At 72.1% G+C, this 57,671-nt stretch carries 47 protein-coding genes and 1 pseudogene (2 of these 48 running past the window's edge); 16 read left to right on the top strand and 32 right to left on the bottom strand.

Annotated features, from left to right (window positions below; translation table 11 throughout):
• Window positions 1-624: the 3' portion of a polysaccharide deacetylase family protein gene (locus ACZOOI_RS40935; protein WP_465281890.1), read on the top strand. Its footprint begins 246 nt before the window's first position; the window shows 624 of its 870 coding nt (coding positions 247-870); the start codon falls outside the window, past its left edge; the stop codon is at window positions 622-624.
• Window positions 625-786: 162 nt separating this feature from the next.
• On the opposite strand, the gene ACZOOI_RS40930 is transcribed toward ACZOOI_RS40935, so the two are convergent.
• The 6 genes and pseudogenes from ACZOOI_RS40930 to ACZOOI_RS40905 all read right to left on the bottom strand — a co-directional run bounded on the left by ACZOOI_RS40930 (window position 787) and on the right by ACZOOI_RS40905 (window position 10,256).
• A complete protein-coding gene (locus ACZOOI_RS40930; protein ID WP_465281889.1) occupies window positions 787-2,130 on the bottom strand; it encodes a nitrate/nitrite transporter in 1,344 nt (447 codons plus the stop codon).
• 184 nt (window positions 2,131-2,314) lie between these two features.
• Window positions 2,315-2,683, bottom strand: a complete 369-nt coding sequence (nirD, locus tag ACZOOI_RS40925; protein WP_465281888.1) for a nitrite reductase small subunit NirD — start codon at window positions 2,681-2,683, stop codon at window positions 2,315-2,317.
• Entirely contained in the window at window positions 2,680-5,223 is a 2,544-nt protein-coding gene (gene nirB / locus ACZOOI_RS40920) for a nitrite reductase large subunit NirB (RefSeq protein WP_465281887.1), read from the bottom strand. The genes nirD and nirB overlap by 4 nt, the downstream gene beginning before the upstream one ends.
• Window positions 5,224-5,630: 407 nt before the next feature.
• Window positions 5,631-6,461, bottom strand: coding sequence for an NAD(P)/FAD-dependent oxidoreductase (locus ACZOOI_RS40915; RefSeq protein WP_465284150.1), 831 nt, complete (start codon window positions 6,459-6,461; stop codon window positions 5,631-5,633).
• Between the two features lie 783 nt (window positions 6,462-7,244).
• Window positions 7,245-7,565 (bottom strand): annotated as a pseudogene (locus ACZOOI_RS40910) (FAD-dependent oxidoreductase); the annotation flags it as partial.
• A gap of 384 nt (window positions 7,566-7,949) precedes the next feature.
• On the bottom strand, window positions 7,950-10,256 hold the full coding sequence (locus ACZOOI_RS40905) for a molybdopterin oxidoreductase family protein (RefSeq protein WP_465281886.1): 2,307 nt from the start codon (window positions 10,254-10,256) through the stop codon (window positions 7,950-7,952).
• A 190-nt stretch (window positions 10,257-10,446) separates the two neighbouring features.
• On the opposite strand from ACZOOI_RS40905, the gene ACZOOI_RS40900 reads away from it, so the two are divergent.
• Window positions 10,447-11,574: a uroporphyrinogen-III synthase gene (locus ACZOOI_RS40900; protein ID WP_465281885.1), complete on the top strand. Its 1,128-nt coding sequence runs from the start codon at window positions 10,447-10,449 to the stop codon at window positions 11,572-11,574.
• A gap of 309 nt (window positions 11,575-11,883) precedes the next feature.
• On the top strand, window positions 11,884-12,159 hold the full coding sequence (locus ACZOOI_RS40895) for a hypothetical protein (RefSeq protein ID WP_465281884.1): 276 nt from the start codon (window positions 11,884-11,886) through the stop codon (window positions 12,157-12,159).
• A 389-nt stretch (window positions 12,160-12,548) separates the two neighbouring features.
• On the opposite strand, the gene ACZOOI_RS40890 is transcribed toward ACZOOI_RS40895, so the two are convergent.
• The gene (locus tag ACZOOI_RS40890; protein ID WP_391584510.1) at window positions 12,549-13,043 is read right to left on the bottom strand and encodes a peptidylprolyl isomerase; all 495 of its coding nucleotides are present in this window, start codon (window positions 13,041-13,043) and stop codon (window positions 12,549-12,551) included.
• 445 nt (window positions 13,044-13,488) lie between these two features.
• Here ACZOOI_RS40890 and ACZOOI_RS40885 point away from each other — a divergent pair, with 445 nt between their 5' ends.
• The gene (locus ACZOOI_RS40885; protein ID WP_465281883.1) at window positions 13,489-14,280 is read left to right on the top strand and encodes a hypothetical protein; all 792 of its coding nucleotides are present in this window, start codon (window positions 13,489-13,491) and stop codon (window positions 14,278-14,280) included.
• Window positions 14,281-14,298: 18 nt separating this feature from the next.
• On the opposite strand, the gene ACZOOI_RS40880 is transcribed toward ACZOOI_RS40885, so the two are convergent.
• The 3 genes from ACZOOI_RS40880 to ACZOOI_RS40870 form a co-directional block, all read right to left on the bottom strand.
• Window positions 14,299-14,811 carry a hypothetical protein gene (locus ACZOOI_RS40880; protein WP_465281882.1) on the bottom strand — a complete coding sequence of 171 codons (513 nt, stop codon included), beginning with the start codon at window positions 14,809-14,811 and terminating at the stop codon, window positions 14,299-14,301.
• Between the two features lie 225 nt (window positions 14,812-15,036).
• Window positions 15,037-15,678, bottom strand: coding sequence for an NAD(P)-dependent oxidoreductase (locus ACZOOI_RS40875; protein ID WP_465281881.1), 642 nt, complete (start codon window positions 15,676-15,678; stop codon window positions 15,037-15,039).
• On the bottom strand, window positions 15,675-16,490 hold the full coding sequence (locus tag ACZOOI_RS40870; protein ID WP_465281880.1) for an SDR family NAD(P)-dependent oxidoreductase: 816 nt from the start codon (window positions 16,488-16,490) through the stop codon (window positions 15,675-15,677). The genes ACZOOI_RS40875 and ACZOOI_RS40870 overlap by 4 nt, the downstream gene beginning before the upstream one ends.
• Window positions 16,491-16,698: 208 nt before the next feature.
• Here ACZOOI_RS40870 and ACZOOI_RS40865 point away from each other — a divergent pair, with 208 nt between their 5' ends.
• Complete coding sequence (locus tag ACZOOI_RS40865; RefSeq protein WP_465281879.1) at window positions 16,699-17,298, top strand: TetR/AcrR family transcriptional regulator; 600 nt, start codon at window positions 16,699-16,701, stop codon at window positions 17,296-17,298.
• A 142-nt stretch (window positions 17,299-17,440) separates the two neighbouring features.
• Here the strand turns inward: ACZOOI_RS40865 and ACZOOI_RS40860 are convergent, their stop codons facing one another.
• The 4 genes from ACZOOI_RS40860 to ACZOOI_RS40845 form a co-directional block, all read right to left on the bottom strand.
• Window positions 17,441-18,529, bottom strand: coding sequence for an L-tyrosine/L-tryptophan isonitrile synthase family protein (locus tag ACZOOI_RS40860; protein ID WP_465281878.1), 1,089 nt, complete (start codon window positions 18,527-18,529; stop codon window positions 17,441-17,443).
• Between the two features lie 104 nt (window positions 18,530-18,633).
• Window positions 18,634-19,890 carry a cytochrome P450 family protein gene (locus ACZOOI_RS40855; RefSeq protein ID WP_465284149.1) on the bottom strand — a complete coding sequence of 419 codons (1,257 nt, stop codon included), beginning with the start codon at window positions 19,888-19,890 and terminating at the stop codon, window positions 18,634-18,636.
• Between the two features lie 385 nt (window positions 19,891-20,275).
• Window positions 20,276-21,031 (bottom strand): SDR family NAD(P)-dependent oxidoreductase, encoded by a 756-nt coding sequence (locus ACZOOI_RS40850; protein WP_465281877.1) that lies wholly within the window; start codon window positions 21,029-21,031, stop codon window positions 20,276-20,278.
• A complete protein-coding gene (locus ACZOOI_RS40845; RefSeq protein ID WP_465281876.1) occupies window positions 21,028-22,356 on the bottom strand; it encodes an alkyl sulfatase dimerization domain-containing protein in 1,329 nt (442 codons plus the stop codon). The genes ACZOOI_RS40850 and ACZOOI_RS40845 overlap by 4 nt, the downstream gene beginning before the upstream one ends.
• Before the next feature lie 62 nt (window positions 22,357-22,418).
• On the opposite strand from ACZOOI_RS40845, the gene ACZOOI_RS40840 reads away from it, so the two are divergent.
• Window positions 22,419-23,108, top strand: coding sequence for a TetR/AcrR family transcriptional regulator (locus ACZOOI_RS40840; RefSeq protein WP_465281875.1), 690 nt, complete (start codon window positions 22,419-22,421; stop codon window positions 23,106-23,108).
• A 201-nt stretch (window positions 23,109-23,309) separates the two neighbouring features.
• On the opposite strand, the gene ACZOOI_RS40835 is transcribed toward ACZOOI_RS40840, so the two are convergent.
• The 4 genes from ACZOOI_RS40835 to ACZOOI_RS40820 form a co-directional block, all read right to left on the bottom strand.
• Entirely contained in the window at window positions 23,310-23,933 is a 624-nt protein-coding gene (locus tag ACZOOI_RS40835; protein WP_465281874.1) for a phosphatase domain-containing putative toxin, read from the bottom strand.
• A gap of 287 nt (window positions 23,934-24,220) precedes the next feature.
• Window positions 24,221-25,132, bottom strand: a complete 912-nt coding sequence (locus ACZOOI_RS40830; RefSeq protein ID WP_465281873.1) for a hypothetical protein — start codon at window positions 25,130-25,132, stop codon at window positions 24,221-24,223.
• On the bottom strand, window positions 25,129-27,324 hold the full coding sequence (locus ACZOOI_RS40825; RefSeq protein ID WP_465281872.1) for a PEP/pyruvate-binding domain-containing protein: 2,196 nt from the start codon (window positions 27,322-27,324) through the stop codon (window positions 25,129-25,131). Before ACZOOI_RS40825 ends, ACZOOI_RS40830 begins: the two co-directional genes overlap by 4 nt.
• A gap of 275 nt (window positions 27,325-27,599) precedes the next feature.
• Window positions 27,600-28,586 (bottom strand): class I SAM-dependent methyltransferase, encoded by a 987-nt coding sequence (locus tag ACZOOI_RS40820; RefSeq protein ID WP_465281871.1) that lies wholly within the window; start codon window positions 28,584-28,586, stop codon window positions 27,600-27,602.
• A gap of 48 nt (window positions 28,587-28,634) precedes the next feature.
• On the opposite strand from ACZOOI_RS40820, the gene ACZOOI_RS40815 reads away from it, so the two are divergent.
• The 3 genes from ACZOOI_RS40815 (at window position 28,635) to ACZOOI_RS40805 (ending at window position 31,640) form a co-directional block, all read left to right on the top strand.
• Window positions 28,635-29,222, top strand: coding sequence for a helix-turn-helix domain-containing protein (locus ACZOOI_RS40815; protein ID WP_465281870.1), 588 nt, complete (start codon window positions 28,635-28,637; stop codon window positions 29,220-29,222).
• A 94-nt stretch (window positions 29,223-29,316) separates the two neighbouring features.
• The gene (locus ACZOOI_RS40810; RefSeq protein WP_465281869.1) at window positions 29,317-29,820 is read left to right on the top strand and encodes a hypothetical protein; all 504 of its coding nucleotides are present in this window, start codon (window positions 29,317-29,319) and stop codon (window positions 29,818-29,820) included.
• Window positions 29,817-31,640 carry an arabinofuranosyltransferase AftB family protein gene (locus ACZOOI_RS40805; protein WP_465281868.1) on the top strand — a complete coding sequence of 608 codons (1,824 nt, stop codon included), beginning with the start codon at window positions 29,817-29,819 and terminating at the stop codon, window positions 31,638-31,640. The genes ACZOOI_RS40810 and ACZOOI_RS40805 overlap by 4 nt, the downstream gene beginning before the upstream one ends.
• A 115-nt stretch (window positions 31,641-31,755) precedes the next feature.
• On the opposite strand, the gene ACZOOI_RS40800 is transcribed toward ACZOOI_RS40805, so the two are convergent.
• The 5 genes from ACZOOI_RS40800 to ACZOOI_RS40780 are packed head-to-tail and all read right to left on the bottom strand — an operon-like array spanning window position 31,756 to window position 39,126.
• Entirely contained in the window at window positions 31,756-34,575 is a 2,820-nt protein-coding gene (locus tag ACZOOI_RS40800; protein ID WP_465281867.1) for a DUF5682 family protein, read from the bottom strand.
• Window positions 34,572-35,684 (bottom strand): ATP-binding protein, encoded by a 1,113-nt coding sequence (locus tag ACZOOI_RS40795; protein WP_391584492.1) that lies wholly within the window; start codon window positions 35,682-35,684, stop codon window positions 34,572-34,574. The genes ACZOOI_RS40800 and ACZOOI_RS40795 overlap by 4 nt, the downstream gene beginning before the upstream one ends.
• Before the next feature lie 12 nt (window positions 35,685-35,696).
• Complete coding sequence (locus tag ACZOOI_RS40790) at window positions 35,697-37,244, bottom strand: VWA domain-containing protein (protein ID WP_465281866.1); 1,548 nt, start codon at window positions 37,242-37,244, stop codon at window positions 35,697-35,699.
• Window positions 37,241-38,659 (bottom strand): hypothetical protein, encoded by a 1,419-nt coding sequence (locus ACZOOI_RS40785; RefSeq protein ID WP_465281865.1) that lies wholly within the window; start codon window positions 38,657-38,659, stop codon window positions 37,241-37,243. The genes ACZOOI_RS40790 and ACZOOI_RS40785 overlap by 4 nt, the downstream gene beginning before the upstream one ends.
• Window positions 38,629-39,126, bottom strand: a complete 498-nt coding sequence (locus ACZOOI_RS40780; RefSeq protein ID WP_465284148.1) for a hypothetical protein — start codon at window positions 39,124-39,126, stop codon at window positions 38,629-38,631. Before ACZOOI_RS40780 ends, ACZOOI_RS40785 begins: the two co-directional genes overlap by 31 nt.
• Window positions 39,127-39,458: 332 nt before the next feature.
• Between ACZOOI_RS40780 and ACZOOI_RS40775 the strand changes: the two genes are divergently transcribed.
• Window positions 39,459-40,355 carry a D-hexose-6-phosphate mutarotase gene (locus tag ACZOOI_RS40775; RefSeq protein ID WP_465281864.1) on the top strand — a complete coding sequence of 299 codons (897 nt, stop codon included), beginning with the start codon at window positions 39,459-39,461 and terminating at the stop codon, window positions 40,353-40,355.
• Between the two features lie 958 nt (window positions 40,356-41,313).
• Here the strand turns inward: ACZOOI_RS40775 and ACZOOI_RS40770 are convergent.
• Window positions 41,314-41,649, bottom strand: coding sequence for a histone-like nucleoid-structuring protein Lsr2 (locus ACZOOI_RS40770; protein ID WP_020548332.1), 336 nt, complete (start codon window positions 41,647-41,649; stop codon window positions 41,314-41,316).
• A gap of 454 nt (window positions 41,650-42,103) precedes the next feature.
• On the opposite strand from ACZOOI_RS40770, the gene ACZOOI_RS40765 reads away from it, so the two are divergent.
• Complete coding sequence (locus tag ACZOOI_RS40765) at window positions 42,104-42,631, top strand: hypothetical protein (RefSeq protein ID WP_465281863.1); 528 nt, start codon at window positions 42,104-42,106, stop codon at window positions 42,629-42,631.
• 316 nt (window positions 42,632-42,947) lie between these two features.
• Here ACZOOI_RS40765 and ACZOOI_RS40760 read toward each other — a convergent pair whose 3' ends face one another.
• The 5 genes from ACZOOI_RS40760 to ACZOOI_RS40740 form a co-directional block, all read right to left on the bottom strand.
• Window positions 42,948-45,131: an MMPL family transporter gene (locus tag ACZOOI_RS40760; RefSeq protein WP_465281862.1), complete on the bottom strand. Its 2,184-nt coding sequence runs from the start codon at window positions 45,129-45,131 to the stop codon at window positions 42,948-42,950.
• Window positions 45,132-45,427: 296 nt separating this feature from the next.
• A complete protein-coding gene (locus ACZOOI_RS40755) occupies window positions 45,428-46,093 on the bottom strand; it encodes a response regulator (RefSeq protein WP_465281861.1) in 666 nt (221 codons plus the stop codon).
• On the bottom strand, window positions 46,090-47,295 hold the full coding sequence (locus tag ACZOOI_RS40750; RefSeq protein WP_465281860.1) for a sensor histidine kinase: 1,206 nt from the start codon (window positions 47,293-47,295) through the stop codon (window positions 46,090-46,092). Before ACZOOI_RS40750 ends, ACZOOI_RS40755 begins: the two co-directional genes overlap by 4 nt.
• Before the next feature lie 122 nt (window positions 47,296-47,417).
• Window positions 47,418-48,107 (bottom strand): response regulator, encoded by a 690-nt coding sequence (locus tag ACZOOI_RS40745; RefSeq protein WP_391584483.1) that lies wholly within the window; start codon window positions 48,105-48,107, stop codon window positions 47,418-47,420.
• Window positions 48,092-49,441 (bottom strand): sensor histidine kinase, encoded by a 1,350-nt coding sequence (locus tag ACZOOI_RS40740; protein WP_465281859.1) that lies wholly within the window; start codon window positions 49,439-49,441, stop codon window positions 48,092-48,094. The genes ACZOOI_RS40745 and ACZOOI_RS40740 overlap by 16 nt, the downstream gene beginning before the upstream one ends.
• A gap of 184 nt (window positions 49,442-49,625) precedes the next feature.
• Here ACZOOI_RS40740 and ACZOOI_RS40735 point away from each other — a divergent pair, with 184 nt between their 5' ends.
• Both ACZOOI_RS40735 and ACZOOI_RS40730 read left to right on the top strand, forming a co-directional pair.
• Window positions 49,626-50,318 carry an ABC transporter ATP-binding protein gene (locus ACZOOI_RS40735; protein WP_465281858.1) on the top strand — a complete coding sequence of 231 codons (693 nt, stop codon included), beginning with the start codon at window positions 49,626-49,628 and terminating at the stop codon, window positions 50,316-50,318.
• Window positions 50,315-52,699 (top strand): FtsX-like permease family protein, encoded by a 2,385-nt coding sequence (locus ACZOOI_RS40730; RefSeq protein WP_465281857.1) that lies wholly within the window; start codon window positions 50,315-50,317, stop codon window positions 52,697-52,699. Before ACZOOI_RS40735 ends, ACZOOI_RS40730 begins: the two co-directional genes overlap by 4 nt.
• A gap of 49 nt (window positions 52,700-52,748) precedes the next feature.
• Here the strand turns inward: ACZOOI_RS40730 and ACZOOI_RS40725 are convergent, their stop codons facing one another.
• Window positions 52,749-53,522 (bottom strand): tryptophan 2,3-dioxygenase, encoded by a 774-nt coding sequence (locus tag ACZOOI_RS40725; RefSeq protein WP_465281856.1) that lies wholly within the window; start codon window positions 53,520-53,522, stop codon window positions 52,749-52,751.
• A 321-nt stretch (window positions 53,523-53,843) separates the two neighbouring features.
• Window positions 53,844-54,473: a potassium channel family protein gene (locus tag ACZOOI_RS40720; RefSeq protein ID WP_465281855.1), complete on the bottom strand. Its 630-nt coding sequence runs from the start codon at window positions 54,471-54,473 to the stop codon at window positions 53,844-53,846.
• Window positions 54,474-54,824: 351 nt separating this feature from the next.
• Between ACZOOI_RS40720 and ACZOOI_RS40715 the strand changes: the two genes are divergently transcribed.
• Complete coding sequence (locus ACZOOI_RS40715) at window positions 54,825-55,247, top strand: VOC family protein (protein ID WP_465281854.1); 423 nt, start codon at window positions 54,825-54,827, stop codon at window positions 55,245-55,247.
• Between the two features lie 184 nt (window positions 55,248-55,431).
• Here ACZOOI_RS40715 and ACZOOI_RS40710 read toward each other — a convergent pair whose 3' ends face one another.
• A complete protein-coding gene (locus tag ACZOOI_RS40710) occupies window positions 55,432-56,487 on the bottom strand; it encodes an SRPBCC family protein (protein ID WP_465281853.1) in 1,056 nt (351 codons plus the stop codon).
• 200 nt (window positions 56,488-56,687) lie between these two features.
• Between ACZOOI_RS40710 and ACZOOI_RS40705 the strand changes: the two genes are divergently transcribed.
• The gene (locus ACZOOI_RS40705; RefSeq protein ID WP_465281852.1) at window positions 56,688-57,371 is read left to right on the top strand and encodes a TetR/AcrR family transcriptional regulator; all 684 of its coding nucleotides are present in this window, start codon (window positions 56,688-56,690) and stop codon (window positions 57,369-57,371) included.
• A 166-nt stretch (window positions 57,372-57,537) separates the two neighbouring features.
• On the top strand, window positions 57,538-57,671 hold the start of the coding sequence (locus ACZOOI_RS40700; RefSeq protein WP_465281851.1) for a hypothetical protein. Its footprint extends 682 nt past the window's final position; 134 of the gene's 816 nt are visible here — the first part of the coding sequence; its start codon is at window positions 57,538-57,540; its stop codon lies off the right edge, out of view.

Genomic DNA, 57,671 nt, shown 5'->3' with positions numbered 1-57,671 from the left:
CGGCCGAGCGTTTTGCTCAACTCCGACGTGGTCGAGCACTACCCGCAGATCATCGAAGCGGGACTGGCCCGCGACTGGGCCTGGTTGGCGCACGGTCGCAACAACTCGACGCTCCAGGCGGACGTGGCCGACGACGAGCGCGCCTATCTGAAGCACGTCGTCGAGACGATCGAGAAGGCCACCGGCCGACGTCCGCGCGGATGGCTCGGCCCGGCGCTCACCGAGACGTTCCGGACCCCGTCGCTGCTGGCCGAACTGGGCCTGGACTACACGCTGGACTGGACCAACGACGACCAGCCGTACCGGCTGAACGTGCCCGGGATGTCGAGCGTGCCGTACTCGCTCGAACTCAACGACCTGGGCCTGTTCACCGCGCATGCGCTCAGCGGACCGGACTTCGTGCAGGTGGTCAAGGACCAATTGGACCGGCTGTACGAGGAGTCCGCCGACAGCGGTCGGGTCATGTCCCTGGCGCTGCACCCGTTCGTCACCGGTCAGGCATTCCGGCACAAGTACCTGGACCAGGCACTGGAGTACGTCGCCAACCACCCCGGCGTCTGGCTCACGACGAGCGACGAGATCGCCGAGCACTACACCCGGACGACCGCACCGACGGCGGGATGAGCCCGGCCGGTACGACGCAACCCCCGGTCGTCCGGGCGTACCCCCCGGCCCACCCCCGGCCGGCGCCGCCGAGCCCGGTACCTCGGCGCAACCGCGTGCGCGTAACGCCGACCGGCGGTCGATCCCTGTCGGGACCGGCCGCCGTGTCGAACGCGGTTCGGCTCACACGCCCGCCAACCGCCGCGCCGACGGTCGCAGGTACACCGCCCACGTGACCGCCAGGCACAGTCCGTAGAACGCGAGGAAGGCCAGGTAGGCGGCGTCGCCCCGACCGGAGTTCAGGAACGACTCGCGGAAGGCGATGTTGACCAGGACCCCGCCCAGCGCGCCGATCGCCCCCGCAATGCCCATCAGCGCCCCGGACTTGCGCCGCGCGGCCGGACCCGGGCCGAGCTTGGCCGCGAAGATCGCCGGGATCATCTTGTACGCCGAGCCGTTGCCCAATCCGCTGAAGACGAACAACAGCACGAAACCGGTCAGGAACAACCCGAGGGACTCCTGCCGCGAGGCCAGATAGACCACGAGCGCGGCGCCGGCCATCGCGACGAAGTTCCAGAACGTGACCCGCGCGCCGCCCCACCGATCCGCGAACCACCCGCCCACCGGGCGCACCAGCGAGCCCAACAGCGGTCCCAGGAAGGTCAGGTAGGCCGCCTTGACCGGAGTGGCGAACTCCGCGTGGAACTGCACCTGGAGCACCTGCCCGAAGGCGAACCCGAAGCCGATGAACGAGCCGAACGTGCCGATGTACAGCAGCGACATCACCCACGCATGCGGCTCCCGGGCGACCTCGCGCATCGCGCCCTTGTCGTTGCGCAGCGCGGGCAGGTTGTCCATGTAGCGCGCGGACAACAACGCGGCGAGCACGATCAGCGGGATGTACACCACGAGCAGCAGCCGAGGATGCTCCGCGCCCGCCGTGGCCAGCACCGCGAGCCCGACCAACTGCACCGCCGGCACGCCCAGGTTGCCGCCGCCGGCGTTGATCCCGAGCGCCCATCCCTTCAGCCGCTGCGGATAGAACGCGTTGATGTTCGCCATCGAGGAGGCGAAGTTGCCGCCGCCGACCCCGGCCACCGCGGCGACCGCGAGCAACGTGCCGTAGGAGACGCCCGGTTCCAACACGATCGCGATCGCCGTCGTGGGCAGCAGCAGCAACAGTGCGCTCACCACGGTCCAGTTCCGGCCGCCGAAGCGGGCGACCGCGAACGTGTACGGAATCCGCATCGCACCGCCGACCAGGGTCGGCACGGCGGTCAGGGTGAACTTCTGCGCGGGGTCGAACCCGTAGGCCGGGCCGAGGAAGAGCACGATGACCGACCACAGGCTCCAGACCGAGAAGCCGATGTGCTCGGACAGGACCGAGAAGATCAGATTGCGCCGAGCGATCCCGGCCCCCGCCTGCGCCCAGAACGCCTCGTCCTCGGGCCGCCAGTCGTCGAGCGGTCCGGACCCGGGGGCGGCGATGGGTCCGGCCGTGCTGGTGGTTGTCGTTGTCGTCGTCACTGGGACCTGCCTGTCCGAGGGGGAATACCGGCTGATGCTCCGTCACGCTAGGAACGGCAGATTTCGGCGCACTACGTCGTGTCGGTCGCCGGCGCTACAAGTCGCTCAGCATCGGTGTCGAAGCGGTGTGAGAATTCCGGGAACGACCCGGCAGGCAACGGTTTCGCGCACGCCCTCCGCTCCGTCAGCGCGTTCGAACCGCCCATGTCCGCAACGCCGCCGGCTGCCCGTCGGGGGCCTCGTCCTCGTCCAGACAGGCACCCGTACGAAGGTCGAACACCTGCTTGTACATCGGCGACGCAACCGTGGGCACCTCGCCCCGCTGCCCGACGATGCCGCGCGACATGACGTACGCGCCGCTGAACGGGTCGCGGTTGGCCAACGCGTACAGCCGCCCCGCCCGGTCGCGAAACACCGCGACCTGGTGGCCCTCGATCAGGACCGCGACACCGCGACCCGGCACGAGGTCGGCGTACGAACACACCGGCATCCACCCGGTTTCGCCGGCGATCTCGACGGTGAGCATGGTCGTCGACTCGATACTTGTCGTCATCGGCCGCGTACCTCCAACTTCTCGAACAGAACGGGCTTGATCTGGTCCCGCTCGGCGGTGAACCGAACGGTGGGGTCGGGAGTCCCGGGCGCGTTGACGAATGACACGAACCGGCGGACCCGGTCCGGGTCGGCCAGCGTCGCCGCCCATTCGTCCCGGTAGGTGCCGATGTGACGGTCCATCAATTCGTCCAGGTCGGCGCAGATCCCGAGCGAGTCGTCGATGATCACGGCGCGCAGGTGATCGAGGCCGCCCTCCATCCGTTCCACCCACGACGCGGTGCGTTCGAGTCGGTCGGCGGTACGGATGTAGAACATCAGGAAGCGGTCGATGGTGCGGATCAGCGTGTCGCGGTCGAGGTCGCTCGCCAGCAGGTCGGCATGCCGCGGGGTCATCCCGCCGTTGCCGCCGACGTACAGGTTCCAGCCCTCGGCAGTGGCGATCACCCCGAAGTCCTTGCTCTGCGCCTCGGCGCACTCGCGGGCGCACCCGCTCACCGCGGACTTGAGCTTGTGCGGCGAACGCAGCCCCCGGTACCGCAGTTCGAGCTCGATCGCGAGGCCGACCGAGTCCTGGACGCCGTAGCGGCACCAGGTCTCGCCGACGCACGACTTCACGGTCCGCAGCGCCTTGCCGTATGCGTGGCCCGACTCGAAGCCGGCCGCGACCAACCGTCCCCAGATCTGCGGGAGTTGGTCGACCGTCGCACCGAACAGGTCGATTCGCTGGCCGCCGGTGATCTTCGTGTACAGGCCGAAGTCGCGGGCGATCTCACCGATGGTGATCAGGCCCTCGGGAGTGATCTCGCCGCCGGGGATGCGCGGGACGACCGAATACGAGCCGTTGCGCTGGATGTTGGCGAGAAAGTGGTCGTTGGTGTCCTGAAGCGCGGCCTGTTCGCCGTCGAGGATGTGACCCTGGGCCAGACTCGCCAGGATCGAGCCGACGGTGGGTTTGCAGACGTCGCACCCGTCGCCGCCCGACGCGCCGGCACTGCCGTGCTCGTCGATCAGCCGGGTGAAGGACGTGATGCCCTTGACCCGAACGATCTCGTACAACTCGGCACGGGTGTGCTCGGCGAAGTGCTCACACAACCCGCGCATGCTTTCGATGCCGGCCGCGGCCAGTTCGTCGGTCACGATCGTGCCGATGAGCTTGACGCAACTTCCGCACCCGGTACCGGCCTTGGTGCACCTCTTGACGGCGGGAAGATCGAGGCAGTCGTGGGCGGTGACCGCGTTTCGGATCTCCGCCTTCGTCACCGCGTGGCACGAGCACACCACCGCCTCGTCCGGAAGCTCGAACCGCACCGGCGCACCCATCGACGCGGGCAACACGAGTTGCTCGGCCGGCACCGGCAGGGCGCCGCCGGTCAGCGGCCGCAACGTGCCGTACGCCTCCGCGTCACCGACCAGAACGCCGCCCAGCAGCCGTCCGTCCGATCCGATGACCAGCTTCTTGTACACGCCGGCCCGGGTGTTGGAGTACAGCACCTCCACGCACCCCTCGGCCGTTCCGTGCGCATCGCCGAAACTGGCCACCTCGACGCCGAGCAGCTTGAGTTTGGTCGACAGATCCGCACCGCTGAATCCGTCCGTCCCGGCGCCGGCGATCTCGGCCGCGGCCACCTCGGCCATCGCGTATCCCGGTGCGACCAGCCCGTACACGCGCCCGTCCGCGGCCAGCGCACACTCGCCGACGGCCAGGATGTGCGGATCCTCGGTCCGGCAGCGTTCGTCCACGACGATGCCACCGCGCTCACCCACCGCGAGGCCCGCGGCCCGGGCGAGTTGGTCCCTGGGGCGTACTCCGGCCGAGAACACCACCAGGTCGGCGGCCAGTTCGCTGCCGTCGGACAACGTCATGCCGGAGACCCGCCCGTCGTCACCGGTGGTGACGGCCTGCGTCCCCGCACCGGTGTGGACGGTCACCCCCAGCTCCTCGACCTTGCGCCGCAACACCTCGCCGCCGCCGTCGTCGACCTGAATGGCCATCAGGCGCGATGCGAACTCGACGACATGGGTGTCCAGCCCCATCGCGGTCAGCGCTCCGGCGGCTTCGAGTCCGAGCAACCCGCCGCCGACGACGGCTCCCACCCGCGCACCGCGCGCGGCGGCCTCGATCGCCTCGACGTCCTCGATGGTGCGATACACGAAACACCCGTCCGCGTCGTGGCCGGGCACCGGCGGCACGAACGGATACGACCCGGTCGCCAGCACGAGCACGTCGTACGGCACGCTGCGGCCGGTCCGGGTGGTCACGGTGCGGCCGACCCGATCGATCGCCTCGACGGGATCCCCGAGCCGAATGTCGATCTGGTGCCGCCGCGCGAACTCGGCGCTGCACAAGGACAGTTCCTCTGCCGTCGTGCCCGAGAACCAGGACGTCAGGTGCACCCGGTCATAGGCCCGCCGCGGCTCCTCGGCCAGCACGGTGACTGCGAACCGCCCACCGGCCTGCTCGACCAGCGCCTCGACGAACCGCTGCCCCACCATGCCGTGACCGACCAGTACCACATTCGTCTTCCCGACATCACTCACGACCGACTCCTCCAACAACGCCAAGACACCCCGGACCCACGACCACCACGAACCCACTCACCAACCCACGCCCCCACCTCCCGACCCCTCTCCGCCCCCGACCGCGCCGGCCGGACCCCCACCGCCGGCCCCGGCATCACCATCACGGGCCAACACCCGCCCACACCGTCGACGCGGCGGCACGAACCGGCCTGCACGAGGCGGCGGCCCATTCGGACAGCGAAGGTGAAGGTGGTCGGGCTGGGGCTCTCGATCCGCAACAACGGGTGCGCCGGCCCGAGTCGGGTTCACCCCGTCGGTGCGGCCCCGCGACGTGGCGGCTCGGTGTGCCGGCGGCGTCGGTCGCTGGGGGCGGCCCGGGTCGTTGCGGTGACGCCGTCGGGCGGCGGCGGTCGTGGGAGACGTGGTCATCGGTACGCTCCCGGCACTGCCAACAGGTGGAGCGGGTCGGCCGGCAGCGGATCATCGCGTTCGAAGGCGCGGGTCAGGGCGCCGGCGGTGGCGAGGTCACCGATCAGGATCCCGGCGACGAGCCGGTCGCCGCGCATGACGAGCTTCTTGTAGGCATTGCGCGTCGGATCGGCCAGGCGTACGACGTCGTCGCCCGCCCGGGCACCCGTCGCACCGAACGCCGCGACCGCCAACGGCCCGGCCGTCAGCCGCATCATCGTGCGCGACCCGGCGTAGCGCTCGCCGCCGCCGGTGAGGTGCGCGGCCAGGACGTCGGCCTGATCCCACGCCGCCGCCGCAAGGCCGTGTACGTCCCCGGCGAACTCGGCGCAGTCCCCGATGGCATAGATGCCAGCGGCCGAGGTGGCGAGCCGGTCGTCCACCACGATCCCGGTATCGACCCGCAGGCCCGCGTCGCGGGCGAGCGCCACCCTGGGACGGACTCCGCAGGCAAGCACGACCAGGTCCGCGTCGAGCACGTGTCCGTTGGCGAGTTCGACGCCGGCGACATGCTCCGTGCCGGTCAGTGCCCGAGCCCGATTGTCGAGGTAGACCGTGACACCGAGTTCGGCGAGGCCACAGAGCAACGCACTCGCGGCTTGGGCGTCGAGATGACGCTCCATCAAGTGCGGCCCCTGATGCACGATTTCGACCGCGACCCCCAACGCCGCCAAAGCCCGCGCGGCGCTCACACCGAGAACGCCTCCCCCGATCACCACGGCCCGCTCGGCCCTGGGCGCGGCATCGGCCAGCGCGGCGCAGTCGTCCAGAGAACGGAACGCGTGCACACCGCCAAGCAACTCCAGATTCGGCTCGCCACGACTCGGCGGGGCGGGTGCGGGGGTCGGCGCGGCGGGCTCGGGCGCGGACGCGGCGGGCGTGGGCGCGGACGCGGCGGGCGGCGATGCGGGCGCGGGCGCGGCGGCCGCAGCGGGCTCGGGCTCGGGCGCGGACGCGACGGGCGGCGCAACAGTCGGCGCGGCGGGCCCGATGGCCGCGGCCGATCCATCGAGCCCTGCCGGCCAACCCGGCCCGGTCGGCGCGCCTGGGGCGATGGACCGGTCCGGCGCGCCCGGGACGATCGAACCTGTCGGGGCGGTGGGGGAGGTCGGGGCGGCCGAGGAGGTCGGAGCAGTCGGCCGGGTCGGGGAGGTCGCGTCGACCGGCGAGGTCGGCCCGAGCGGGGCGTTCGAAGCGCCCGGGTCCGCCGGCGAGGTCGGCCCAGTCAGGGAGGTCCGCCCAGCCGATCCAGCCGACCCGTCGTATCCGGCTGGCCCGTCGTGACCGGCCGGCCCGTCGTATCCGGCTGGCCCGTCGTGACCGGCCGGCCCGTCGTATCCGGCTGGCTCGTTGTGACCGGCCGGCTCGTTGTGACCGGCCGGCTCGTTGTGACCGGCCGGCCCGTTGTGACCGGCCGGCCCGGCGAATCGGGTCGATCCCGTCCGCCCAGTCGACCCAGTCGACCCGATCAGCCCGGCCGGCCCGGCCACGGTTTGCCCGGTCGGCCCGGTCGGCCCCGCCGAGGTGAAGGGGCTGTACGGCCTGCCGGCAACGCGCAGGTTTCGCATCGGTGGCAGCACGGGCCCGGCGCCGGTCGCAAGCACGATCGCATCGAACGAATGCACCTCGCCGTCGGCCAACCGAAGAGAGCACCGCTCCGCATCAAGAGCACTGACCCGCACCCCGACCCGAACCACTGCCGACGGCCCGACCGGCAGCCCGATCGCCTCGGCCCCGAAGCGAGCACTGAGCACATCCGCGAGCAGTGCTCTGTTGTACGGCGGATACATCTCGTCCCCGAACACCGTCACGGAAATCTCGGGATCCCGTGCAGCGATCTGCTGCGCAAACCGCGCCGCCGCCATCCCCGCTCCCACCACCCCAACCCGCATCGCGATCACCTTTCACAACCAAGAGCACCGCTCACACTCATGAGCACCGCTCCACCAGAACGCCACCACTTCCGACCGCGCGACCTCGCAAGAGCACTGCTCGCATCAATGAGCGGTGCTCTGCCCCGGGCACCACGCCTTCCACGGCCATTCGAGAGCACTGCTCATATTCGAGAGCACCGCTCACCGAGGACCGACCCACACCAGAACACCCCACCCACCCGAGAGCACCGCTCACCGAGGACCGACCCACACCAGAACACCGCACACAACCGAGAGCACCGCTCACCGAGAGCCGACCCACACCAGAACACCGCACACAACCGAGAGCACCGCTCACATCGGCGAGCGCCGTTTCGGCGAGCTCCCGCAACCGGCATGCCATCACGCGCCTTCCCCGTCAGCGCTGCTGCCGCCAACCCCGATCCCGCTCAACGCAACGCCCTCGCCCCCGACCCCGCCCCCGCCCCCGCCCTCACTCCGACCCCCGCCCGACTCGGCACCACCCCCGCGCTCCCCCGCCCCCGGCTCGACGTTGGCGACCCGGTCGAGCCGGACCGCGCAGACCTTGAACTCCGGCATCCGCGAAACCGGGTCCAGCGCCGCGTTCGTCAGCGAGTTCGCCCGCCCCGCGCCCGACCAGTGGAACGGCATGAACACCGTTTCCGGCCGGATCTCCCGCGAAAGCCTCGCCGGCGCGACCGCGCGTCCTCGCCGACTCGTGACCGCAATCGGATCGCCCTCGCCCACCCCCATCCGCCCCGCCAGGTCCGGGTGCAGTTCCACGAACGGGCCGGACGCCGCCCGATTCAGGGTCGGCACGCGGCGGGTCTGGGCGCCGCTCTGGTACTGGCTCAGCACCCGGCCCGTGGTCAGATACAGCGGATATTCCGCGTCCGGCTCCTCCGCCGCGGCCCGGTGCGTCGGCGCCGCGAAGCGGGCCCGTCCGTCCGGTGTGGCGAAGCGGTCCAGGAACAGCCGCGGCGTACCCGGGTGGGTCACCTCCGGGCAGGGCCAGAACACGCCCTCCTCGGCCCGGATGCGGTCGTACGTGATCCCCGCGTAATCCGCCGCGCCGCCCGCCGACGCCCGGCGCAGTTCGTCGAACACCTCCTCCGCGTCCGTCGCGAAGCCGCGCTCGACACCCAGCCGCCGCGCGAGCGCGTTCAGCGTGTACAGGTCCGTCCGCACGCCCTCCGGTACCGGCAGGGCCGCCTGACGCAGGATCACCCTGCCCTCCAGGTTCGTCGTGGTTCCGTTCTCCTCGGCCCACTGGGCACTGGGCAGCACGACGTCGGCCAGCGCCGCCGTCTCGGACAGCACCACGTCCGCCACGACCAGGAAGTCCAACGCCGCGAGTCGGGTCTCCACGTGCGCCGCGTTCGGCGCGGACACCACCGGGTTCGAGCCCATCACGAACAGGGCGCGGATCTCGTCGCCGCAGGAGTCCAACAGCTCGTACGCGGAACGCCCGGGTCCCGGCAGCGAGTCCGCGTCCACGCCCCAGACGCCCGCCACGTGCGCCCGCGCGGCCGGGTCCGTGATCATTCGGTAGCCGGGCAGTTGGTCGGCCTTCTGGCCGTGTTCGCGTCCGCCCTGCCCGTTGCCCTGGCCGGTCAGGCAGCCGTACCCGGACAGCGGCCGGCCGGCCTTGCCGGCTGCCAGGCACAGATCGATCCAGGCCCCGACGGTGTCCACGCCCTTGCTCTGCTGCTCCGGGCCGCGGGCCGTCAGCACCATGGCCGCCGGCGCCGAAGTGAACATTCGGATCGCTTCCCGCATCGCCTCCACCGGTACGCCGGTGATCCGCTCGACCCGCTCCGGCCAGTGCGCCATCGCCGCCGCCTGCGCCGCGTCGAAGCCGACCGTGCGGGCCGCCACGAACTCCTCGTCCACGTGCCCGTCGGCGATCAGCAGGTGCAGCAGGCCCAGCGCGAGCGCCAGGTCCGTACCCGGTACCGGCTGAAGGTGCAGATCGGCCTCGGCCGCCGTCCGGGTCCGGCGCGGGTCAACGACCACCAATCGCCCGCCGGCCGCGCGCATGTCGGTGAAGTAGCGCAGGGCCGGCGGCATCGTGTCCGCCGGATTGGCCCCGACCAGGATCACGCAGCCGGTCCGGGCGATGTCCTCCATCGGAAACGGCAGCCCACGATCGATCCCGAACGCCGCCTTGCCCGCAGCCGCCGCCGAGGACATACAGAACCGGCCGTTGTAGTCGATGTTCGCCGTGCGCAGCACCACCCGCGCGAACTTCCCCAACAGATAGGCCTTCTCGTTGGTCAGTCCGCCGCCGCCGAACACCCCGACGGCATCTCGCCCGTACGCCCGGCCGGCGTCCGCCAACCCGGCCGCGACCCGGTCCAGCGCGTCGTCCCACTCGGCCTCGCGCAGCACCCCGTCGGCACCGCGTACCAGCGGCGCGGTCAGCCGTACCCCACGCCGCAGCACCTCGGCCGCGCTCTGCCCCTTGCCGCACAACGCACCACGATTGACCGGAAACCCGGGCCGCTCGACAACCTTGACCGCAACGTCCCCGGCCCCGGAGGCACCCGCGGCCCCCAAGGCACCCGCCGCACTCACCGCACCCGGCCCGGCCCCCGAGCCCGGCTCGGCCCGCAGGCCCATCCCGCACTGCAGTGAGCAATACGGGCAATGGGTGTCCGTCGTCGTGATCCCGGCGTGCGTCGTCATGTCGGTAGCGTCGCGAGCTACGGTTACGCCGCCTGGTCTGCGATGTTGCGCCGACGGTACGGCTGTCTCACCGGGCCCGGTGCCCGTCGTGAGAACCGTGACACCGAAGAGCCCCACGAAAACCCCAGACCTAACCCCGGGGTGATCACGCCGCAACACCCCCGTAACGCCGACCCTCCACTCTCGTCACATGGTTACTCGGACAAACGCCGCCGAACCCCTCGTCGGGCTCACGGTCGGCGTCACGGCCGCCCGGCGCCGCGACGAACTGGTCACCCTGCTCGAACGTCGCGGCGCAAAGGTCGTGGGCACCGCGACGCTCAGCATCATCCCGTTGCGCGAGGACCACGTACTGCGTCTCGCCACCGAGCGCTGCCTGGTCGAACCGCTCGACTACGTGGTCGCGACGACCGGCGTGGGCTGGCGCGGCTGGATGAACGCGGCCGAGGGTTGGGGACGATCCGCCGAGTTGCGCCGAGCCTGCGAGGCCGCGACGGTGATCAGCCGCGGCCCCAAGGCCACCGGAGCGGTTCGGGCCTCGGGGCTGCGCGAGACGTACTCGCCCGGCTCGGAGGCCAACGACGAGCTCCTGCACTGGTTGCTCGCCCGGGATCTGAGGGGCCGTCGGATAGCGCTCCAGGAACATGGCGCGCCGCTGGAGGGGTTCGCCTCGATCCTGCGCGAGCGCGGCGCCGAGGTGATCGAACTGCCCGTGTACCGATGGGGACCGCCGGAGGATCCGGTCGCGGTGCGCCGCCTGGTCGAACAGGTGACCCGACGCGAGCTGCACGCGCTCACCTTCACCAGCGCACCAGCGATCGGCGCATTCCTCCAGACGGCCGACGAACTCGGGCGACGCGAGGAGGTGTTGGCCGCGCTGCGGACGAGCGTGCTGCCCGTGTGCATAGGCGGGATCTGTGCCAAGCCGCTGACCGACGAAGGCGTGGATGCGGTGTGGCCGGAGCGGGGACGGCTGGGCTCGCTCGTGCGTACGGTCACCGAGACGCTGCCCGGGCGGGTTCGGCGCGAGTTGGACACCGGTACGGATCGCCTGATCCTGCAGGGCAGCGCGGTGCTGGTCCAGGGTGGCGTGATCTCGTTGTCGCCGGTGTCGGCGGCGGTCCTGCGTGCGCTGGCCGAACGACCGGGCTGGGTGCTCAGTCGAGCCGAACTCCTGCGCCGGGTCTGGCGTGACGCCTCCGCCGACGAGCATGCGGTCGAGGCCGCCGTGGCCCGACTACGCACCTCGCTCGGCCCGCACAAGGGGCTGATCAAAACCGTCACGAAACGCGGCTACCGCCTGGCCGTGGCAACCTGACGCAGCCGAAGCCGTGCCCGGAGCCGCCCGACGCCACGAACTCCCCTCGCCCGCACCGCCGACAGGGCCCGCACCGCCGACAGGGCCCACCCGGCGGCCGGTCACCCGCCTCGCCCTGACGCCCATCGCGCCACGTCGCGCATCGCGCCACGTCGCGCACCGCGCCGCCCCCGGCGTTGCGCGCCGTATCGGGAGCAGGCATCGTCCCGAGAGCGGTAAAACGACCGAGGCCCGTCTGCCGTCCGTCCGTCGAGGGGAGTTCCGCGTGTGAATCCCGAATGCCCCCGGTGCAAGCGGGAGTTGACGTCCATGGAGGTACTTCTCGATCAGTACCGGGATCCGCGGGTGCCGCGCCCCGAACCCTGGTGGCAGTGCCCCGGCTGCGAGTGGTTCGGCTGGGAGAGCCATGCGGGTGAGTTGGTACCGATGCGACGCCCGACCGGCATCGAGTCGAACTGCTGGTTCTGCGGCAAGACACGGGCCAACGCGGTCGGCGCGGCCGTACCGGTGGAGAACGGCGAGGTGCAGGATTGGATGGTGTGCCTGATGTGCGGCACAAGCAATCCCCGTCGCTACAAACCCTGAACGCCACGGCCGGTACGACACGCGGACCAGGACGTCACGACACGTCACGGCCGGCTCACCCGGCCTGGCAACTCGCGGCACGGCCACGGCCCGCACCAGGCACGCCACGAGCGGCACCTCAGGCGCCCGCACATCGCAGGCGCGAGGCAAGGCCCGGCCGGGCGCGCCACGATCGTGCACCGGTATCGGACCTCGAAACACCCCAGGTCCAGTAGAGGAAGGCACCCTCCCGGAGAAGGGCACGCGCCGCCCGGGGGGCGCCGGCGAACCGACCGGCGCCCCCCGGGCGCAGCGCAACGGCAGGTCGCGCGTCACACCGCGCCCGGGGAAGGTACGGACGAGCCCGACGCGTGGCCGGGGCTGCGTGCCGCTGGTGTGGCGTGGGTCGGTCAGTCCTTGACGATGCCCGAGGCGGCGACCACGATCTTGCCGTTGGTGGCGCCGGAGCGCGAACCCAGTGCCTCGATCCGGTCGACCAGTTCCTTGCCCTCGACGACCTCGCCGAAGACGACGTGCTTGCCGTCGAGCCACGAGGTGACGGCGGTGGTGATGAAGAACTGCGAGCCGTTGGTGTTCGCACCGGCGTTCGCCATCGACAGCAGGTACGGGCGGTCGTGCTTGAGCTTGAAGTTCTCGTCGGCGAACTTCTCGCCGAAGATGCTCTTGCCACCGGTGCCGTCGCCGCGGGTGAAGTCGCCACCCTGGAGCATGAACTCCGGGATCACCCGGTGGAACGGCGAACCGGCGTAGCCGAAGCCGTGCTCGCCCGTCGCGAGTTCGCGGAAGTTCCGGGCGGTCTGCGGGACGACCTCGTCGAAGAGGGAGAAGACGATGCGGCCCTGGGGGACGTCGTTGATGCTGATGTCGAAGTAGACGTTGCTCATGGCGCCCATCCTGCCCTATTCGCGCGGGCCCACCCGTCCCGGGCTTCCCCACCCCACCCCACCGGCGCTCTCGACGCCCCGAACGGCGCCCCGCTCACCACCACGATTCGCCGGGCCCCCACCCGCACGCACCCCGGCGTGTCGCGCGCACCGAACGGATCGGCACCCGTCTCGAACACCGCCGCACCCGCTCCCACCGACACGCGCCGCCCGACAACCAAGCGTGCCCAACGACACACCCCGCGCCCCCGCCTCGCGCTCCGCCTCTCCACCCCTTCATCCCTCCGCTCCGCGCCCCCGCCCCCCTTCTACATCCCACACCCGCCTCGCCACCCTCTGCCCGTCCGCCCCCTACGCCCCACGCATCACACGCATCGCATCACACGCAGCACGTCTTCCCCCACAGTCCTGACGGGATGTCACCCCGGTCCGTACGATGCGAGTCATGACGGGGGTCACGGAAGACCGGAATCGGCACGGAAACCTGGTACTGCTGCTGGCCGCGCTGCTCTTCGCGGTCCTGGTGTTGCCGCACGTATTGGAGGACGACGACGGGCGCTCCCCGGCCGGGCTGACGGCTGCCACTCGAGGTCTGCCGTCGGGAGGGTTGCCCACGGGGGAGGCGGCGGTGCGCGGATTGCCGTCGGATCCGCGCCGGACGCCGGGACGGGCCACCATCGCGCCGGACTCCCGCCCGGGGATCGACACGCCGCCGGCACCGGTACGCGACCCGCAGGCGGACGCGTTCGCCGCCGTGGCCCGGAAGGGGGTCTGCCTCAACGCGTGGCAGACCGGCACCGAGCGCGGCAGCGGATGGAACAGCGACACCCCGCGCGCGGTGGACTGCGACGCCGATTCCGCGTTCGTGCGGGTGGTCGGGGTCAATGCCACGAACTGCCCGACCGCCGATCCGGGAATCGCCGGCTGGCGGTACGGGACCGTCGAACTGTGCCTGGAACGGCAGTTCCGTCAGGGCCAGTGCTTCCTCGTCTCGCGCGAAGGCGGCACCCAGGACATGCCGCACTATTCCGCCAACCTGTTCACCTGGGTCGATTGCGGCGCGCAGCGGATCCCGTCGGGCTTCGACTCGCTCCTGGCCGTCACCGGCGTGTATCGCGCGCCGAGCAACGTGCAGGCCGGAGCATGTGCGCGGACGGCCAACGACCGTACGTACTACTGGTATTGGGTCGCGCGCTCGAACAGCACCCTGGTCTGCGCCACCTACCCGCGCCGCTGAAATGCCCCGCCCTCGGGCTCAGTTGCGTGTTGCCGTGTGCATGACACCGAATCCGATCCCGAGGGCGGCGACCACGATCGGGCCCGACGCGAAGTAGTAGGCCGCGGTGACGGAAGCCAGTGCGCAGTAGGCGGCGGAAACGTAGGACAGGGCCACCTGTAGTTCCGCCGAGCCGTGCCTGTTGAGGCGCACGACCAGGGCGCAGCAGACCGCCGCCCACAGCGCCGCACGCTCCTGCCCGAACGACACCGACTCGTACAGTTCGGCCGCGTCGCGGTGCCAACCGTCGTCGGCCAGCGACGCGGCGAAGTCGAGCACCGAGCGGAGATCGTCCGGTGGCCGGCGGGTCCCGGATCTCAGGCCCTCCATCGTCGATCTCCAGTATTCGGACAGGAGCAGAATCGCCAGCCCGACGCCGTGGCACACCTTGGCGAACCCGTCACCGGACCCCAGTCGCGACGTGGCCCCGCCGTCCTCCCCCGCCTCGGATCCCGCCGTACCGCCGTCCCCCGTACCCCCGTCAACCGCCATACGGGCAGCGTAGCGAGGAGCGCGCCACCGCGCGGGCCCATGGCCGACCGAACGTCCATCCCTCGGCCAACCGAACAGCCGTGGCACTCGGCCGAGTTCGGCGAGCGCCCCGATCCACGCACCGGCCGTCGGGGCGGAGCGCGTGGCGGGATGTCTGCCCGGATCGTCGGCATGGTCCTTCCTCGTGGATCGAGCGGGTGTGGCGGGGCCGGGCGGGCGGCGCCGTCAGTACGAGAGCGAAACGCGGCGCCGGAAGAGGGCGCGGTCGTCGAGGTGGCCCAGGACGAAGTCGGCAAGGTCGGCGCGGGAGATCTGCGTCGGCCGATCGAGCGGGCGGTCCCCGTCGTGGGTGAATCGATACGTGCCGGTGCGTGGTCCGTTGGTGAGCATGGGGGCCCGCACGACGGTCCAGTCGACCCGGTCGTCGGCGGCGAGATCTTCCTCCATGCGCCGCATGTCGGCGTAGGCGTGGCGGTGCAACGGCCGGATGATCAGGCGGGTGACCAGGCGTTGGGCCGCCGGCGTACCGGCCCCCGAGTCCAGGGCGCCGGAGGAGAGGCAGAACAGGCGCCGGACGCCCGCGGCGGTCATCGATCGGCGCAGGTTGGCCGTGCCCTGCGAGTAGATCGTGGTTCGCGCCCGGGTGGTGGCGCCCAGCGCGCTGAGCACGACGGTGTGGCCGGGCAGTATGACGTCGAGGTCGGCTCGGTCCAGTGCGTCGCCGGCCACGACGCGCAGTCGCTCGTGGCGTGTGGTGATGCGTTCGGGGTGTCGGGCGAGGGCGGTGACGTGGTGGCCGGCGACCAGGGCCTGCCCGACCAGGCGGGCTCCCGTACCGCCGGCCGCGCCCACGACGAGCAGGTTCACGTCGCGGTCGGGTTCGGTCGCAGACCACCGGCGGGGCGGCGGAAAGGCGGCGAGCCGGCGAGCTTGCCGCCGTCGATCGGCAGTGTGGCGCCGGTGATGAAGGACGATGCGTCCGAGCACAGCCACACCACCGCCGCCGCGACCTCCTCCGGGAGGCCGATCCGCCGCATCGGCATCGCCTGGGCGGCGGCCTGCCGGGCTTGTTCGCCGGCGGCTTCGAGTTGTTCGGTGTGAATGGGTCCGGGTGCGAGTGCGTTGACCCGGATGCCCGCGTCGGCGTAGTCGAGTGCGGCGGTCCGGGTGAGCCCGATCAGCCCGAACTTGGCCGAGACGTAGCCGGTCAGTCCGCCGACCGCCTGGAGTCCGGCGGTGGAGGACATGTTGACGATGGCGCCCGCACCCCGGTCGAGCATGGCGGGGATCTCGTACTTCATGGCCAGGAAGACCCCGCGCAGGTTGACGGCCAGGGCGCTGTCGAAGTCGGCGATCTGCACGTCGGCGAGCGGAGTGGGCGGATGGCCGCCGCCGGCCGCGTTGTTGACCGCCGCGTCCAGGCGTCCGAATCGGTCCAAGGTCGCGTCGACCAGGCGTTCCACGGCGGCGGGGTCGGTGACGTCGGTGGGTACGGCGAGCGCGCGACCGCCGGCCGCTTCGATCTCGGCGGCCGACGCGTGCAGCGCGTCGGCGTCCCGGGCGGCCAGCACGACCGCCGCTCCGGCGCGGTGCAGGGCGCGGGCGGTGGCGGCGCCGATGCCGCGGCTCGCACCGGTCACGATCGCGACCCGGCCGTCGAGCGGTTGTTCGGTGAACATGGTGCACTCCTGTATCGATCGAGGCTGAGCGAATGTGTCGGGGGTTCGGGTGAAAAGCGAAGGGAGGAGTCGGGTTCGAGTGAAGGGAGAAGTCGGGCGCCGCCGGGTCGGCAACGCTTCCGGGCAGGCCGGGGTAGGCGCGACCCGGTGGGTCGCGTAAGATTCAATGGACAGACAGTAAATCCAAATGTGGGAAGGGGCAAGCCGCGTGAGTCCGCGCGTGTACAAGTCCGACAAGCGCCAAACCGCCGCCGAGGACACCCGGCAGCGGATTCTGGCGGCCGCCCGCGCACTGCTGGCGGGCGCGAAAGCCACCCAGATCTCGGTGGACGCGATCGCCAAGGCCGCGGATGTGTCACGGCAGACGATCTACAACGCCTTCGGCTCCAAGTCCGGCCTCCTGGAAGCCCTGTTCGACTCGCTGGCCGGCCGGGCGGACATCGACCTGCCCCACGCCTTCGCCGCCGCCGACGCGGGCGCGGCGCTGCGCCGGTTCACCGAGGGCTTTTGCCGCTTCTGGGCCTCGGATCCGGTCGTGATCCGGCGACTGCGTGGCATGGCAGTACTGGACTCGGACCTCGACCGGTTGCTGCGCGAGCGCGACGACATGCGCCGCACCGCGCTGACCACGCTGCTGGGCGCCCATGCGGAGACGACCGCCGACGACACGATCGACCTCATCTGGCAGCTCACCGGCTTCGAGACCTACGACGGCCTGGCCCGCCGCGAACCCACTCGGGACCCGGCGGCGGTGACCGACCTGGTGGTGACCGCCGTCACGGCCGTGTACGCGGCGGCGGGCAACTGAGGCCCGGCCGGTGGGTCGGTGTCGGTGCGGACGGATACATTCGCCGGTGCCGCCGGAGACTTGCCCCCCAACCAGGTCCGGCGGCGCCGAACGGTCCGCCGCCCATCGGGGCGGCGGACCGTTCACACCCGCCCGCTCGGCGTCATCCGGCAGACGGGCCGGCCTCTCGGGGGTGACCGGACGAGCCCGTCCCGGCGCCGAGCGACCCGGCGGTACACCCCGGCGGGCGGTCCCCCGGCTCCTGGCGGAAGTGACTGGGACGCCCGTCGCGATGGACCAGCACGCCCAGGCGGGCCGCGTCGGCGCGGTGGAGCAGGTGCGGGCGGCCGTCCGGGCCGTGCAGGACGGCGGCGTGCCAGGGGGTGGCCCACACGTCGGGGGTGTCCAGGAGTCGGATGCCGAACTTCTCGGCGCCACGTCGTTGCGGGTGGATGGACAGGCGCAGCGCGTCCGGGTGGCGTTCGGCGATCAGGTCGCTCCACGCGCGGCTGCGCTGGATGACCCCGTACGCGCGGGTGCGGCAGTCGCGTTGCAGCGCGGAGCGGGTGCCGGGGAAGTCCACCGCGTCCTCGAAGAGGAACCGGGTGATCCCGCGATACAGGCGCAGCGTGTCCTCGTCGGCGCGCACCTGGGCCCGCAACTGCGCGACGCCTGGCGCGTGTCGCGCGTGCAGCCAGGCGCGTCTGCGCTCGTGGGTGTCCGCGCCGTGGGCGTCGCGCGGTCCGTCCCGGACGTCGCGCAGATCGAGGACGCCCAGGTGACGCAGGTCGTCCCGGGCGATGATCGCGCGCAGTTCGTCGGCGTAGGCGTCGACGTGCGGGTCCGGGACGTTGACGAGGTCGGCGAAGACGTGGCCGTCGGAGCAGATCAACATGCGTGCGCCGGGTGGGTGGATGCGGGCGATCGAGGCGCACAGTCGGTCGAGGAAGGCCAGGCTCAGGCGTTCGCCCTGGTCGGGGAGCCGGCCGAGGACCTTGTCCGGATTGGGCGACTTGCAGGGGAAGGCCGGGAGGGTGAACACGACGGGTTCGTCGCGGTCGACGAAGTGGGCGAGGCGGTCGAGTTGGTGGGGGAAGTCGGTGACCGCATCGGGGTCGGCGTCGGCGTCGGCGTCGCCGCCGGGCGGGCGGTCCTGCTCCGCCGCGCGGCGGTGCGGCAGCAAAAGGGCCAGGATCGCGGCGCAGGTCGCGGATGTGCGCGCGGGGTCGCGGGGGCGGGTGGCGGCGTGCATGGGTCGGTGTCTCCACGGGGGCAGGCGGCAGGGGGCGCCTCGGCGCGGGCGGTGTGGGCATGCGGTGGTTCGACTCGGGCGGTGCATGGGGTGGTGGGGGCTGCTCAGCTGCGTTCGCGGTAGGCGACCGGCAGCGAGTCGACGCCGCGGGCGAGCACTGCCGGGATCCAGCCGATCTCCTCGACCGGTACCGCCGGGGCCAGGCCGGGCAGGCGCGCGAGCAAGGTGCCGAGGGCGACCTGGAGTTCGACCCGGGCCAGGGCGGCGGCGGGGCAGAAGTGCAGGCCGTGTCCGAACGCGAGGTGCGGGTTGGGGCTGCGGTCGAAATCGAGGGTGTCGGCGTCGGGGAAACGTTTCGGGTCGCGGTTGGCCGCGCACAGCGAGACGATGACCGAATCGCCGGCGGGCACGGTGGTCCCGTGCAGATCGTCGTCCGTGCCGAGGAAACGCCACGTGGTGAGTTCGAACGCGCTGTCGTAGCGCAGCAGTTCCTCGACCGCTGCGGGCAACAGGGCGGACTCGGCGCGGAGTCGGGCCAGGTGCCCGGGGTGGCGCAGCAGGGTCATCAGGGCGGTGCTGATCTGGTTGGTCACCGGTTCCTGTCCGGCGACCAGGAGTTGGAAGACCATCGAGTCCAGTTCCTGGTCGGTGAGATCGCCGGCGGTGTGTGCGGCGACCAGTCGGCAGAGCAGGCCGTCGTCCGGGTGGGCGCGCCGGTCGGCGACCACGTCGGCGATGTAGGTCTGGAGTGCGCGCAACCGTCCCTCGTAGTCGGCGCGTCCGGGATCCCTGGGCCCGACCGGCTGGACGACCTTGCACCATTCGCGGCGGAATCCGGCGGCCGACTCGGCCGGGAGGCCGATGACTTCGGCCAGGACCAGGAACGGGAAGCGGGCGGCGAAGCACGCGACCAGGTCGGCGCCGCCGGTGGCGGGCATGGCGTCGACCAGGGTGTCGGCGATGTGTTGGATCCGCGGGCGCAGCGCCTCGATCCGGCGCGGTGCGAACGCGTCGGTGACCAGGCGTCGCATGGCGGTGTGCTTGGGCGGGTCCTGGTGCAACAGGTGAACCTGGAGTTGCGCGTGTTGCGGTTCGGGCATGATCGAGGCGAGGGCACGCCAGCGGTCGTTGCCCAGGTCGTGATTCTTGCCCAGGCGCGGGTCGTTGAGCGTGGCGTGGGCGGCCTCGTAGCCGGTGACCAGCCAGGCCCCGACGCCGCTGGGAAAGCGCACCCGATGAAGGGGGCCGGCGTCGCGAAGCTTGGCGTACAGCGGATAGGGATCGCGCTTGTACTCGCGCCCGTACAGACCGACGGGTTCGCGGGGGTCGCAAGCCGACGCGTCGGTATCCGAGGCCCGCACGCCGGCGTTCGGGCCGGGCACGTCGGTGTTCGGCCCCTGCGCATGGGCGTTCGGGCCCGGTTCGGGCGTGCTTGTACCGGGTTCGACCTGGGTCACGGGGGTGCGCCTTCCTGGTGCGGATTCCCAACGGGGCGTCGCGAAGGGGTGCGGCGGGCTCGGTCCTCGGGGTGCGGACCCGGCCGGCGCGTGCGTAGGTATCCGAGTAGTCGGGCGCGAGCCGACTCCGGTTCCGGCGAAGCGGAGACGGTTTCCCAAGCCCGCCGCCTCTTCCGCTCCCGTGCCACCGTGGGCGCGCAGACGCCGCCGCCCTCGCCGAAGGAAACGGCGAGGGCGGCGGGTGGCGGGCGGACGAGTGGCGGCCGGCGGCCGGCCTGCGGCAGGTGGGTCAGCCGGGCATGGCGGTGCCGCCGTTGACCCGCAGGATTTGGCCGGTGACGAAGCCCGAGGCCGGGGAGGCGAGGTAGCGAATGGCCCAGGCGACGTCGTCCGGTCGGCCGATGCGTCGCAACGCCGCCGCCTCGATGTTGGCGGCATGCGGGACGCCGGCGGTCATCGGCGTATCGATGACACCCGGTGCGACGGCGTTGACCCGTACGCCCCGGGAACCCACCTCGATGGCGAGGGTCTTCGTGAGTTGGGCGACCGCGGCCTTGGACATCGCGTAGCACGCGACGTTGGGGCGCAGCGTGTCGATGGCGCTGGAGGCGACGTTGACGATGCTGCCGTGGCCCTGGGCGGTCATCGCCCGGGCCGCGGCGCGGCAGCCGAAGAAGACGCCCTTGAGGTTGACCGCGAGGACCCGGTCCAGGTCGGCCTCGTCGGTGTCGACCACCGGGCGGGAGTGCGGGATTCCGGCGACGTTCACCATGATGTCGAGCCGGCCGTGCTGCTCGGCCGTGCCGGTGACCAGGCGCTCGACCGCGTCGGCGTCCGTGACGTCGAGGGTGTGCGGGTGGGCGCGGCCGCGACCGTAGGCCGCGTCGATCGCCTCGGCGGTGTCGGCCGCGCCGGGCCCGTTGTGGTCCGTACACACCACGTGGGCCCCCGATTCGGCCAGCCGGACCGCGGTCGCCCGGCCGATGCCGCTCGCCGCTCCGGTGACCACGGCGACCCACCCGGTCAGGTCGTCGGCGGCGGTCATCGCACGCCCCCGTCCGCCGCGTCGAGAGCCGCGAGCGCCACTCGGGCCGCGTCGGCCGCGGTGCGGTAGATGCCCCGGCCCATGAAGGAGGGTTCCGCGTCGAGGCGCACGCCGAACGCGTCGGCGGCGGCCTGCTGGGCACGCCTGCTTCCCGGCTCCGCCAGGGTTGCCAACTCGGCGAGGTGACAGGACAGTTGCAGGTCGTCGGCGAGCACTGCCCGGGCCCGCTCGGCCAGGACGTCGGCGCCGCCGGCGAGTTCCGCGAGGGCGGCGGCGAGCCGTTCGCGCGGTGCGGGCAGCAGGTCGGCGGCGTAGCCGTTCCACCAGCCGCCGTACAACCGGATCACGTTGGCCGCGATGAACTCGGGCCGGTCGTGCAACGGCCGCAGGTACGGGAGGTGTTCGAGGTGCGCGGGCACGCGCAGGCTGTCCAGGATGGCGTCCGGGCGCAGTCCGGCATTCAGGCCGGCCAGCGTATGTTCGACGATGTGGCGCAGCAACTCGGCGGCATGACCGAGGCGTTCGCGGATGACCTGCGCGCCGACGATCGGCATCGAGTGGCCGGGGATCAGGACCTGCGCGTCCAGGGCGGCGATCCGCTCGAAGGCGTCGGCCCATTCCTCGGCGTAGCGCTGGACCTTCTGCGGGTTGCCGGCGTTGGGACACACGCCGTTCCACAGGTCGCCGACGCAGACCAGGCGCCGGCCGGGCATCCACACCCACGTGGCGTCGTCGGTCTCCGCACGCGCGTGGTGCAGCCGGAACTCCTCGCCGCCGATGCGCAGGGTCAGCGCGTCGTCGTAGAGCGTGTCCGGCCAGATCACGTCGGAGTCCTGGCTCGGCCACCAGGTGCGTGATCCGCCGGATTGCCGGGCGTTGAGCGTCGTGTTGAACGCGGCGGTGCGGATGTAGCGGCGGAACCGGTCCATGGTCGCGCGGTGCGCGACGATCCTGGGGCGCGGGTCGCCGCGTCGGGCCGCCTCGGCCAGCAGCGGGCCGTGGCCGAACGCGTGGTCGATGTGCGCGTGGGTGTACACCACGGTGTGCAGCGGCGCCCGGGTGACCGTACGGATCAGCCGGAGCAGTTCCGGTCCGTCGTGGCGCATCCCGGTGTCGACCAGGACCAGGCCCTCGTCGGTCTCGATCACCGCGCAATTGACCACACCCGCGGTGATCTGCCACGTACGCGGCGCCACCTCGATGGCCCGGCCCTTGGGTTCCGACCACACCTCGAACAGCTGCCCCATGGTGCTCACGGGCGTGCGGTGCGGTGGCGTGCCGGCGGTCTCCGGCGCGTCGGCGGCGTCCGGTATCCGATCGTTCATGTGCGTCTCCCTGGGCTGGGCGGACCTGTCCATCACCTGATTGAATCAGGTGATGGACTATCATGATCCGGCAACGGCGACAAGGCCGGGCGACGGCGCTGGAAGGCGGCTACACCATGCGGGAGAACGTGGGGGTGCGATCGGAGGCGGGCGGCGACACGACCGTGCGACGCCTGATCGAGGCCGCCGAACGCCGGATCGCGGAGGTGGGCATCGATGCCGCGTCGATGCGCGCGATCAACGCCGACGCGGGGGTCAACGTGGCCGCGGCGCACTACCACTTCGGCTCCAAGCAGGCCCTGGTACGGGCTGTGCTCGCGCACCGCATGAGCGAACTGGCCGCGCGGCGCGACCGCCACCTCGCCGCACTGGCATCGGCCGCGGAGCCCGCGCTCGACGCGGTCGCCGTCGCGTTCGTGCGTCCGCTCGAGGAGATCGCCCGCGAGAAGCCCTGGGGGCGCACGTACTTGAACTTCCTGGCCGCGCTTGCCCGGGCGGCCCCACCGTGGCGCGAACTGCTGGCCGAACAGGCCGCCCTGCACCGCGCGGCCTTCGACGCCGAACTCGCCCGGTCCCTCCCGGGCCTCCCCCGCGGCGTCCTGCGCACCCGCTTCGGCTGGGCGGCGCTCACCGTGGTCACGGCCCTCGCCGACGCGGCGGATCCGGACGCCACCCCCGGGGTCGCCGACGCCCTGGTCGACTACATCTGCGGCGCCCTGGGCGCACCGGTGCACGGCAAACCCCGCGAGTGAGCGACCCGCCGGGTCGAGGCCCATGTGTTGCCCGGTGACGGGCGCACCGGCGCACCGGGAACCCCGCGGGTGAGCTACCCGCCGCCGCACGAGCGGACGCGGCCGCGCACCGGAACGAATCGTCCGGTGCGCGGCCGCGTCGGCGGAACCCCCGGGGACGACCGGTACTTCGGTCGCCGTCGGGGCGGGGTCGGTCGTGGACTACACCGATGCCATGATGCGGCGCGGCGCGTCGAGGATGCGGCTGACGACCTGGATCAGGATCGGGGGCTGGTCGCTGTCGTGGCGACCGTTGGCGAGGATGTAGTAGACCTGCTCGACCGAGGGCGGCCCGACGGCCAGTGCCTGTCGCACGGCCTCGCCGGACGTGGCCTCGCCGGTCCGCACCGAGTAGGCGGCCGACATGGCGCCGGTCCGGCCGACACCGGCGCCGCAGTGCACGAACACCGGCCCGTCGGACGTCTGCACGACCCGCAGGAAGTCGTCGACCTGTGCCTGGGTGGGGGTCTGACCGTCACGGATCGGCAGTCGGACGAGGTTGAGCCCGGCCTGCGCCGGACGATCGAGCTCGGCCGGGGTCATCTTCTCCGCGCGCAGGTCCACGACGGTGCGCACGCCCCGGTCGGCGAGTGCCCGGTATCCGGGATCACCCGGCGCGGAACCACGCCACACCTTCTCGTCCACCTGCTTGAAGTGCTTGATCCCGGCGACCGAGCCGCCCGACGACTCGCCGTGTTGGGCGACCGCGTGGGCGCCGAGCATGCCCAGGACGGAGACCAGCCAAATCACGCCGTAGCCGAGCGCCCCGACGATCACGTACTTCATGACGCGCCTGCGCACACTCCGCCGACGAGCGGCGGGGGCGGGAGGGCCGGCGGGGCCGGCAGCGGGAGCAACGGGCAGAGGGACCATGGGTCCGGACAACTTGAATCACCGTCGATACAGGCGGGCGGGGGGAACGTCCCGGGCCCTGGGGAACCGACGGGTCGTATTCACAAGCTTAACAAATCGACCTCAAGATATTTAGCCTAAATCAGAACTTTTTTAACAAATATGTCTTAATGGTGAACCGCCTGCGAAACCTTCACGGATCCCGTCACGGGCCGCCCGGCTCACGGCTTCGGCGGCACCTGCCCCTCGCCCACGATCTCGGCACGTGCGTGGAAGACCCTTGCATCCAGCAGGCAGCCGCGCAGGCGCATCATGTCGTGGGCGCCGAGGGCCGGTCGCACGACGCCCACCCACACGTCGGCGTCCAACCGGCCGAGCGCCGCGTACTCGGGGCGGGCTCCGGTGGAACTTCGGCAGCCCTCCCACAATTCGTGCGCGGCCACCTCCCGGGCGATGTCGCGATCGTCGCGCGAGATCACCCGGAAGACGACCGTGCTGGCGACCGCTTCCGGCAGACCCTCGGATCGGCTCTCGGTGGCGTCGGCCAGACGGTCGACGAGCAGGGCGATCAGGAACACCGCGAGCAGGGCGGCGGCGACCATCGTGACCGCGCGTACTCGACGGACCGGCGCGACGGCCGGCCGATCCTCCAGTTGGGTCTCGACGCCGGGGGCGTCCTCGTCGGGTGCGTTCAGGGCTGCCAGCCGCCGGGCCAGCATCCCCGTCGATACCGGGTTCGAGGTCAGCCGGGCGATGCGCTGGATCACCCAGGCGACTCCGGAGAGCACGATGCCCGCGGCCAGCAGAACGGGCACGAACACGTGATGCGGGTCGTCGCGGGCCCGCGCGTCCGCCGCGTCGAGCCAACGAAATCTTGCCTTCCCGCTGTCGCCGTCCACCTGCTCCAACCGTCGCCGGGCCTCCTCGGTCCGGTTGTTCGCATCGCTCAATCGCTGCTCCAGCCGCGAGATCCGGCCCAGCAGCACGGTCGTGGCGACCAGGATCTCGACGATCAGGAAGAGCAGCAGGCAAAAAACGGCGCGATTCCACTCCCAGCGATAGAGATAGACCACCGCGTAACATGCCGACGCGGCTCCGGCCACACCGCCGAGCAGGTACCCCACGTACCTCACGCGCCCGCTCCCTCCTGGAATCCCGCACGGACCCCCGTGCCCGTCCCGCTGCCGTCGGGCACCGCGGGGCCGCCCCCGGCCCCCGACTCGGTGCCGTCGGGCACCGCAGAGCCGACCCCCGTAGCCGGCGGCTCCGTGTCGTCGGGCAGCACCGGCTCGGCCGGGCGCGTCACCCGTCCGGTGCCGCCGTCCACCATGACCGTGGTCCCGGGGACGAAGCGGTCCACGGCGTCGGCCACGCCGACGGCGGTCGGCACCCCGCGTTCCCGAGCCAGCACGGCCAGGTGGGACAGCGGGCTCCCGGTCTCGGACACCAGTCCGGCCAGGCCCGGCAGCAGCGCCGCGAGCGCCGGGTCGAGTACCCGTACCACCAGCACGGCGCGAGGGGGTCGCACGCCGACGCCGTCCCACACGGTGCCGGTGCCCGTACCGCCGCCCGCGCCCTGCCCACCGCCGGCGGCACCGGCGCCGGACCGGGCGGGCTCCGCGACCGGTCGGCCCGCGACCAGATGGAACGCGGCGGGCAGCGGCGGGCGGTCCGGCCGGGGTACCCGGGCGGCCAGGTCGGCCGGGAGGTCGGTGCCGTCGGCCGCCGCGACGAGTTCGCTCCAGCGCAGCTGTGCCACGACCGCCGGGTCGTCGACGAGGCCGGCCGTCGCGAGCCGGGCGGCGAACTCGCGCACCATGCCCGCCTGCATCTCCTGCACCCACCGGATCCGCAACCGCAGCCCCTCCCGGACCGGCAGTGTGCCCACCCCTCTCGGCGCCCCCGTCCAGCCGATTCGATCAGGCAGCCGATGCACCCGATGCAGCGACGGCGGCAGCAGTGCCAGCAGGACCGGGTGCTCGACCATCAGGTCCGCGTCGGATCTGCCCGCCGCACGCCCCTCGGACAGCACGGCCAGTGCCTCGCCGGCGATCGTGACCCCCGAACCGCCACCCGTCAGGGCCCCGGCCAGCGCCTCCTGGGCATGGAGCGCCGACAAGGCCCGGCGACCCCACGACGCGGCGGCCACGAGTCGCCCGCCGAGCATCTCCCCGGGCGCCGGGAAACCGGCGAGCCGGCGATCGACGTCGGCCATCAGGTCCAGTGCGAGCAGGGGCAGCGCCGACCGCAACCGGCCCACCCGCCACGCGGCCCCGGCCGCGCGGGCACCGGGCGCGGGGTTCAGCACGTCCAGGACCCGGTGGGCGGACGGAACGACGCCCAACAACCGCAGGTCGGCCACCGCCCGACCGTCGACGGTGCGCACCGTCGGAACGGTCCGCAACCGGCGTCGCGGCGCGGCGCCGGTGATGTCGAGCGCGACCGCCAGCCCGTGGGCCATCGGCAGCACCCACAGATCCTCCTCCAGCGGTTGCAGCACCTCCGGCAGGGTCTCGCCCACCGGTCCCGGTCCCAACAGGCGTGCGCCTCGGGGCGGTCGCGGGGTCATCGCGGTGATCGGGCGGGACTGGAAGAGCCACAGGCGGTCGTCGTCGTCGAAGCCGAACTCGATGTCCTGCGGGGCCCCGAAAAGCTCCCGGGTCCGCCGGGCGAGGGCCACGAGCCGACGCAGCCGGCGCCTGCCCAGGACAGGCCGGCGGAGCGGTTCGGCGGGGTGCGTGCGCAACCGTCGACCGCGGCGGGTCAGCCGATAGTGGATTCCGTCGACGCGACCGTCCACGAGCGGGGCCGGGCTTCCGGGCACGGCACTGATCATGATGCGGTCGTCGCGGCCCTTGACGGGATCCGCCCCGAACATCACCCCGCCCGCGACCGGATGTGCCATCGGCTGGACCAGGACCGCCATGCCGTCGGCGCCGCCCTCGGGGGTCTCGAGGACGCGGGCGGAGTCGAGGACCGTGCCCACGGCCGCGGTGAACGCGGCCCAGCCCCGCACGTCCGGGACGGTCGCGAAGCGGCCTGCCATCGAGGAGTTCGCGGTGTCCTCGTGAACCGAGGAGGAACGCACGATGAGCGACCGGGCGCCGCCGGCGGCCAGGTCGAGCCAGGCTCGACGCAACGATTCCACGCCGTGCGGGGCATTGGGTGCGCGGTCGGCCGGGACCACCACGAACCCCGGCAGCACCGGCAGTCCGGCGGCGGCGGCGCGGGCCAGCGGTGCGGCCTTCCCACCGGTCAGGCGCGGATCGTCGGCCCGTTCTGCGTGCAATGGCACGATGGCCAGCCGGTTCGCGTCGATCGCCATGGCGGGCTCCCTTCCGCCGCCGCCGGTGCTCGTGCCGACGAGGTCCGGATGCCCGTGCGCGGGGCAGGGATTCTCCCGGGCCCGCGACCGCCGAGCAGTGCCGGCGTCCCGACATTCCAGCATCCCTCCCGACCCGCACACAGGCAATCCGACCGGGTGGAACCGGCCGGCTCGGCACCGCTGCGAGCACACCCCGAACGCGCGCCCGGCGGCAGGCATGCGCACTCGTCGGCCGACCATCGCCCGGAGCCCGCAACCCGGCGGGGCGGTGGCGATCACGGTCGACGGGCCGCCCAGGCCGTCCGGCCGCTGCGCATCGTCAGGTCGCGGCGGTCGACCAGTGCGTCGGGTCCGTCGTTCGCCAACAGGCGGTCGAGCGTGTCCAGGTCGTCGGCGGCCAACCGATCGCCGAACGCGGCACGGAAGCGGCTCAGCAGGGCGTACGCGTAGCGCACCGCGACCGGCGGCGCCGGACTCGCCTCGATCGTGAAGGTGTGCCGCCCCACCATCGCGAAACCGGCCCGCTCCAGATACGGCCGCCAATCGGGGTACGCGTTCCCGCCCGCCCGCGCCGCGGCCTCGTGGCAGCGCGCCTCCAGGCCGGGCCGGCCGATGCCGAGGTCGTCGGGCAGGAAGCGGGGCAGCGCGTCCATCTCGACCACCACCAGCAGGCCGCCCGGATTCAGCGCCGCGTGGATGTCGCGCAGCAGGTGGTCCGGATCGGCGAAGTGGTGCAGCGACGAGGCCGCCCACGCGACGTCCACGGCGTCGATCGACGGCCAGGCGACCTCCAGGTCGGCCTGCACGACGTGCAGCCGATCCACCGTGAGGCCGGCCGTCGCGGCGGCCGTGCGCAGTCGGTCGAGCAGCACCGCCGAGCTGTCGATCGCAACGATCTCGGCCGCCTCGAAGCGGCGGGCCAGCGCCAGGCTCCCGGTCCCGGTGCCCGCGCCCACGTCGGCGATCCGACGCGGCGCCTCGGGGCCGTGCCGGCGGACCCAGTCGGTCAGCTCGTCCAGGAGCGACCCGAACACCTCGGCGTCCAGGTCCAACATGTCCGCCCACCCGGATTCGTCGTGGGGCCGGTGCGGATCGCCGTGCGGTGTGTCCGTGCCGCCGCCGTGCCGATCGTGCTGCTGCCGGTGCTGGTGCTGGTGCTGCTGCCGGTCGTGTGGATGCCGGTGCTGCTCCCGGGTCTGCTCTCGGCCCTGCTCGTGGCCCTGCTTCCGGTCCGGTCCCTGAGGATGAGAGTGCGTGGTCATGCCTTCACGGTAGGCGCATTCATGCGCGGGACACATACACTCTTGCCTATGACGCAAGAACTGGGGCTCGATCACGTCGTCCGCCACCGAATCCGCGGGTTGCGCCTCGCCCGGGGCTGGTCCCTGGACGCCCTCGCCGCCCGTTGCCATCTGAGTCCGTCCAATCTGAGCCGGATCGAGACCGGACACCGGCGGATCGCCCTGGACCAGTTGGTCGCCATCGCCCGGGCCCTGGACACCACGCTCGACCATCTCGTCGAGTCCGTCGACGACGAGGACGTGGTGATCCGGCCGCAGGCGTGTCACACCGAAGGCATGACCAGTTGGCTCCTGTCCGGCGAGCGTGCGCTGAACGGGGTCACCGTGGCCAAGCTGCGGATCACCCCCGACCGGCCGACCGGGGCCGAACACCTGAAGGTGCATCCCGGCCGCGAGTGGTTCACCGTGCTGTCCGGCACGGCCCGCCTGCAACTGGGCGAGCGGGTCCTCCTGATCCAGGCCGGCGACGCGGCCGAGTTCTCCACGATGACTCCGCACAGCGTCGGGGCCCAGGACGGGCCCGTGGAGATCCTGATCATCCTCGACCACAACGGGGAACGCTCCCACCTCCCGACCGGAGCGGTTCCGCGCCGGTGAGCCCGGCCGGTCGCCGCAGCACCCGCCCCATCGCCCGGGCCGCCGGCCGCCGGCACGACAGCGACCTGTCGAGGTGGTCGCTCGTTCACCGGGCATGAGCAACCACGTCCCGCCGACCGACGAGTCCCCCACCGTCGCCGACACCCGCATCTCGCCCGAACAGCGCGCCGCCCTGGAGCGGCTGACCTCGGCCGGCGACCGCGCCGGCGCCTGGTTGTGCGCGCACGGCCGGCCGGGTGGACCGGCCTGGGCGCTCGCCGGCGCGATCGAGCACGTCCTGCGCAGCCTGCACGTCGCCGACCCCGCCGGCCGCACCACGCGTCCCGGCGTCGACACCGATCTGCTCCGCTACCTGGACCCGTACGCGAGCCCGGCCGGCCCGGTACTCGGCGCCGTCCCGCTGACCGCCGCCGAGACCGTCGCGGTGCTCACGGCAGCCGGCTGCGCCCGGATCGCCCCGCAGGCGATGTCCCGCGCCGACTGGGCCGATCACCTGCGGGTTCTGGCCGACGCCATCGACGACGCCCTGGACCACGCCGCCCACTCGCCCCAGCCGCCGACTGCCCACCGACTGCACCGGAACACGGGGACGAGATGACCCGCGCCACCGCGCCCATCCGCCGGTCCGGCCCCGCACCGGACGCCACCGCGCCGAGCCACGGCCCCGAGAAGCCGACCGCCGTCCCCGCCGACCGGACCCGGCGGATCCCGGACCGTATCGCGATCGCCCTGCCGGTCCTCGTTCTCGCCGTCATGGGTTGGCATCGGCGCTGGATCACCGACGACGGACTGATCTACGTCCGCGCGGCCCGGGAGATCCTGGCCGGCAACGGGCCCGTGTACAGCCCGGGCGAACGCGTGGAGACCTCGACGGGCACGCTGTGGCAGTGGCTGCTGGTGCTGCTGGACGCACTCACCCCGGGCGACCCGGCCCGCATCGCCGTGTACGCCGGACTCGTGTTGTCGATCGCCGGCACCTGGGCGGCCCTGGCCGGCACCCGCAGGTTCCTGCGGGCCGAAACCGGTCGGCTGTTGGTTCCGGCCGGCGCACTGGTGTTCGTTGCGCTGCCCCCGGTCTGGGACTTCGCCACGTCCGGGTTGGAAACCGGGCTGCTGGTGGGCTGGATCGGCCTGTCCTGGCGACTTCTCGTCACATGCGGGCCGGACGATACGACCGTCGCACGGCGGCTGGGCATCGCCGTGGGGTTCGGGCTCGGTCCGCTGATTCGGCCGGAACTGACCGCGACCTCGCTCGTTTTCCTGATCGCGATGGTGCTCGCGGCCCGCCTGCCGTGGCGGCCGGCGCTGGTGGTGTTCCTGTGCGCCGGCGCGCTGCCCGCGGCGTACCAGATCTTCCGGATGGGCTACTACGGCCTGCCCTACCCGATGCCCGCCGTCACCAAGAGCGCGACGCGGCAGCTCTGGGGGCGCGGCTTCGACTATCTCGTCGACTTCGCCGATCCCTACCGGCTGTGGATTCCGGCCGTGCCGGTCCTGCTGATCGTCGCGGTGCTGCTGGTCGGCCGCGGTCCGCGGGATCGGCGTACGTGGGTCCTGGGCGCGGCGCCGGTGGTCGCGGCGCTCGCGCAGGGCGTGTACGTGCTCCGGGTCGGCGGCGACTTCATGCACGGACGGATGTGGTTGCCGGTCCTGCTGCTCGCGCTGCTTCCGGTCCTGCTCGTGCCCGTCGATCGGCGTGTGGCGGCGCTGGTCGTGCTGGTGCCGCTCTGGGCGGCCTGGTGCGGTGTCTCGCTGCGTTCCGGTCTGGTCACCATGCCGGGGCCCCGGGCGGGCACGTACCAGACCTGGAACGAGCGTATGGTGTACGTGAATTGGACCCGCACCACGAATCCCACCACCTCCGGCGCGCACGGTTCGACCCTGCCCGGGTTGCGCGCGGAACTGTTCCGGATGGATGCCGACGGCAGGCGGATGCTGGTGATGGACGGGAACCACCTTTCCGACGTCGCAGCCCTGCCACCGCTGCCGCTGCGTCGCGATCTCCCGGCGAAGGAGGGGCTGATCATGGGTCGGCTCGGGGTCGGCGGCGCGGTCACCCCGCTGAACGGGATCGTGGTGGACGTGTGGGGCCTGAGCAACACGGTGGGCGCGCACATCGAACCGACCGCGCACGTGGCCGCGGGGCACGAGAAACTCCTCCCGCTCGCCTGGAACATCGCGCTCTACGTGGACCCCGCCGCGTGGTCGTCGATCCCGGCGCGGGTGGTCTCGCTGGAGGACGTCCGCGCGGCCCGCGCGGCGCTGGACTGCGGCGACCTGAAGGAACTCCTGCGCTCGACCACCGACGAGTTGACCCCCGGCCGCTTCCTGCGCAATCTCACCGGTTCCTTCTCTCGCGCCACGCTGACCATCCCGCCCGACCCCAGGGCGGCCGAACGCAAGTTCTGCACTCGCTGAGCGCACCGGGCGGCGGCACAATCCCGGTCAACGTCCGCGTCCGCGTCCGGGTGCGGCTGCGGGTGCGGATGCGGGCCGGGCGGCGGCGGTTCGAGGCGCCGCCGCCCGGTACCGGTCATGCGTGCGCGAGCAGGGCCGCCAGCGCGGTGGCCGTGGCCGGATGGCGCTCGATCAGGGCGGCGCCCGGCGAGCCGGCTTCCGCCGGCGTCCACGGGTCGTCGCAGCCCAGCAGGGCCGCCACCGCGTCGCAGGTGGCCGGGTGGGTCGCGAGCAGCGCCAGGCCGGGACCGCCGCCGCGCGAACGGCCGCCGGCCGGCGGGGCTTCCGGACCGGGTTGGGCCTGCCAGGGCGGCACCCAGGTGTCCAATGCCGCCAATCGGCCCGGGAAGATCCGCCCCGCCTCGCGGATCAGCAGCGGCGCGAGCTCGGCGCCGCCGGAGCGCAACGTGCCGATCAGGGTCGGCAACCACGGCAGCAGCACCGGGTCCGGCAGCCGGGCGAACGCGTTGGACACCGCCTCCACGACGAAGTCGGTCAACCCGGGCACCGGCTCCAGCGCGTGCACGAACCCGCTGAGGTACTGCGGATAGGCGGGCAGCACCAGCGGATTGCCCAGCAACTCGTCGCAGCGCAGCCGCAGGTCCGCCCGGGACAGCCGGCCCAACTGCGCCTGGGCCGCCCACAGCAGCGCGACCTTGGCCGGCTCCTCCGGATGCGACTGCGCGACCGCCAACTCCAGCTGGGTCCGGTCGCAGCCCAGCGACAGCGCCAGGCTCTCCATGCCGAACAGGAAGCCCAGCATCGCCGCGACCTGGCGCACACCCGCGTCCTCGTCGGTGAACGCGGTCGGCAAAAGCGTGCAGTAGTGCGCGTATCCGGTCCTGACGAACGACTCGATCCAGGTCGGGAGCACCGGCTCTCTGGTGCGGTAGTACGCCAACAACCGCCGTACCCTGCGCAGCACTTCCGGCGCACCGTCCACGCTGCGCTCGGTCGCGAGCACCTCCAGCGCCCGGATGCCCAGTTCCTCGGCGAGGCGACCGCCGCGCAGGTACAGCGTCGCGTCCTCGACGGCCTCCAGGACGCTCGCCGCGGTGGCGTGCGGGCCGTAGGCGACGCGGCGCAGCCGCTGCTCCAGCACCTGTTCGATGCTGACACCCTCGTAGCCGAGTTCGATCAGCGCGCGCTGCTGGGTGCCCAGCGCCAGGTCCCACGACTCCTGGATCGGTCGCTCGCCGAGTCGCCGCTCGCCCATGATCGGCCGGGCCGTACCCGGCGGCATCAGATAGCGCAGCATCCACAACACGTCGGAGCAGCGCTCCAGTTCCGGCCGGGCCGCGATGTCCAGCAACGCCCGCCGCACACCGCGCTGTTCCAGGTTCAGACCGAGCGGTGCGAGCCGGTCGTGCACGTCGCGGGCCAGCGGCGGCAGGGCGTCGTAGCCCACCTTGCCGATCCGGTCGCCGCCCATCATGATCTCGACCAGCCGGCGCACGTCGCGCCGACCCGGCACGACGTCCTTCTCGATGCAGGTGACCGCCGCGTCCTGGAAGTCGTACGGCGTGGGTTTGGCCCGGTCGCGCATCCCGGCCAGCAGGATCGACGTCTCGAACACCGCGATGGCGTCGGCGGTGGAGGCGAGGTAGCCGTTGCGGCGCGCGGCCCGCACCACCTCGACCGACCAGCCGAGCAGTTCGTCCTCGTCCAACCGGTCGAGCACCGGCGGCCGGCCCAGGAAGCCGGACAGCCTGTCGCCGGCCGGCGGGTTCGGCACGACCGGCACCGCTGCCGGCGGCGGGGTGATCGTGCCCTTCCTCGGTTTCGCGGCCTTCTTGGCGCCCGCCTGGCCGGTCAGCCGGAACGGCTGCACTCCGGTGCGCTTGAGGTTCTTCGCCCACACCGTCGCGGCGATGGACACCGAGCCGGCCGCGAGACCGAACTGCGCCTCGATCGCGGCGTGGCTGGAGGGGATCAGCCCGTGCTGCCAGGTGGTCGCGGTGCGCGGGCCGATCTCGAAGGTGTCCGTGCCGTCCACGCCGAACTCCGCGACCCGGGCCGCGGCGTGGAAGGCGCCGCAGACGTACAGGCAGTCCGCGGGGTCGGTGCCGGTGGCGGCCAGGTGTTCGCGCATCCGGGTCCACATGTAGCGCTCGCGGTCCTCGTCCACGCGCACCCGCTGCGGGTCGCCGGGCGCCAGTCGGCGGAACAGGCTGCCGATCAGCACCATGACCTGTCGGTAGGTGTCGTGGTCGCAGTCGCCGAGCGGCAGTTCGACGTACTGGTGCCACCATTCCGACCAGTGCCGCACACGGCCGTGCCGCAGCAGGTGCTCCTCCAGTTCGGCGAAGCGCGGGCGCAGGTCGCCGATCTCCAGGCCGATCGCGTCGCCGTGCAGCGCGCTTTCCTCCTCGGCCGGCGCGTCCGCATCGGCCGGCTCGGCGGCGCCGGTGCCGCGCGGCTCCCACTGGTAGACGTGGTCGGAGGAGCGGTCGACCAGGACCAGTTCGACACCGGGCGTGTCCAACGCGTAGGCGATCGCCTGGTATTCGGCGGACGCCTCGGTGATCGGCGCGACCACCGACAGCGGCGCCCACTCGATCGGGAAGCCGTCGATCTCGGACGCGAACGCCTGTACGGCCACCGGGAGCGTGCAGTTGCGCAGCTCGGACAACAGCGGGGCCATGTCCTCGCACAGTTCGAGGTAGACCACCTTGGGCTGCTTCGCTCGCAGCCGCCGTGCCATGGCGATCGCCGAGGCGGGCGAGTGGTGGCAGACCGGGAAGATCTCCAGGGGTTCGCGGGCCGCCCGGTCGACGTCGTCGACGATGCCGAGCAGGATGTCCTGGAGCGCGTCCGGGCCGTCGGCGAACGTCGCCGCCGCATCCCGGAGTTGGCCGCGCAGCGCGTCGAACGCGCCCTCGTTCGGGCCGGTCACGACAGGGCGGCGATCGCCGTACGACCGCCCTCCAGGAACTCCGGCCAGTGCCCGCCCTCTTCCTTGCCGCGCGGCTCGATCACGCCGTGCAGGTACTTGTTGATGATGGCCAGGTCCTCCGGTTCGCGCCGGGCCAGCGATCCGACCAGCGAGGAGGCCAGGGTGTGTGCGGTCAGCGCGCGGTCGCCGAAGAAGTTGCCGTGCAGGATGGCGTCCTCCAGCACGCCGATCTGTTCGGCGGTGGACAGCGACGATTCGAGCTTCTCGTCGTCGCTGCCGGCCGCCGCTGCCGCTGCGCGCAGGTCGGCGAAGCTCTGGAGCAGCACGTCCAGCAGGGTCGGCGGCACCTCCAGCTCGATCCGGTGCCGGCGCAGCAGTTCCTCGGTGCGGAAGCGGACGATCTCCGCCTCGCTCTTGCGGTTGGTCACCACCGGGATGCGGACGAAGTTGAAGCGGCGCTTGAGCGCGGAGGACAGGTCGTTGACACCGCGGTCGCGGCTGTTGGCGGTGGCGATGATCGAGAAGCCCGGCTTGGCGAACACGATGGCGTCGTCGTCCAGTTCCGGCACCGAGACGTACTTCTCGGACAGGATGGAGATCAGCGCGTCCTGTACGTCGCTGGTGGAGCGGGTGAGTTCCTCGAACCGGCCGATGGCGCCGGACTCCATCGCGGTCATGATCGGCGAGGGAATCATCGACTCGCGCGACTGGCCCTTGGCGATCACCATGGACACGTTCCACGAATACTTGATGTGGTCCTCGGTGGTGCCGGCCGTACCCTGCACGACCAGGGTGGAGTTGCGGCAGATCGCGGCGGCCAGCAGCTCGGCCAGCCAGCTCTTGCCGGTGCCGGGGTCGCCGATGAGCAGCAGGCCGCGGTCGGAGGCGAGGGTGACGATGGCGCGCTCGACGATGCTGCGATCGCCGAACCACTTCTGTGCGATCTCCCGGTCGAGGCCGTCCGCGCGCTCGGAGCCCAGCACGAACAGGCGGATCATCTTCGGGGACAACCGCCAGGTGAAGGGCTTGGGGCCGTCGTCGACGGACTCCAGCCAGTCCAGTTCCTCGGCATACTTGAGCTCGGCGGGCGCGCGCAACAGGTCGGACATGTCAGGGCCTTTCTAGGCGAGGAACGTCTTGAGTTCGTGGACGAGCTTGCGGATGTGGCCGGAGATCACCGGTGTGCCCAGGTCCTTGAAGCGTTCGCGGAACCAGGGGTTGACGCTGCCGCGGCCGGAGCTGGTCACCGAGCCGACCGGGATGAACTTGGCCCCGGAGCGGTGCACGGCGGCCATGCTGTCGAACAGCCGATCGGTGTGCCATTCGTAGAAGTCGGAGATCCACACCACGACGGTGTTGCGCGGTTCGGCGATCTTGGGCCGGGCCAGTGCCATGGCGACCGTGCCGTCGGTGCCGCCGCCGAGTTGCGTGCGCAGCAGGGTCTCGAACGGGTCGTGCACCCAGGGGGTGAGGTCGATGGCCTGCGTGTCGTAGGCGATCAGGTGTACGTCCACCTTCGGCAGTCCGGCGAAGATCGAGGCCAGGATGGTGCAGTTGACCATCGAGTCGACCATCGAGCCCGACTGGTCCACGACCACGATCAGCCGCGAGGGTGTGGTCTTGCGGACGGTGTGCCGGTAGAAGAGGCGGTCGACGTACAACCGCTCCTCCTCGGGACTCCAGTTGGTGAGGTTCTTCCAGATCGTGCGGTCGATGTCCAGGTTGCGGAACACCCGCTTGGGCGGGATCGAGCGGTCCAGCGTGCCGACACTGGCCTTGGCCAGTTGGGTGCGCAGCACCTCGGCGACCTCGTCGACGAAGCGCCGGATCAGGTCCTTGGCATTGGCCAGGGCGACGCCGGACAGGTTGTTCTTGTCCCGCAGCAGTTGCTCGATCAGCGACATGCTCGGGGTCAGCTGTGCGGCGAGCCTGGAGTCGGCGAGCACTTCGCGCAGGTGCATGCGTTTGACCAGGTCCGCCTCGATGGCGGCGAGTTCCGGGCCGATCGCCGGGATCAGCGTGCCGAGATCGGGTGTTCCGGTACCGCCGCCGGAGCCGGTCCGGGCGGTGCCTCGGCCTGCGGCTCCCGGGCGACCGCCGCGCAGTTCGCCGGGCTTGCAGCCGAAGGCGCGCTCCAGCCATCCGGCGTCCGACTGCCACCGGGACAACTGCCCGGCGCTGACCGTGCCGGATCCGGTGCTCAGCACGTTGAGCAGCACCTTGGACACCAGCGCGGCGCGGCGCACCTCGGCGGCCCGGTCGCGTCCGTCCGGCTCCGGCTCGGGCACCATCAGGCCGTCGAACTCTGCGGCCAGTTCGGGGTGTCGCTGCACGATCGCGTCGACGGACGCCTGCGGGTCCAGCAGCGCCGGCGGCAGGCCGAGGTCCTCGACGACGGCCATGCTCGCCGATTCGAGGCTCGCCTGCTCCTCGGGGTCGAACAGGCGGGCCAGGAGGCGCCAGTACAGGACTTGGCGACGGTTCTCGTCGGCAACCGACTCGGGGGCGGGTTCGCCGGCTGGTTCGAGGGCCGGGTCCGTGGCGGATTCGGGGGCCGGCTCGGCAGTGGGTCCCGTGGTGGCGGGTACGACCGTCGGGTCGGCGACGGATTCCGTGGTGGCGGGTACGGCGGTCGGCTCTGCGGTGGGTTCCGCGGTCGGCCCGGTCATGTGCGGAGCAACTTTCCGGCACGCTCGCGCAACACCCGCACGGCTTCGGTGGCGGCCTGCTCGGCCTTGGCGCCCATCTTGTCGGCCGTGCCGCCGGCCCAGGCGCCGGCGTGGATCGTGGCGGTCTTCTTCTTCACGACGGTCTCGACGGCGAGCGGCTGGATCCGGAAGGCACCGGCGTCCCAGCGCAGCAGACCGATGCAAGCGCTCGACGCGGCGACGGCTTCGGGAGTGAGCGGGCCGGCCGTCGGGATGCGGTCCGGGTCCACGGCGAGTCGGTGGCCGGCGAGCGTGAACGCGAGCCGGCCGTCCTCCCGCTGCACGGCGTAGTCCTCCAGGAACACCGGTATCGCAATGCCGGCCGGATGCCGGTCGAACGGTGCGATCGCCCCGGCGCCCGCGCCGGGCAGCGCGACCCGGGCGGTGGCGAACGCGTCGGCGGGCTCGCCGAGTCGCGCGTGCGCCTCGCTCCAGATCAGGTCGCCCTCCGCGGTGATCGGCATGTCCGTCAGCTGCATCGAGCGGCCGTCGCCGGCGGCCGCCGGCAACGACATGTGTGGGCGCAGCAGTTGCCACACCCCGACCCCGACGACCGTGTCCGGCTTGGGTACCGAGACGCTCGCCCGCACCAGCCGGGGCGCGCTGCCGTCGGCGGGCTCGAACACCGCGTGGACCTGGGCCTGTACGGCGGTCGCGTGCTCGTGCAGGTCGACGCCGAGCGGCAGCAGCCGGCCGGTCACGGTGTCGGTGGCGGGCGGCCCGGCGGTGCCGGGACGGGTCAGCAGCATCGCCCGCGACCACAGGTCGGCCCAGCGGCGCACCGGGATGCGTTCCAGGGCGGCGCCGGGGCAGGACGCCGCGAGTTCGGCGGCGAAGCCGTCCAACAGCGTGGCCGGACGACGCAGCGCCGGATCCGGGAGCATCGCGACCACGACCTGCCCCGCGCCGGAGACCAGGTCGTGGTCGATGCCCTGCCATCCGGCGCGGGCCAGGTCGGCGAGCCAGGCACGGGCCGCGACGAGCAGGTTGACGGCCTCGAACGTGCCCGGTTCGACGGCCGATTGCTCCGCGCGACCTCGACCGGTGGCCTCGTCGGCCCGGGTGACGAGCGCGTCGTGGATCGCGCCGAGCAGCGCGGTGCGGGCGGCGGCGAGGGCCAGCAGGTGGTCCTCGCTCGCGGCGCCGACCGCCGCCTTCTCGACCGCTTCGGCGACCAGGGACGCGAGCGGTGTGCCGGCGACGGCGGCGGCCAGTTCGGTCAGCGCGGCGGCCTGCGCGGGCCGGGGTCGGAGCAGGCCGCCGATCAGGGTCCGGTCGAACGCCTCGACCACCGCGAGGGCCTCGTCGAGTCCGGCGATGGGTTCGGCGAGCAGGTCGGCGCGCATCAGGCCACCGCCCTGGTCGGCGGGAACCACTGCATCTCCGGCAACGGCTCGGTGGTGGCCGGGAGTTCGAGGTATCCGAGGTGGCGCAGGAACCGACTGAAGACGGGCGCGGCAGCTGTGGCGTCGGCGTGCGCCGGGCGGGTGGCGGTCATGGCCGAGGTGATGGCCGGTGCGCCGGCCGCCGCGTCGACCGGCTCGATCCGCAGGTAGCGCGCGACCCGTTCGGCGCCGTACTGGAGCACCGCCTCGGTGATCAACGCTCCGATGTGCTTGCAGAACGAGCCGCGGGCGCCGCCGCAGGGCCGGTTGTTGTTGGTGCTGCACGCGAAGGCGTAGCTGCGCGCCGCGACCGACGAGACGTAGACCCGTCCGATGTCGGAGCCGCTGGACACCACGCCCTGGAGGCGCCCGTCTGCCAGTTCGACGAACGGAACCTTGGCGAGCTTGCGCGGCCGGGCGGGTGGGATCACCCGCGCCGTGCTCGACGCCTCCCACATTTCCCCATCCGGGAACACACCATCTCCTTTACACCCAGGGGTTCGCCCCACCTGATCGGCGGGACGGGCTGAACGTACTGGCGATCACCGACAGCACGGGAACCGGCCCCGGGCCGGGAGACGGCGGAGGTGCGGACCACCGATACGAGGCCGGCTTCCTTTCCGAGGCGCGGGAGTTGCCGACTCGGTGAGGGTGAGCGCCGGAGTCGCCCGACTCGCCGGCGGGGTGGTCACGGTCCGCCGGTGCGGCTGTGGCATCGTGGCGAGTTCAGTGCGAGTTCAATGCGAGTGCAGTGCGCAGCGGCGCCCCGACGAACGCGAGAGGCCTTGACGTGCCCGAAGACGTATTCGCCCTTCCCGTCGTCCGGCGCCTGGACGCCGACCTCTCGCTGCGCCGGCTCGGCGCGCTGGATGTGGTCGTAGTGGACCACCCGCACGTTCGTGCGGCGATCGCCCTCCAGGGTGCGCACCTTCTCGCCTGGCAGCCACAGGGCACGGAGCCGGTGTTGTGGCTGAGCGAGACCGGCACCTTCGAGGAGGGTCGGGCGGTGCGCGGCGGCGTGCCGATCTGCTGGCCGTGGTTCGGCCCGGCGGGCCGCCCGAACCACGGGTTCGCCCGCATCCTGCCGTGGACGCTGCTCGATTGCGGCGAGGACGACGACGGGGCGCACGTGAGTCTGGTCCTGCGGGACGGCGAGGAGTCGCGGGCGTACTGGCCGTTCGCCTTCGAGGTGGTCGCCCGCTTCACCCTGGGGCGGCGGGAGTGCCGGATCGAGCTGACCGCCCGCGGCGACTTCGAGAGCACCGCCGCATTGCACACCTACCTGCGCGTCGGCGACCTCGACGGCGTCCGGGTCACCGGTCTGGACGGGCACTACTTCGACAAGGTCCTCGACGTCGAGGCGGACGCCGACCAGGACCCCGCCACGGGCCGGGACGGGCTGTCCTTCCCGGACCGGATCGACCGCATCTACACCCGCCCGGACGAGGTCAGCCGGCTGCACGACCCCGCCGGGAAGCGCATCGTCGAGGTGCACCATGCCGGGCACAGCGACGTGGTCGTGTGGAACCCGGGCGCGGAACTCACCCGCACGATGGCCGATGTGCCCGACGACGGCTACCGGGAGTTCGTCTGCGTGGAGACCGCCCGCATCTCCCGGCCGCTGGTGAGCGACCCGCAGGCACCCACGCACCTGACCGCGACCCTTCGGATCGCCGCCGACGCCTGAGCCCCGTCCGGCGGAGCCTGGTGGGACGGGCGGGGGGCTCGTCCCCGGCCACAAGGAAACGGCGCCGCCCCACGAGGGGTGTGCGGCGCCGTCGATGTCGAGGTCGGTGAGGGTGGCCACCTCACGGCGGAAGGCACACCGTGGCTCCAGCCGAGCGGTATTCCACGGCGGCAATGGTTGGGCCCGGGGGCACACCCTCACCGACACCCGCACAACCTACCTTCTCGCCGAATCATTCCCGGCCGCGAACTCCGCCGCGTCCCGGAAGGTGATCACCTCGGCTTCGGTCGAGGCAGGATCCGTCGACACGTGCAACTCCTTCGGCCGGAAAGGTCCGCCCACTGCGTCCCCCGCGCCGGCCCAAGATGGCGAGCCGGCGCCGCGTCCACATGCCGTCCGCGACCCGATTCGCCGGAGCGTTTCGACCGCCGATGCGTTCGCCGCAACAGCCGGGGCGAGTTCGAGGCGGGTCGGATCCGGAGTCGGGGTCGTCGGCCGTCGGTCGGTCGCACAACGATGCGATCGGGCGCCGTCGACCGAACGGCAACCGATCGGTATCCGACCGAGCGGACAACTTTCATCCGGGTCGCCGTCCGCCCGCTTTATGGATCACAAACAAGCGCCGGGAGGCAACCAATGTCGTCGAATTACCGGAAAGGCGGCGGCGCAGCGGCTGCGAATAGCCTCCGGAGAAGCCGACTTCGCCATGCCCAATGCCCGGTCGAACTTCCCTTCCCGGATGGCCGGCGCGTTTCCCGCGCCGATGCCGCTCCGCACACTCGCGGTGCGCGGGATCACCGGATCGACGACGACCCCGCCGGCGGGAGCGCCTGCGGGGTCGTGGTCGTATCCGGGTCGTTGTCGTATCCGGGCGATGCCGGGCATCACCCGCGCAGGAAAGTCCCGCCGCGGTGCGGCCGACGCGAACACCGTGGGGCCCGCTAACGATTGCCGGCCGTCAGTGCGCGGCCTGGTACCTCTCGATGAGATCCGCGGGAACCCGACCGCGCGCATTGACCTCGATGCCCTGCGACCTTGCCCATTCACGGACCTTCACGGGGTCCGGGCCCTGACCGGTGGTACGGGCTCCCTTGCGGCCACGGCGGGCGGCGGTACCGGTCTTGCGAGCGGCACCGAAGTAGGGCGCCAGCTTGTCCAGCAACTGCTGATAGGTGTCCTCACCGAGGTCGATCTCGTAGGTGACGCCATCCAACGCAAAAGTGTGGGTCGCGATGTCTTCACCGGTCTCGCCGGTGACATCATCGGTGTAGAGCGTGACTACGCGCTGAGCCATTGTTGAGAATCCCCTTCCTGGGAGCGGGGAGATCGTACACCCATACCCCGAAGTCCGGCCCCCTCGAAAATGGACGACGGGATAACGACTCGGGATCTCACCCGTACTCGAGGCCGACTCCGGCGTTGCGCTCAATGCCGGGGACGAGTTCCTGTGGTAGACCGGGACGGTTATGTCTTCGCCGTCGACCGGCGAAAGATCGGCCGCCGGGAAGATCCCGAAGCTTGGCATTTGCCGGCAGGCATCCCATGTACCCATTGCCAATGAGTCGTGATTCTCCGCACGAACCGCCGGCCGATCCACACGCGGTGTGCCGTACCCGCGGCACAGGAACCACATCGGAACCGGCGGGCGGTCGAACCTACGATCTCCGGAACCCGGAGTTGACGTTGTTGTTCAGACACGAGGTACTGACCAAAATCGCGTCCGGCGAGGTCGACCTGGCCTTTCGACGGTGGCGCAGACCGGCCGTACGGCCCGGCACCGCCTGCGTACCGAGGTCGGCGTGCTGGAGGTCGGCCCGGTCGAGGTGGTGCCGGAGGACCGCGTCTCCGACCGGGACGCCCGGCGCGCGGGCTACCCCGGCCGGATGGAGCTGCCGGCCGACCAACGCCCGGGAGACGACCGGCAGTTGTACCGGATCGGCCTGCGCCTCGCCGGCCCGGACCCGCGTGTGGACCTACGCGAGGACACCGACCTGTCGGCGGCGGACCTCGACGGGATCGTCGCGGGATTGCGCCGCCTGGACGCGCGCAGCGGGCGCGGCCCGTGGACCATCGCGATGCTGGAACTGATCGCCGCCCACCCGGCCGTACGCGCGCCCGACCTGGCGGCCGGCCTCGGCCGGGAAACGGCCCGCTTCAAGGCGGACGTCCGCAAGCTCAAGGAGCGCGGCCTCACCGAAAGCCTGGCCGTCGGCTACCGCATCTCCCCCCGCGGACGGCTGGTACTCGACCATCTCACCCGCACCGCGCCCGATTGACCACCTCGGCACCCGAACACGGGCGCAATCTCGCGGCCGACTCCTTCCACGCCGCCTGGACGCGACGCGCGCAGCCCCGCCGAGTTCTCGGCGCTCGGCCCAGCGCACGGCGAGGGGTACCACCAGTCCCGTCAGGGCGAACAGCGCTCCCACGACGTCCCCTCCGCAGCGCCTGAACAGCGGACCGCGCGCGGCAGACGAAGCCGGCGATGCCGAATGCGCGCATGCGGCGGCGGTGCCGGCGGAGGAGGGGGCTCCTTCGCCGGCACCGCCGGGGGGGGTGACGGGGTTGCCGTCGGGGTTGACGCGGTGGGAGTCAGCGGTGTTCCAGGGCGATCGTCGGCAGGGCGCGCTCCAGCGGCTTGGGGAGCCACCAGGCCTTGCGGCCGAGCAGACGCATCACCGCGGGCACGATCAGGCAGCGGATCACCAGGGCGTCGAGCAGGATCGCCACCGCCAGGCCCAGGCCGAACTGTTGCAGCATGCGGTCCTCGCTCAGGACGAAGGCGCCGAAGACCACGATCATGATGGCCGCCGCGGCGGTGATCACCCGGCCCGTGGTCGCCAGCCCTTCGCGGACCGCGTGCGCGGCGTCCTGCGTGCGCTGCCACTCCTCGTGGATGCGGGCGACCAGGAAGACCTCGTAGTCCATCGAGAGTCCGAAGACGATCGCGAAGATCATCACCGGGATGAACGCCTCGATCGGTCCCTCCTGCACGCCGAACATGCCGTGTTGGAAGACCAGCGTGATCACACCCATCGCGGCGCCGATGCTGAGCAGGTTGAGCAGTGCCGCCTTGAGCGGCACCAGAATCGACCGGAAGACCAGCAGGAGCAGCACGAACGACAGGCCCACCACGATCGCCACGAACAGCGGCAGTCGATCGGCCACCTTGGCCGCGAAGTCCTCGACCGCGGCCGTGCCGCCGCCGACCAGGACGGTCGCGCCGGTGCCCCGCTCCACCGCCGGCATCACGTCCCGGCGCAGGTGCTCGACCAGTTCGGCGGTCGCCTCGTCCTGGGGTGCGGACTTCGGGTAGGCGATCACCGTGGACACGCTCGGGTCGCCGGACGGCAGGATCGGGCTGACCGCGACGATGCCGGGCGTGCCTTCGAGGGTCGCCCGGGTACGCTCCGCGGCGCCGCCGTCGCCCTCGACGACCACGAACAGCGGCCCGTTGAAGCCGGGCCCGAACCCGTCCGCCAGCAGGTCGTACGCCTGCCGACTGGTCTTGGCCGCCGCGTCGTTGCCCGCGTCGGCGAAACCGAGCCGCATGTCGACCGCCGGTGCGCACAGCCCGACCAGTGCGACGACCGGGACGATCAGCGCGATCCACGGGCGCCGCTGCACCCCTGCCGCCCAGGCACGCCACCTGGTGCCCTCGGCCACCTTGGCCTTCGCCGCGCGCCGCTCGACGTTGCGCTTGATGCGCTTGCCGAACAGGCCGAGCAGTGCGGGCAGCAGGGTCAACGACGCGAGCATGGTCATCAGTACGGTCAGGGCCACCGCGAGCGCCACGCCCCGCAGCGAGCCCAGGCCCAGCGTGACCAGGCCGAGCAGCGCGATGATCACCGTGCAGGCCGCGAAGAACACGGTCCGACCTGCGGTGTCCAGGGCGCGCCGGGTCGCCTGCTCGGCATCCGCGCCGCGCAGCAGTTCGGCCCGGTAGCGGGAGAAGATGAGCAGCGCGTAGTCCACCCCGACGCCCAGGCCCACCAGCAGCATCACCGGCGGTGTGAAGTCGGCGATGGCGGCCAGGTGCGAGGCGAGCACGACCACGCCGAGGGTGCTGCCGACGGCGAAGATCGCGGTCAACAGCGGTACGGCCGCGGCCACCAGCGAACCGAACAGGAACACGAGCACGATCAGTGCGCCGAGCATGCCCACGCCCTCGGCCGCACCGCCGCCGCCCTCCTGGGCGCCCCGGATCTGGTCGCCGCCCAGTTCCACCCGCAACGTCGCGTCCCGCGTCTCGGCGTCCTGTGCGGTGTCGATGATCTTGCGGACCGCGTCCTTGGGTACGTCCGTGCCCACCCCGTCCAGGGTCACCGTCGCGTACGCGGTCAGTCCGTCCCGGGAGACCGCGCCCGCGTCGGCGTACGGGCTGCGTACCTCCGCGACGTGCGGCAGGCCGCGGACCGCGTCGAGCATGCGCTCGACCCGATCGCGGGTCGCCGGCGCGGACACCGGCGCCCTGTCGTGCAGGACGATCTGCACGCTGTCGCCGGCCTGCGTGGCGCCGTGCCGCTTCAACGTGTCGGCGGCGTGCTGCGACTCGGTGCCCGGGAGCGAGAAGTCGTTGTGGTAGTCGCTGCCCACCGCCATCGCGACGCCGCTCACCGCGATCAGCACCGCGACCCACACCAGCAGGGCCGCCTTGCGACGCCGGTGGGCCCAGGTCGCGATGCGCTCGAACACGCTCGGGCGGCGGGCGCGGCGCGAAGGCGGTGGATCGGCGTCGACGCCGGGCGAGGGATAGGAAACCGGGGATTCGGACATGGTGTGCTCCCGCCGGAGGGCTTGGGGACATGGTGTTGCGCTGTCCACAAGCCTCTCGGCGGGATCGCCGTCGAACGTCCTGCCCAGGCACGGTACGGACGGACGCCCCCGGTGAGCCCGCCGGGTCGGCGCATACCCCCACGGTTGCGACCGGTGTACACCCCCGGTTGTGGGTCGCCTCCCGAACGCCGCCGAAACCCCGCCGAATCACCCGTGATCGACCTCCGACCGGGCCCCGACCGACCCGGGTCGAGGCCGGGCCCGAGTCGAGCGCCGGGCCGGCACCCGAGTCGGGGTCAGCCCAGCCAGCCGGGCGTCACCATTCCCGACTCGTAGGCCAGCACGACCAGTTGGGCCCGGTCGCGGACCTCGGTCTTGGTCATGATCCGACTCACGTGCGTCTTGGCCGTCGCCGGGCTCAGCCCGAGCCGCGCCGCGATCTCGTCGTTGGACAATCCGGCCGCGACCAGCGCCATCACCTCGCGTTCGCGATCGGTCAACGCCCCCACCCGCGGGTCGGGTTCCGGCGGCGGGACCCGGCCCGCGAACTCGGCGATCAGCCGACGGGTGATCGTGGGCGAGATCAGCGCATCGCCGCGCGCAACCACCCGTACGCCGTGGATCAGTTCGACCGGTTCGGTGTCCTTGACCAGGAAGCCGCTGGCGCCCGCACGCAGCGCACCGTACACGTACTCGTCCAGGTCGAACGTGGTCAGGATGACTACCCGGACTTCCGCCAGCCGCGCGTCGGCGATGATCCGTCGGGCCGCCTCCAGGCCGTCCACGCGCGGCATCCGGATGTCCATCAGCACCACGTCCGGGCGCAGTTCGCCGGCGAGCCGGACCGCGTCCGCGCCGTCGCCGGCCTCGCCGACCACGGTGAGGTCGTCCTCGTTGTCCAGGATCCAGCGCAGGCCGGCCCGGACCAGCGCCTGATCGTCGGCGAGCAGGACCCGGATCACGCCACACCGTCCCGACGCAGCGGCAGCGCGGCGCTGACCCGGTACCCGCCGCCGGGCCGCGTCCCGGCGGCGAACTCCCCGCCCAGCGCCCGGGCCCGCTCGCCCATCCCCGCGACCCCACTGCCGGAACCACGGCCGCCCCCGGCGGTTTCCCCCGAACCGGTACCGGATCCCGTCCCGCCGCCGCGTCCCTCGTCGTCGATCCGCACCCGCACTCGTTCCTCCTCGAATTCGATCCGCACCACGGCCGATGCCGCTCCCGAGTGTCGGGTCACATTGGTCAGCGCCTCCTGCACGATCCGATACGCGGCCAGGTCCACCGCCGGCGGCAACGGTCGCATTCCGTTGGGGAGTTCCAGGCGCACCGCGACGCCGGCCCGACCCAGGTGGGCAACCAGCTCGTCCAGGGCGGCCAGGCTCGGCGCGGGTGCCGTCGGCGCCTCCTCGTCCACCTGGCGCAACACGCCGAGGGTCTCGCGCAGTTCGCGCAGCGCGTCGCGGCTGGTCCGCTTGATCGCGTCGAGTGCCTGTTCGGCCCGCTCCGGAGCGCGCGCGAAGCCGTGCAGGGCGGCGCCGGACTGCACGTTGATCAGCGACAGATGATGGCCGAGCACGTCGTGCAACTCCCGCGCGATCCGCAGGCGTTCCTCCACGGCCCGGCGTCGGGCCTCCTCCTCCAGGGTGTACTCGGCCTCGGCGGCGCGGCGCTGCGCCTCGGCCAGGAAGGCGTTGCGGTTGTGCAGCATGCCGCCGAGTGCGATCACCGCGACGATCCAGCCGTACAGCAGGAACAGCGCGGCGTCCGCGAGGTGGTTCTCGCCGCTCTCGTATTCCGAGATGCCGATCGTGGTGGCGAACCCGACACCCACGATCGTGCCGATCACCAGGTGCCCCTGGGCCGCCACGCCGTACAGCGCCACGGCGAAGGTCACGAATATCGGGCCGTCGGTCACCACGAACGGGTAGTACACCATGTTCGCCAGCAGCGTCAGCAGCAGCACCGCGATCGGGTGGTCCCGGCGTACGAACAACGCGGCGCACGCACCGACGACGGGCACCAGGCCCAGCAGGTCGGTGTTGTCCATCGGCACCATGTCCACGAGTGTGAACGCCACCACGAGCACGCCCACGGCGGCCGCGAACGCCATGTCCGAGGTCCGACCGCGCGGCACCCACGCGGGTATTCGCGAAACGCTACCCATGATCGGCAGCATAGGGGGCGCACGGGCCGGCGCAGCCGGGATCGGTCGTTCATCCCGGCGGCCCGGCCCACCCCCGAATCGCCCGCCCGACCGCCCCGACCGCCCCGACCGCCCCGACGAGGCTAGGCGCCGCCACCCGGCGCGATCAGCCCGGTCTCGTAGGCCAGGACCACCGCCTGCACCCGGTCGCGCAGGTTCAGCTTCGACAGGATGCGGCCGATGTGCGTCTTGACCGTGGTCGGGCTCAGCGACAGGCGTTCCGCGAGTTCGGCGTTGCTCAGGCCGGTCGCGAGCAGCCGCAGCACCTCCAGTTCGCGCGGGGTCAACTCGGACAGGTCGCGCGGTGGTGTCGCGCGCGGCTCGTCGCGGTGCGCGAAGCGCTCGATCAGCCGGCGGGTGATGGTCGGCGCGAGCAGGGCGTCGCCGGCCTGCACCAGGCATACGGCGGCGACCAGTTGCTCAGGCGTGACGTCCTTGAGCAGGAAGCCGCTGGCTCCGGCGGTGAGCGCGGCGTAGACGTAGTGGTCCAGGTCGTACGTGGTCAGGATGATCACCCGGGTGCCGGCCGAGCCGCCGTCGGCCAGGATGCGCCGGGTGGCCTCGATGCCGTCCATCTGCGGCATGCGGATGTCCATGAGCACCACGTCGGGCCGGGTGCGCCGGACCGCGGCGATCGCCTCGGTGCCGTTCGCCGCCTCGGCCGCCACCTCGATTCCGTCCGAGGCCAGGATCATCCCGAATCCGGTCCGCACCAGCGCCTGGTCGTCGGCGATCACCACGCGCAGCGCGGGCCGGTTCACGCGGTCCGCCACGGGACCCGGGCCCGGATCCGATACCCGCCCGTGAGCGTCGGGCCGGCGGTCAACTCGCCACCGTAGACGGCCAACCGCTCGCGCAGGCCGATCAACCCGCGACCGTTGCCGTCCATCGTCGGACCACCGACCGCGCCACCGGTATCGGTGACCTCGATCTCCAGGCAGTCGTCGGCGTAGCCGAGGACGACACTCGCGGCCGAGCCGGGCGCATGCTTGATCGTGTTGGTCAGCGCCTCCTGCACCACGCGATACGCGGCCAGGTCCACCCCGGGCAGCAGCGGGTCCGGCGGCAACGACATCGCGAGGCGCACCGGCGTCCCGGCCGCGCGTACCCGCTCGATCAGCTCGTCCAACCGGTCGAGTCCGGGCTGGGGTTCGAGGTCGTCGGGGCGCTCGTGGTCGTCGGCGGCGAGCAGCCCCATCACATGGCGCAGTTCGGCCATCGCCGCCCGCCCGCCGGCCTCGACCGCGAGCAGCGCCTCCTTCGAGCGTTCCGGCGCCGCGTCCATCACCTTGCGCGCCGCGCCCGCCTGGATCACCATCACGCTGACATTGTGCGTCACGACGTCGTGCAATTCGGCGGCGATCCGGGACCGCTCCTCCTCGACGGCCCGGCGCATGGCCTCGTGCTGGGCCTGTTGAAGCCGGGTGTACCGATCCCGGCCGGCCGCCAACTCCCGTTGCCAGAACAGCACCAGCCCGGCCATCGCCCCCGCGACCAGCAGCACGAAGCCCGGACTCGACCAACCCGGCAGGATCGGGGCCGAGTCCCGGAACGCGACGCCCGCCAGCACGGCGGCGCCCACCAACACGCATATCGCGCGCATCCGGTAGCGGCTGTACACGACGGCGCTGTAGGCGCCGATCACGCAGGTCAGCACGTTGATCCAGGACGCGTCGTCCTCACCGATGGCCACCGCCCCACACAACACCGCGACGAACGCGGTGAGTGGGTATCGACGTCGCACCACCAGCGGCAGCGCGGAGAGCAGCACGAACGGCCAGGGCGCCGGCGAGCGTTCCTCCGACATCCAGATCTCCCGCGGCAGCGGAGGCGACGGCGGAGGCGACGGCGGAGGTTCGAAGGCATCGACCTGCCGCGCGTGCTGGATCGGCCCGCTGTCGGGATACCGAGCCGCCACGATCAGGGCGAGCACGGTCAGCCCGACCGCCAACACCGCGTCGACGCGCACCGCCCGGCGCGGGAGCGGGCCCTGCCCCGGCTCCTGGCGCAGCGCGATCGCCAGTCGCACCCGCCATCCGCGCCCGGCCGCCGGCTCCTCTTGCGTATCCACCGGTTCATTGTGCGACCGGCCCGCGCCGGGCCGCATCCGTCTGCACGACCAAGCTCCGCTCTCTGCGGAGTACTTCGCAGGGACGACCCCGCGCCCGGGTCCTCCGCGGGAAGGGCCGAATGTCGGTTGGCCGGCCGACGCGTCGGCCCGGCTGCCGCCCCTACGTTCGCTGGGCCGGCAAGGACACGGCGCCTCTCGACGGTAAGGACGGACGAATCCCATGACCCACGTGATCGAACTGGCGGGCGTGGCCAAGCGCTACGACAGCGCCGGCGCACCCGCGCTCGGGCCGCTCGACCTCGGCGTCGCGCAGGGCGAGGCGCTCGCGATCACCGGCCCCTCCGGCAGCGGCAAGTCCACGCTGCTCAACCTGGTCGCCGGCCTGGACCGGCCGACCGCGGGCACGGTGACCGTGGCCGGGCGGCGCATCGACGGACTGAGCGAGCACGCGTTGGCCCACTTCCGCCGCGAACACATCGGCATGGTCTTCCAGTTCTTCAATCTGCTGGACGACCTCACGGTCGAGGACAACATCCGCCTTCCCGCGCAGTTGACCGGCACCTCCCGAAGCAAGGCGGCGGCCCGCGCCGACGAGCTGATGGAGGTACTGGGCATCGGCCGGCACGCCGGCGCCTACCCGGGCCGGTTGTCCGGCGGCGAACGCCAGCGGGTCGCGGTGGCCCGGGCCCTGGTGAATCGGCCCGCGCTGCTGCTCGCCGACGAGCCGACCGGTGCGTTGGACACCGCATCGGGGCACGACGTACGGGAGTTGCTGATGGATCTGCACCGGGACGGCCAGACCATCGTGCTGGTCACCCACGACCTGGCGCTGGCCCGGGCGTGTGCGAGCCGCACGATCCATCTGGTCGACGGACACCTGGCGCTCGACACCAACGCGGAGGCCCTGCGATGAGCGGCTTCGGCACCGGCGCGCTGGGCCGGGTGGTGCGCGCCGGGGTGGGCCGGCGGCGGGTGCAGGCCCTGGTGGTCGCGTTGGCCACGATGATGGCCGTCGCCTCGGCCGTGGTCGCCGGATCGCTCATGGTCGCCGCGAGCGCACCCTTCGACCACGCCTTCGCGCACCAGCACGGCGCGCACCTGAGCGTGCAGTTCGACCCGGCCGCGGTGAGTGCGGCGCAGTTGCACGCGACCGGGCGGTCGAGCGGGGTCACCGCGACCGCGGGACCGTTCCCGGTGGCGACGATCCGCCCGGTGGACCGCGACGGCGGGCATCCGCCGGCGCTGACCGTGGTCGGGCGGTCCGGGCCGGACGCCGACGTGGACGACCTGGACCTGAGGTCCGGCCGATGGGCGACCCGTCCGGGCGAGATCGTGCTGTCCGCCGCCTTCACCGGCCCCGACATCGAACTCGGCGCCACGCTGCGCGGATCGGATGCCGCGGACGCACCGACCCTGACCATCGTGGGGATCGCCATGTCCGCGAGCCGGACCGCCGACGCCTGGGCCACGCCCGAGCAGGTCACCGCGTTGGGGTCGGCGGCCCACCCCCTCACCACGCAGATGCTCTACCGCTTCGCCGCGGCGGGCACCGGCGGCGACATCGCCGCCGCCCGGGCTCGCCTCACCGCGGCGGTCCCCGCGGGCGCGCTGCTGGGCAGCCAGTCGTACCTGGACACCAAGCGCTCCGCCGACCGCAATGCCGCGCCGACCATCCCCTTCCTGATGGCGTTCGGCGCGCTCGGCATCGCGATGTCGGTGATCATCGTCGGCAGCGTGGTCAGCGGCGCGGTCGGTACCGGACTGCGCCGGATCGGCATCCTCAAGGCGATCGGGTTCACCCCGCGCGAGGTCGTCCGCGCCTATGTGGCCCAGGCGTTGATCCCGGCCGCCGTCGGCATCGCACTGGGGGTGGCGCTGGGCAACGTGATGGCGCTGCCGCTGCTGGCGGACACCGAGCAGGTGTACGGGGACACCTCGCTGTCGGTGGCCTGGTGGGTGGATGTCGTGGTGCCCGCCGCCGCGTTGCTCATCGTCGCGGTCGCGGCGCTGGTGCCGGCGCTGCGGGCCGGTCGGCTGCGTACGGTCGAGGCCATCGCGATCGGCCGGGCGCCGCGTACCGGGCGGGGCCGGTGGGCGCACCGCGCGGCGGGCAGGCTGCCGTTGCCGCGGGCGGTGACGTACGGGCTGGCGAGTCCGTTCGCGCATCCGGTGCGGATGATCGCGATGTTGCTCGCGGTGGCCTTCGGCACGGTCGCGGCGACCTTCGCGGTGGGGCTGACGTCGTCTCTGAACGCGGTCGCGAAGGCGCAGGATCCGGAGAATCGCGCCGCGATCACCGTCATCGGCAATGCCGCACACGGTGAGCCCGGTGAACCGGGCGGGCGGCCGCGTCCCGGGGAGGGCGGCGCCGCCGGGCCCGCCCTCGATCCGGCCCGGGTCCGCGCCGCGATCGAGGCGCAGCCGGGCACCGCCTCGTACTACGGCCTGGCCCAGACGGAGGTCACCGTGGCCGGCATCGCCGGTTCGGTCCGGGCGACCCTGTATCAGGGCGATGCGCGGTCCGGCCGCTACGAGATGATCTCCGGGCGCTGGCTCGGCGGTCCCGGTGAGGCGGTGGTGCCCACCCGTTTCCTGGACCGCACCGGCAGCCGGATCGGCGACACGGTGCGGGTGACGTATCGGGGCGACACGCAGACGCTTCGGATCGTCGGCGAGGCGTTCGACACCTCGGACGACGGCAAGCGCATCCACGCGGACCTCGCCGGCTTCGCCGCCGCCCGTCCCGACGTGTACCTGGTCGAGCCGAAGTCGGGCCTGCGGCCCGCCGAGTACGCCGAACAACTGGCCGCGGTGTTGCGTCCGTTGGGCGGCGGGGTGCTGGTCAACTCCCCGTCCGAGGCCGAGGGCCTGATCCTGGTCCTGGATGCGATGGCCGCCCTGCTCACCCTGATGCTGGTCGCCGTGGCGGCGCTCGGGGTGCTCAATTCGGTGGTCCTGGACACCCGCGAGCGGGTCCACGACATCGGCGTGTGCAAGGCCGTGGGCATGACGCCGAGGCAGACCGTGAGCCTGGTCCTCGCCTCGGTGGCCGGCATCGGTCTGCTCGGCGGGCTGATCGGCGTGCCCGCCGGATTCGCGCTGCACGCCTACGTGTTGCCGGTGATGGGACATGCCGCCGGCACCAACCTGCCGCCGAGCATCCTCGACGTGTACAGCGCGCCGGAACTGATCCTGCTGGGACTGGCGGGCGTGGTGATCGCGGTCCTGGGCGCGGCCGTTCCGGCGGGTTGGGCGGCTCGGGCGCGCACCGCGACCGCACTGCGCACGGAGTAGCCCGGCGTCGGCGGCGCGCGGCGGCTCGCACCCGGTCGTCGCGTGCGGCTCAGGCCTGGGACCTGACCTCCCACAGGTCCGGGAAGACCGGGGAGAACAGCGTGGAGCGCAGATAGGCGGCGCCGGCCGAGCCGCCGGTGCCGATCTTGGCACCGATGGTGCGCTCGACCATCTTCATGTGCCGGTAGCGCCACTCCTGGAGGCCCTCGTCGATGTCGACGAGGGCCTCGCAGACCTGTGCCCCGTGTCCGGTCTCGTCGATGTAGACGGCCTTGAGGGTTTCCTGGACGTCCGGGTCGGGTCGCCACGCGATGCTCGTGTCGCGCGCCAGGACGCGCTCGGGGACCGCGTATCCCAGCCCCGCGAGGTGCCGCAGCAGCGAGTCGAACACCGACGGGCGGTGGGCGGCGGCCTTGAGCCCCTCGTCCTCGCCGGTCTCGTATCCGCCGAACTCGCGTCGCCCGAGCACGGCTTCCAACTCGCGGAACTGCGCCGACTGGAACCCGCTGGAGGTGCCGAGCGCGTCGCGGAAGGAGGCGAACTGCCGGGGCGTCATGGTCTCCAGCACGTCCAACTGGCCGACGACAGTCTTCAGGATCTTGGCGACTCGGCGTGCCGTGTGCAGCGAGCCCGCGCCGTTGCCGCCCTCCAGTTGCCGCTGGAGCAGTGCGACTTCGTGCAGAATCTGCTTGAACCACAGTTCGTAGACCTGGTGGATGACGACGAACAACATCTCGTCGTGCGCTTCGGTCCTCGGCTCCTGGCAGGACAGCAGCGTGTCCAGGCGCAGATAGCTTCCGTACGTGACCTGGGCGTCGTTCATCGTCGCTCCCTTTCCTTGCGGGCTTGTCCACCGTTCCGACGAGCCGGAAACGACGGGCACCATCTTGTGCCGGTCGAGATCTTTCCGGAATGGCCGACACACGGAAGGAAGCCGGTCGGAAGTAACGAACGCAACGCGTTCGACGGGTTCGATTTACGTTCGTAAACCGCCCATGCGGCGCCTGGAAACCCGGGCAACGCCCCGGGTGCCGTCCGGTGATCCGTCGTGTGTCGAGCCCCGCGCGCCGGGCCCGCTCGCCGGCCGCGCGGTGCGCCCACCCGGCGCGCCCGGTGGTCGCCGGGACGGCCGGGTGCCGATCCGCTATCCGTCGGGCCGGGTCGGATCCGAGAACGTGCCCGGCGGATCGGAGTCGGGGGCGTCGGCGGTGTCGGTGGTGCCGTCGATGTCGGGCCTCGGTGTGCTCGATCGTCTGCGCAGGCCGATCTGCACGGCACCCAGGACGACCCGCCCGATCACGCCCAGCACGACCAGGTTCACCAGCATCTGGATCATCGCCACCACCCGCGCGACCTCCGACGACGGCGCGATGTCGCCGAAGCCGACCGTCGAGAATACGGTGATCGTGAAATAGAGCGCGTCGGTACGGCTCAACGTTTCGGTGAAGGCGTCCGCACGGTCCGACCCGATCAGGTAGTACGTCGCGGCGAAGAGCACCAGAAGGAACGGCAGCGAGACGGACAGCGCCTCGACGGCCCGCAGTCGTGGCCGGTCGGCGCGCATGATCGCATCGATCTGCCAGGCCACGATGCCGCCGAACACCAACAGCCCGGCGGCGAGCCCGAGGCCGGCGACGAGGTCGAGTCGACGGTCCAACGGAAGCACGTAGTACAGGACCAGCAACAGGGCCGTGGTGAACGTGCCGCGGAGCAGCCCGAGCACCATCAGCCGTCGGCCGACCGGATCCTTGGTGGCGAACAGCAGTCTGGGCAACGTCGACGTCGGATCTCCGGGCGCCTGGTCCGCTGCGAAGATCCGCCTCCTCCGGGCCAATGTAGCCCGCTCGCGCGACAAATCGGGCGAATCAACCGGCGTGGCGTGGCGGGACGCGACCGAGGACCCGATGGTTGCCTCCGGGCGGTCCCGGCGCTAACGTCGGTCGGGTGACTGCCGGGTCGGCCATGGGCCATTCACGAGTGAGGCACCCGGTCTCGGCGTGAGTCCGAGGCGGGCCAGAGCCCCGCCCTTCCCTCTCCGTCTCCTCGCTTCCGGCGCCCTCATGCGGCGCCCGTCCGCACGGATTTACGAGACACGTATTCACGAGACCTGGAGAGGCTCCCGACGATGCCGCACGCCCAGCAGCAGCAACCGCAACTCCCGATAACCACCGTTCAGTTGAACCACACCGCCATCTACGCCAAGGAGCGGCAGGCGGCGGCCGAGTTCTTCGCCACGATCCTGGGGCTGGAGGTCGGCGCCCCGTTCGGGCCGTTCGTGCCCGTCGAACTCGGCAACGGCGTGACGCTCGACTACTACGAGAAGACCGACGAACCGATCCAGTCCCAGCACTACGCATTCCTGGTGCCGGACGAGCAGTTCGACGGCATGATCGCCCGCCTGGAGGCGCTCGGGGTCACCTACTACGCCGATCCACACCACACCCGGCCCGGCGGGATCAACGACCTCTTCGGCGGCCGCGGCGCGTACTTCGAGGACCCGAACGGCCACAACATGGAGATCATGACCCGGCCGTACGTGCGTCCGTAGTCGGTGTGGTCGAGGGCGGGCGACGGAGCCCGCCCCCGACCGGCCGCGACCTGCGCCGTTCGCGGTTTGCGGATCGGGGTTCGCGGCCCGGCGGACCGTACAGTGTCGGCCGGCCGGGGCCCCGGTTCAAGCCCGTTCCGGCGCGGCCCGCCCCGACTCCGACTCCGGTTCGGCGGCCCGGGGTTCACGCCGGGGCGGCCTGTTCCGCGCGACGGGCCACGGCGCGGAGCATCTCCAGGCGGATGAAGCCGGCGCCGCCTATCCGGATGAACAGCCAGTACCGCGCGAAGATCCGGCGTGCCGCGGCATCGGTGGCCCTGACCCTGGTCTCCGCGGACAGCACGGTGGCGTCGCCGTCCGGTTCGACGCGGATGCTCATCGCCGCCTTGACCCAGCCGGGATCTGCGAATGCGGCGAACGCGTCCGGGTCGCGGGCCGGGATCGGCGCGGTGATCGGGCGCAGATGCCAGGGTTGGCTGACCTTGCCGCAGACCACCTCGCGGCCCTCCTCGCGAACCAGGGTGGGGATCGGGCCGTCGTCGGCAAGCGGGGCGGCCATGCCTCGGGGTCGGCCGGCCGAGCGCAGGCGCAGCAGCGCGCGGGTGATCGGGAGTTCGTCCGGGGTGAGGGACTCCAGGGCCGCCCAGACCCGTTCCGGATCGGCGTGCACGCGGCGCTGCTGATCGCTGCGGAAGTCGTAGACGGGGAGCAGCCGTTGCAGCGCCGAGTCGGGTGCGCCGCCGACCTTCGCGGCGCGCTTCCGGCTGCGCCTCGCGACCTTGCGCAACAGGTGGGCGTAGCGGTGCCGGTGCTGCCCGGTCCGGGCGAGGGTGCCGTCGCCGGCGGTGCGTTCGAGGTTGTCGAGGACGGCGTCGATCACCGCGTTGTGTATCGGCCCGACGGCCAGGTGCCAGAGCACGCGGTCGGTGCCGCGCGGGCGGGTGTGCAGGGTGTGGGTGACCGTGGTTCCGCCGCCGGGTGCTCGGGTGAGGGTGAAGCCGTGCTCGCCGCCGTGCTCCGGGGGAAAGGCGATCCGCAACCGGCGTTCGGGTTCGACGGCCTCGATCCGGCAGTGCATGCCCCGATGGTGGAGGGGCGCGCCGGGTCGAAGTCCCTCGGGCGCCTCGACGCTGCCCCACTCCCGGGGGAAGAGCCGGTCGCCCGGGCTGCCGACCCGGGCGAGGACTTCCCACACCCGCTCGGGGGACGCGGCGACGGTGCGCCGATGAGTGTTGATCATCACGACTCTCCCGTTCTGTACGGTGCCGTACAGACCTAGACTATACGGCACCGTCCAGAACCGACGGGGCGCGGACTCGGACACGAGACGGACGGCGGCGTCGAACCCGCCGAACACCCGCCAACACACCCGCCGAACACCCGGCCGAACACGCACCGAACACGCACCGAACGCAGCGCCGATCACAGCAAGGGGTTCCCATGCCGCGTACCGCCCGACTGACCCGCGACGACTGGGCCGCCGCGGCGCTGACCGCACTCACCGAGGGCGGATCGGCCGCGGTCGCGGTCGAGCCCGTCGCCGCCCGGCTCCAGGCGTCCAAGTCGAGCTTCTACTGGCTCTTCGACAACCGGGAAGCACTCCTCGCCGCCGCCCTCGAACGGTGGGAGCTGGTGCAGACCGAGGAGGTCCTGCCCCGGCTCGCCGCGGTCCCCGACCCGGCCGACCGACTGCGCGTGCTCATCCACCACGCGTTCGCATCCACGCAGGGCAGCTCGCTCGCCCTGCTGCTGCTCGTCGAATCCGACCAACCCGCCGTGCGCGAGGTGGCCGAGCGGGTCACCCGTCGACGCCTGGCCGCGATCCGCGACACCCTCGTCGAATGCGGCCAGACCCCCGAGCAGGCCCGGCACATCGCCACCGCGGCCTACGCCGTCTACCTGGGCACGGCCGCGCTGCGCCGGGTCGACGCGGCCCCCGACGACGACGCGTCCGCCTACATCGACACCGTCCTGACCGCCTTCGGCGTGCCCCCGCGCACCGGCGACGCACCCCACCGACAGGCGACACCACACGCGCCGCCGGCCGATCCTGCTGCCGCGCACAAAGGGGAATCGAGCGGTGACACTTCCGGGCGTGGTCCCGAGTCTGTCCGGAACAGGTAACAGCGGAAGCCGGGGCCCGCTCCGGCGGCTAGCTTCCTGGGACGACGGGCCGCCGCAGGGCGTTTCGCACGTGGAGCGGTCCGGGGGGACCAGGTCCGCGGCCCGTCTTCGTCCGAACACCGAATCCGGGGGGAACACGGTGCGAAACTCCGTCAAGTCCACACGCATGGTCCGTCGATCCGTACGGCGCGCCGCGCTGCCGCTCACCGCACTCGTCCTGGTCGCGGGGCTCAGCGCCTGCGAGTCCGACGGCGGCGACGCCGACAAGGCGAATCCGAAGGTCTCCTCGACCCAGCCGAG

Source organism: Embleya sp. L77 (assembly GCF_055557415.1).
This window is presented reverse-complemented; position numbering and strand designations above follow the sequence as displayed.

Excerpts from the sequence above, each read along its gene's own strand:
- nirD (WP_465281888.1), bottom strand. The coding sequence starts at position 2,683 with ATGACGACAAGTATCGAGTCGACGACCATGCTCACCGTCGAGATCGCC.
- ACZOOI_RS40905 (WP_465281886.1), bottom strand. The coding sequence starts at position 10,256 with ATGACGACGCACGCCGGGATCACGACGACGGACACCCATTGCCCGTAT.
- ACZOOI_RS40900 (WP_465281885.1), top strand. The coding sequence starts at position 10,447 with ATGGTTACTCGGACAAACGCCGCCGAACCCCTCGTCGGGCTCACGGTC.
- ACZOOI_RS40895 (WP_465281884.1), top strand. The coding sequence starts at position 11,884 with ATGGAGGTACTTCTCGATCAGTACCGGGATCCGCGGGTGCCGCGCCCC.
- ACZOOI_RS40890 (WP_391584510.1), bottom strand. The coding sequence starts at position 13,043 with ATGAGCAACGTCTACTTCGACATCAGCATCAACGACGTCCCCCAGGGC.
- ACZOOI_RS40885 (WP_465281883.1), top strand. The coding sequence starts at position 13,489 with ATGACGGGGGTCACGGAAGACCGGAATCGGCACGGAAACCTGGTACTG.
- ACZOOI_RS40880 (WP_465281882.1), bottom strand. The coding sequence starts at position 14,811 with ATGGCGGTTGACGGGGGTACGGGGGACGGCGGTACGGCGGGATCCGAG.
- ACZOOI_RS40870 (WP_465281880.1), bottom strand. The coding sequence starts at position 16,490 with ATGTTCACCGAACAACCGCTCGACGGCCGGGTCGCGATCGTGACCGGT.
- ACZOOI_RS40860 (WP_465281878.1), bottom strand. The coding sequence starts at position 18,529 with ATGCACGCCGCCACCCGCCCCCGCGACCCCGCGCGCACATCCGCGACC.
- ACZOOI_RS40850 (WP_465281877.1), bottom strand. The coding sequence starts at position 21,031 with ATGACCGCCGCCGACGACCTGACCGGGTGGGTCGCCGTGGTCACCGGA.
- ACZOOI_RS40845 (WP_465281876.1), bottom strand. The coding sequence starts at position 22,356 with ATGAACGATCGGATACCGGACGCCGCCGACGCGCCGGAGACCGCCGGC.
- ACZOOI_RS40840 (WP_465281875.1), top strand. The coding sequence starts at position 22,419 with ATGATCCGGCAACGGCGACAAGGCCGGGCGACGGCGCTGGAAGGCGGC.
- ACZOOI_RS40835 (WP_465281874.1), bottom strand. The coding sequence starts at position 23,933 with ATGAAGTACGTGATCGTCGGGGCGCTCGGCTACGGCGTGATTTGGCTG.
- ACZOOI_RS40825 (WP_465281872.1), bottom strand. The coding sequence starts at position 27,324 with ATGGCGATCGACGCGAACCGGCTGGCCATCGTGCCATTGCACGCAGAA.
- ACZOOI_RS40820 (WP_465281871.1), bottom strand. The coding sequence starts at position 28,586 with ATGACCACGCACTCTCATCCTCAGGGACCGGACCGGAAGCAGGGCCAC.
- ACZOOI_RS40815 (WP_465281870.1), top strand. The coding sequence starts at position 28,635 with ATGACGCAAGAACTGGGGCTCGATCACGTCGTCCGCCACCGAATCCGC.
- ACZOOI_RS40810 (WP_465281869.1), top strand. The coding sequence starts at position 29,317 with ATGAGCAACCACGTCCCGCCGACCGACGAGTCCCCCACCGTCGCCGAC.
- ACZOOI_RS40805 (WP_465281868.1), top strand. The coding sequence starts at position 29,817 with ATGACCCGCGCCACCGCGCCCATCCGCCGGTCCGGCCCCGCACCGGAC.
- ACZOOI_RS40795 (WP_391584492.1), bottom strand. The coding sequence starts at position 35,684 with ATGTCCGACCTGTTGCGCGCGCCCGCCGAGCTCAAGTATGCCGAGGAA.
- ACZOOI_RS40790 (WP_465281866.1), bottom strand. The coding sequence starts at position 37,244 with ATGACCGGGCCGACCGCGGAACCCACCGCAGAGCCGACCGCCGTACCC.
- ACZOOI_RS40780 (WP_465284148.1), bottom strand. The coding sequence starts at position 39,126 with ATGTGGGAGGCGTCGAGCACGGCGCGGGTGATCCCACCCGCCCGGCCG.
- ACZOOI_RS40770 (WP_020548332.1), bottom strand. The coding sequence starts at position 41,649 with ATGGCTCAGCGCGTAGTCACGCTCTACACCGATGATGTCACCGGCGAG.
- ACZOOI_RS40760 (WP_465281862.1), bottom strand. The coding sequence starts at position 45,131 with ATGTCCGAATCCCCGGTTTCCTATCCCTCGCCCGGCGTCGACGCCGAT.
- ACZOOI_RS40750 (WP_465281860.1), bottom strand. The coding sequence starts at position 47,295 with ATGGGTAGCGTTTCGCGAATACCCGCGTGGGTGCCGCGCGGTCGGACC.
- ACZOOI_RS40740 (WP_465281859.1), bottom strand. The coding sequence starts at position 49,441 with ATGCGGCCCGGCGCGGGCCGGTCGCACAATGAACCGGTGGATACGCAA.
- ACZOOI_RS40735 (WP_465281858.1), top strand. The coding sequence starts at position 49,626 with ATGACCCACGTGATCGAACTGGCGGGCGTGGCCAAGCGCTACGACAGC.
- ACZOOI_RS40730 (WP_465281857.1), top strand. The coding sequence starts at position 50,315 with ATGAGCGGCTTCGGCACCGGCGCGCTGGGCCGGGTGGTGCGCGCCGGG.
- ACZOOI_RS40725 (WP_465281856.1), bottom strand. The coding sequence starts at position 53,522 with ATGAACGACGCCCAGGTCACGTACGGAAGCTATCTGCGCCTGGACACG.
- ACZOOI_RS40715 (WP_465281854.1), top strand. The coding sequence starts at position 54,825 with ATGCCGCACGCCCAGCAGCAGCAACCGCAACTCCCGATAACCACCGTT.
- ACZOOI_RS40710 (WP_465281853.1), bottom strand. The coding sequence starts at position 56,487 with ATGATCAACACTCATCGGCGCACCGTCGCCGCGTCCCCCGAGCGGGTG.
- ACZOOI_RS40705 (WP_465281852.1), top strand. The coding sequence starts at position 56,688 with ATGCCGCGTACCGCCCGACTGACCCGCGACGACTGGGCCGCCGCGGCG.